Source organism: Vicinamibacterales bacterium, from assembly GCA_036496585.1.
Taxonomy (GTDB): Bacteria; Acidobacteriota; Vicinamibacteria; order Vicinamibacterales; family 2-12-FULL-66-21; genus JAICSD01.
This window is the reverse complement of sequence record DASXLB010000078.1, coordinates 1-57,671: the sequence shown is the minus strand read 5'-3', so window position 1 is coordinate 57,671 and position 57,671 is coordinate 1. Positions and strand designations below refer to the sequence as shown.

Here is a 57,671-nt window from a genome sequence, read left to right as displayed (position 1 = left end):
ACCAGCAGAGGGAGCAGGGCGGCGATCGGCAGGGCGACAACCGCCGTCGTCGCGATGGCGGCGCCTCCCCAGAGACCAAAAGTCACCGGCAGGAGGACCATTCGGGCGGTACCCCGCTCGCGGATGGTGGCGCGGAGCGCTTCGTATTCGGCCTGCGAAGGCGGCGGCAGCATAGGCGTGCCGATTTTACTGCATCCAGCACGTCGCGCGATCGGGCCCGACCTCGACTGGTATGGACCTTGTATGACTGGCCGTTCGGAGCCCCGTTTCGCTCGTTACATTGCTGTCGTGCTAGGTAAATGGTTGCATGCCATGGAGTTTGCGTGTTAAACTTCTTGGCGTTCCACCCAACAGGTCCAAGCGGCCGCTCCCAGCAGTGCGGCTTGGGCGGATGCCCCGGAGGATTCGTGCGCGTACCACGTCCGATTGTCGCTAGATTGGCCTCGACGCTGCTGGGCGTCGTGATCTGTTTTCCTGGATCTGCCGCCGCCGCGACGACGACCATCCATAAGAAACCCGTTCACCGGGCGACGTCGACTGCTGCTAAGCCGGCTGCCTCGACCGCCTCGGTGGCATCGACGACATCCACCTCCACGTCCGCCGCAGCACGGAAGCCCGCGACCGCCTATTCGGCGAAGGCCGCCAACGCCAGGCGCGCGAATCTCGCCGTGGCCAGGGCCTCAGCGCGCGCCCGTGAACATACTCGGCTGAGAGGGCTGGCCGATCTGCAGGCGGCGATGACGCCGCAGTTCAAGACCGACGCGAACGGCCAGCTGGTCCCCGATGTCCGCGCCGCGGCGGCGATTGTTTTCGATCCGTCGACGGGGCAGGTGCTCTACGAGGACAACTCGCAGGAGAAGCGATCGATCGCCAGCATCACCAAGGTGATGACGGCGCTCGTCTTCCTCGAAGACAACCCCGACTTGAATCAGGAGCTCGTGGTCGAACGCAGCGACGTGTTCGCCGCCTCGACCACCTACCTGAAAGCGGGTGACAAGGTCACCGCCGGCGAACTGCTGCACCTGCTGCTGATTCCGTCGGACAACGGCGCCGCGCGCGCCCTGGCGCGGTCCTCGCACGGCGGAACCGCCTCCTTCGTCGAGCGGATGAACGAGAAGGCGATCGAGCTCGGTCTTCAGAACACCAGCTTCGCGGATCCGTCTGGCCTCAACGCCAACAACATGTCGTCGGCGTTCGATCTCTCCCATCTCATTACCTTCGCCGCGAGCGACGAGCGCATCGCGTCGATCATGCGCACCCCGACCTACACGGTGACGACCAACCGCCGGCAGATTCCAATCCACAGCACGAACCACATCCTGCTCGCGGGGGACGTCGAAGTCATGGGCGCGAAGACCGGCTTCATCAGCAAGTCCGGCTACTGCCTGGCCTCGCTGCTGCGGCTGCCGCAGGGGAATCCGGTGGCGGTCGTCGTGCTCGGCGCCCACTCGAACAACGGACGCTTCTGGGAGACCCGGCACCTGTTCTCCTGGTTGAATTCGAAGACCGGCGACGCGTTCAAAGACCAGGCGTCCCGGTAACAGCCGCTTTTCCGGCTTTCGGCTTCCAGTTTGTGGACCGGCGTGTCACGCCGGTCCTTTTTCTTTTTTAGCCGCAGCCGTCCTGCTTCAGCGTTCGGTCAGGCGGAAGGCGTGAGCCACGGACGGCAGTCGTCAGCGATAGCCCCGTTGCACGGCGGCCGCATCGAGCGTGAGCGTGGCGAGCGCGTCGACGACCGGCATCACGGGGCGGCGGGCGTTGCGGCCGTCGTAGGCCTTCAGATACCGCTGGCACACGTCACAGCCGTTGAGTCGGTACAGCCCGTCGCGCGTCGCGAACGAGGTAATCCGGCTGCGGTCGGCGTTCAGGCAGAACGGGCAGCCGATCTGCGAGAAGCGCCAGCGTGTCGTGCAGCGTGAGCAGATCAGCAGCCGCTCGGCGGCGGGCGTAATCGCCGAGAAATCGGGTTCGCCGCCGCACAGGGGGCAATTGCCGTGCTCCCAGCCGGCGAAGGTCGCGCGCGCCATGACGGCATCGGCGCAACGCAACAGGAACGGCCGCATCGCCTGGACGAGCAGCGGCTCCAGGCCGGCGATGTCGGGGGACGCCTCGCCGCCGCCCGCGGGCACCGGGCGAGCCGTCTCATACCAGTTGCGAACGGCGGGCGCCAGCCGCTCCGCGTCGCGCGACAGCACCTCGATACGCCGGTAGTCGTCGGACTCGATCGCGTCGTGCGTGCGCATCGCGTCGGCGGTGGAGCGGACGAGGAAACGCAGATCGCTCCAGTCGATGGGAAGCTGGTCGAAGGTGAGGATCGGTTTGCCGGCCGCCAGCGCCGTCGCCAGCACCGCGGCATCGAGATTCATCGTCGGCAGGGGCACCCGCACCTGCACGCGCCGCTGGAGCTGCAGCAACTGGATCTGGAGGTCGATCATCTGGGCCAGATCGGGCTGGTCCTCCCTCAACTGCCGCAGTTCCACGATCTCCCGCGGTTCGGGGCGCTGCGTTTTCGGCTTGTCCACGTTGGTTTGATTCTAATCTCAACCGAGGTGCGTCGCCCGTCGGACCGCCGAAAGCCCACTCTCGCTCACCGCCACGTGGCCCGTGCCGATCCCGAGGCTCGTTCGCCGATGGCTGCGTCAGATTACGGGGCGATCCCGCCTCGCGGGGCAGATCGTCGGACGTGGCGAGATCGTTCGCGTCGCTCTGATCTCAAAAAAAACGGGCGGCCCCGAGTGGGCCGCCCGTTCCTTCGTGTCTTCAGCTCCTTCGAGCCTTCGTTTCCTTCCTGTCCTTCTGCCTTAAAACGACCAGCGGAACCCGAATGTGACCTGCCGCGCCGCGTTCAGTGACCGCGGAGCGCCGTAGGGTACGACCACGCTGTTGCCGGTGGCGGGGTCGCTGAGCGTGAGGCTCGGGTAGCGGACCTGGGTGGTAATCACGGATCCGCTGTTGAACAGGTTCGAGATATCCGAGTAGACGCCGAAGCGGTTGCCCGCGACGTTGACCAGCTTCTCGAACCGCATGTCGACGGTGTGCAGAGCGTCGTTGCGATGCGTGCCCGGCGCCTCGAGATTGATGATCTGCGACGAGGTCCAGTTCAGACTCGAGCCAGAGAAGCGGGCCTGGCCGTTGTATGGCGTGCCGGATGTGAACAGGAAGTACGCGCTCGCCATCACGTCGATCTTCGGGATCTGGTACGACCCGAACGCCTTGAACTCGTGACGGACGTCGAAGGCGGTCGCGCCGTCGGTGTTGATGAGCGCGGTGTTCGGTGTTTCGTACTGGCCGCTCGAGATGCCGGCGGAGCTGCTGTTGTTGACCGTTCCGTCGGTTTTCGACAGCACGTAGGACACCTGCGCCTGCCAGTGGTCCCTGAGCGCCCGCTGCAATACGAACATCGCACCCCGATACGTGCGCGCGGCTTTCGGCGTCGTCACCGTCGACCCGTCGGCCAATTGGTAGGTCACGGTATCGATGTTCGAGATCGTGAATTGCGGGACAGACGTTCGGTTCGCCCACTTGTAGGTCGTGTAGGGCTGGCCGGTGATCCCGTTGGTGGACGTGAACGGCTGCCAGACGGCGTTGTCGAGCGTCGAGTTGATGAAGTTCTTCCAGTCGCGGAAGATCCCCGTCGCCGTGATCTTGAACGTCTGATTCAGGCGATGTTCGACGGCGAAGTTGAACTCGTCGACGCGCGGCTGCTTGAGGCCGTCCTTGTTGACGGCGTAGGTCCGCTGCGTGCTGTCGATCGGGGTGAGCGACGTGCCGTCGGGGCCGACTTCATACGTGAAGGTCGGCGTCAAGCCCGGCACGGCGCGGCTCCACGACGAGAACACCGCAGCTTCGTACATCTGGCCGTAGAAGGCCCGCAGCACGGAGTTGCCCTTGCCGGTCAGGTCGTAGGCAACGCCGAGGCGCGGCCCGAACGAGTGGGTGGAGTAGAGCTGCTGTCCCGTGGTGGCCGCTTCGCCGCGGATGCTGTCGAGACGCAGGCCGAGGTTGGCGGTCAGACGGCCGGTACGCCACTGATCCTGCGCGTAGTACGACTCCCGCTTGTTCTTACCTTGGAGGTCATACGAGTAGCCGTAGGCGAGGTAGGGGCCGCCGTAGTCGTAATAGTACGCACCCGTCGGGGCCGACGCCGTCGCTCCGGAGTAGATGAAACGATCGCGAATGGTGCTGCGCTCGATCTCGACGCCGAACTTGAAGGCGTGCTGGCCGGCGGCCTGCGCGTACTTCGAGAGCGACGCGTTGACCTGGTTGCGCGTGCGATCGTACTGCGCCGTGTAGCCCGCGCCGCCGGAATACGCGGCCGTGGCGCCGTCGAAGTGTTCCGGCGCCGGGCTGACGGGATTGAGGTCGTAGTACCCCCACCAGCCGGTGTACTTGGCCTCGAAGAACGTCGACGAGTTCACTACCTTGCGGTATTGGAGATTCCAGATGTACTCCGGCGAATCCTGGTCGATCGTCTGCGAGTGATTGGTGACGGCGTACCCGGGGATCAGGCCGGTGCGCCCCGTCTGGTTGTACTGGTCGTACTGAATCGACCCGACGAAGTTGTCGTTGGCCGTCGCCTGACTGGTCAGCTTGAAGTTGAAGCGGGGGCTGACCTCGGTCCGCACCGGCGGGTTGTACTGCTCGACGTTGTAGCGCTGTACGCTGCCGAAGTAGAACAGCTTGTCCTGCTTGATCGGCCCGCCCAGCTGCACGGTGTAGTCCTTCAGACTGAGGATTTTCACCGGCGTGGCCAGCGTCGAGTTCTTGTTGATGATGTCCTGCGAGACGTTGTTGCCGCCGAGGCTGTCGTTGGTCCAGCGGTATTCAGCAAGGCTCGCCAGACGGTTGCCGCCCGACTTGGTGATCGTGTTGACGATGGCGCCGGTGAAGCCGCCGTATTCCGCCGGCTGCCCGAGGCTGCCGACCTGCACGTCATCGATGATGTTGTAGTTGTAGAACGTCCAGGCCGTGCCGCCTTCCGGGTCGCGTGTGTCGACGCCGTCGAGCATCAGGGCGTTTCCAGACGAAGCCGAGCCGCCGAACGCAGCGGAGTTGTTGATGCCCGGCGCGTAGTTGAGGAGCGACACGGCCGGATTGGCGTGCGATATCGGCATGCTGAACAGGAGATCCTGCGAGATGCCCGTGTCGGTCTTCGACGTGGTCGTGTCGACCGAGAGTGAGTTGGCCACGACGTTGACGGTCTCCGAGCGGGCGCCCACCGCCATCGTGACGTTGACGGCCACTTCCTGACCGACGTTGACCTGCGCGGGCTCTTCCTTGCCGACGAACCCCTGGAGATCGGCCTTGACGAGGTACGGGCCGGGCTCGAGACCGAGGAACCGGTAATCACCCTGTGCGTCGGTGGTCTGCGTCTTCGCGCCTGTCTTGCCGGTCAGCGTGACGACCACACCCGGGAGAACGGCGCCCTGGGCGTCGACGACCTTTCCTTTCACCGAGCCGGTGAGCGACTGGGCGGAGGCGATACCCGCGCCGGCGGCCAGCGCGAGGACGAGAGCGAGCGTGGTGATGCGTTTGATCATCGCTGTCTGCCTCATGTCCTATTGACCCTGCCGGGCGACCGAGTGGATGCGGTCGTGCGAGGCGGAATAGATCGCGTAGCCGGTGCCGCCGGCGATAACCGCCAGGCAGGCAATGCCCGCGGGCGACCGGAAGAAGCCGGCGCTGTGCGGATCGCCGCTCCGCTGCGCGGGCGCCTGATCTTTCGCGCTGCGCGCGGCCGTCGTCTGGGTCGGCGTGGTCGCCAGTACGTCGCGCTTGGCGTGCGTGGCGATGGACGCCTTCAGCGGCTGCGCCGGGGCGGCCGTCGCGTGGTCGGCTGCCAGCAGCGGCAGCGGGACGAGCGTCACGGCAATGGCCAGCATTGCGGCCCTGCGGAAGCCGGCAGAGCTTCGGGTGCACCTGACTGTCACCAAAGTTCCTCCTTGGTTGTCCGTCCGCGGGACACACGAGACCCTTGGGCGGAATGCGCGCGCATGTGCACACGATATGCCATTTGCGCTGTGATAAGCCAATCCATAACGCACCATCCAGTCCTATCGTTCGCCCACAGTCCCGTCCCAAATCCAACATTGCGGATCCGAACTGTTGTTCGCCCCTACACGTTGACGCTTCGGCCCCGACGCGGCAACATTACGAGCGTGATCAGGACACGCCGGTGGGGCGTGATGTTCGTGGTGTCGGCGCTTGTCCTCGGCGGAGCGGCGGCTGCGCGGCTGTGGTGGCCCCGCGCGCAGAAGGCGGCGGGGAATGTCGATCTCGGGCCGCTGCCGCGCGGCGTCGACCGGCAGGCGCTCAACCTCGTCGTCATCACGCTCGATACGACCCGCGCCGACCGTCTGGGCGCCTACGGCTACAAGGACATTGAGACGCCGACGCTCGATCGGCTGGCGGCCGACGGGGTGCTGTTCGAGCAGGCCTCGACCGCGGCGCCGCTGACGCTGCCGTCGCATTCGAGCATCTTCACGAGTCTCTTTCCGCCCGAGCACGGCGTCCGCGACAACGGCGGCTTTTTCCTTGCGCCGTCGCACAAGACGCTCGCCACCGTGCTGAAGTCGCAGGGCTTTCAGACCGGCGCGGTTGTCGGCGCCTACGTGCTCGACGGCAAGTGGGGCCTGAACCAGGGCTTCGACACCTATGTCGATGACTTCGACCTGTCGAAGATGACGGGCGGCTTCGGCATCGGCGACGTCAAGCGCCCGGGCAACGAAGTGGTCGATCGCGCGCTGCCGTGGCTGGAGAAGGTCAAGGACCGGCGCTTCTTCGCGTGGCTGCACTTCTACGATGCGCACTCGCCGTATCTGTCGCCCGAGCCGTTCGCGTCGCGTTACCGCACGCATCCCTATAGCGGCGCGATCTCGTTCGCCGATTCGCAGGTGGCGCGCGTCATCGCCTTCCTCGATCAGCATCACCTGCTCGATCGAACGGTGATCGCGGTGGTCGGCGACCACGGCGAGGGGCTGAATCAGCACCAGGAGGGGACGCACGGCTTCTTCATCTACCAGAGCACGATGCGCGTGCCGTTCATCGTGCGCGCCCCGTTCGAGCGGACGCGCGGCCGCCGCGTCGCCGACCCCGTGCGCACGGTCGATCTGTTTCCGACGGTGCTCGATCTGCTCGGCGTGCCGGTGCCGAAGGGGATTGCCGGCGTGAGCCTGGCACCGCTGATGACCGGCGCCACGGCGCGCCTGGATCTGGAGGTGTACGCCGAAGCGCTGTACCCGCTGCACCACTACGGCTGGAGCGAGCTGCGGGCGTGGCGCGCCGGCCAGTACAAGGTGATCGACGCGCCCCGCCCGGAGCTGTACGACCTGGATCGCGATCCGGACGAGACCGCCAACCTCTACGACCAGAAGAAGAGCGTCGCCGATGTCATGATCGCGCGGCTGCGGTCGCAGGAGAACGACGACCCCTCGAAGCAGGCGGCGCAGGCGGCGCCCGAGGTCGATCCCGAAGCGCGCGCCCGCCTGGCGGCGCTCGGTTACGTCGGCTCGTTCGTCGCCACGGTGTCGGGCCCGTCCAGCCAGCGCGCCGATCCGAAGGACAAGATCGGGCTCTTCAATCTGATGACCGATTCGCGTGAGATCGCCAAGGACAAGGACTCCTTCGACACCGTGGTGTCGATGCTGACCAAGGTCGTCCACGACGATCCCGCCGTCATCGACGCGTGGTTCAATCTCGGCAACGCCCACTTCAAGGTGGGCCGCTTCGAAGACGCCATCAAATACTTTTCGAAGGCTCTCGAGCTCAAGCCGGACTACGACCTCGCGGTGATCAACATGGCGAACGCCTACCGCAAGCTGGGTCGCGACGACGCCGCGCTCGCCGGCTACGAGCGCTACCTGTCGATCGACCCGAAAAACGCGCAGGTCCGCTATCAGATCGGCGAAATCTATCTCGATCGTGGAGAGGACGCGAAGGCGGAAGCGAATTTCACCCAGGCGCTGGCGATCGATCCGCGAACGGCGTCGGCGCGCAACGCGCTCGGCGCCCTCGCCTTCCGGCACGGCGACAGCGCTGGCGCGGAACGCGAGATTCGCGCCGCGCTCGCGATGAAGCCGGACGTGCGGCTCGCGCACTACAATCTGGCGCTGATCGCCGAACAGCGGGGCGACGACACGACCGCGGAGGCGGAATATCGCCGCGAGATCGACGCGCATCCAGGCGCCTACAAGGCGTCGTTCAACCTGAGCCGCCTCTACGAGCGCCACGGCAACATCGGCGCGCAGATGGCCTCGCTCAAGACGGCGATCGACGGCAATCCGCAGTTCGCGGAAGGGTACCTGTTTCTGGCAAAGGCGTATGTCGACACGAACGACGATCCCGCCGAGGCGATCCGCCTGGCGCGCAAGGGCCTGGCACTGAAACCGGATCCGTCCGTGGCTCCGCTCGGCCACTTCGCCATCGCCGCCGCCCTGATGAAACAGGGACACGGCAGCGACGCCGCGCGCGAGCTGGCCGTGGGACGCGCGCTCGAATCCAGAGGTGCGAAATGAAAGGGAAGGACACGAAGGAGCCGAAAGAGGCGAAGGAACCGAAGGTGCGACGGTCGGCGGGTCGGGCGAAGGGGGAGGCTCCTCGAGGGCGGCAGGTCGCGCAGGGAGCGGAGGTGTCGGTCGCGGCGCCAGCGGGGGAGCAGCTCGACATTCTGTTCATCACGTCGGAGATGCGGCCGTTTGCGCGCACCGGCGGGCTTTCCGACGTCTCGAGTTCGCTGCCTGGGGCGCTGGCCAGGCTGGGGCATCGGGTGACGGTTGTGCTCCCCAGATACCGCGGCGCTCAGGTCGACGCGGCCGGCTGGTCGGCGGAGGTGCCGTTCGGGCTGCACGCCTACCCGGTGCGTTTCGTCGAGCAGCCGGTCGAGCCCGGCGTCGCGGCGGTGCTCATCGATGCGCCGGCGCTCTTCGATCGCGACGGACTCTATGGAGATGCGCGCGGCGAGTTCGGGGACAACGCGTTCCGGTTTGCGGTCCTCTGCCGCGGCGCGCTCGAGTATGCCCGTCTCAAGGGCACGCGGCCATCCGTCATCCACACCCATGACTGGCAGGCGGCGCTGGCGCCGGCCTACCTCCGAACGGTGCTCCGCGACGATCCGATCGTCGGCGGCGTCAAGACGGTGCTGACGATACACAACCTCGCGTTTCAGGGAGCCTTCGACTCGAAGGAGTTGACGTGGATCGGGCTCGGACGTGATCTCTATACCCCCGACGTCATGGAGTTCTGGGGACGCGCCAGCTCGCTCAAGGCGGGCATCGTCCTGAGCGACGTCATCACGACGGTCAGCCCGACCTACGCCCGCGAAATCCTGCGGCCGGAGCACGGGTTCGGGTTCGACGGCGTGCTTCGCTCCCGCGCCAGAGACCTGGTCGGGATCCTCAACGGCATCGATACCGACGTCTGGAATCCGGCGAGCGACGCGCATCTGGCGGCAACCTTCACGGCCGCCTCGCTCGCCGGGCGGCGGACGAACAAGCGTGCGGTGCTCGAAGCCGCCGGCCTTCCCATCGACGCCGCCGCCCTGGCACGCCCGCTCATCGGGATCGTGACGCGCCTGACGCAGCAGAAGGGCTGCGATCTCTACGCGGGCGCCGGCGAACGTCTCCTCGAGCCGGACGCCTCCTGGGTGATCCTAGGCAGCGGCGACGGTTGGTGCGAAGACTTCTGGAAGCGGCTGTCGGCCGCCAGGCCCGATCGCGTCGCGGCGCGCATCGGCTTCGACGACGGGCTGGCGCATCTCATCGAGGGGGGGGCCGACATCTTCCTGATGCCGTCGTGGTACGAGCCGTGTGGGCTCAATCAGATGTACAGCCAGCGCTACGGCACGCTGCCGATCGTCAGGGCGACGGGCGGACTCGAGGACACCGTGGTCGACGCGGACCGATCGCCCGATGGCGGCACCGGCTTCAAGTTCGAGGACTACACGCCGGAGGCGCTGCTCGAGGCGATCGCGCGTGCCGTCCGGGCGTTTGCGAACCCCAAGACCTGGAAGCATTTCCAGCGGAACGCGATGCGGCGGGATTTCTCCTGGGACGTTTCAGCCCGGGAGTATGTCAAAGTATATAGAGGTTATTGAATGGCATCCGAGAAGGTTCAGACGTTTACCGACGACAACTTCGACAACACGATCAACGCCGGCAAACCCGTGCTGGTCGATTTCTGGGCGGAGTGGTGCGGCCCTTGTAAGCGGCTGGCGCCGACTGTGGACGAGCTCGCTTCGGACTACGACGGTAAAGTGGTCGTCGGAAAGCTGAACGTGGACGACAACCCCAATACGGCGTCCAAGTTCAGCATCCGCGGCATCCCGACGCTGCTGCTGTTCAAGGGGGGCCAGGTCGTCGAGCAGGTCGTCGGTCTCGCCGACAAGGACTCGCTGAAGAAGGTCATCGACAAACACGTCGCATGAACGAGTCGCAGGGGCGCGGGGTGCGGAACGTCATCATCATCGGGTCTGGACCCGCAGGGCTTACTGCCGCGCTGTACACCGCCCGGGCGAATCTCAAGCCGCTCATCATCGAGGGGCTCGAGGCCGGCGGCCAGCTCATGTTGACGACACTCGTCGAGAACTTCCCCGGGCACCGCAACGGCATCATGGGCCCAGACCTGATGACCGAGATGCGCGCGCAGGCGGAGCACTTCGGCGCCGAGGTCATCCGCGGGCACGTCACCTCGGTCGATCTGCTGGCGCGCCCCTACACCGTCAAGACCTCGGACGCCGAATACAGCTGCCGCACGCTGATCATCGCGACGGGTGCATCGGCGCGGCTGCTCGGGCTGCCCTCTGAGCGCGCGCTCATCGGCCACGGCGTCTCGACCTGCGCGACCTGCGACGGCTATTTCTTTCGCGGCAAGCCGATCGCCGTCGTCGGCGGCGGCGACTCGGCGATGGAAGAAGCGATGTTCCTGACGCGCTTTGCCTCGAGCGTCACCGTCGTCCACCGCCGCGAGACGCTGCGCGCCTCGAAGATCATGCAGGACAAGGCGTTCGCCAACCCCAAGATCTCGTTCGAGTGGAACACCGAAATCGAAGAGATCAAGGACACCGGCAAGGGCGAGGTGACGGCGATGGCTCTGCGGAACAGCGTCACCGGCGAGCGAAAAGAGATCGCCGTCGACGGGGTGTTCGTCGCGATCGGCCACACACCGAACACGACGCTCTTCAGGAACCATCTCGACACCGACGCGAACGGCTACATCATCACGCGCTCCGGCACGCGGACGAGTGTTCCCGGGGTGTTCGCATGCGGCGACGTGCAGGATCACGTTTACCGCCAGGCGATCACCGCCGCCGGATCCGGCTGCATGGCCGCGATCGACGCGGAGAAATACCTCGAAGGCCTGCCCCAGCACATGGGTGAGACGGCGGTCAACGCCTAGCGGTACGACTGCTCAGTCGATCCAGCCGCCGCCCAGCACGTACTCGCCCTCGTAGAACACCACCGCCTGGCCTGGCGTGATCGCGCTCTGTGGCGTATCGAAGACGACACCGGCTCGATCGCCGTCGAGCGGCGTGATCGTGGCGACCGCCTCGGCATGGCGGTGGCGGATGCGCGCGTGCGCGCGGAGTGGCGCCCCCGGAATGTCGCCGCCGATCCAGTTCACGCGCGACGCGGTCAGCGTGGTCCGCTCGAGGTCCTCGCGCGGGCCGACGGTGACCGCGGCCGTCGCGGCGTCGATGCCGACGACGTAGAGCGGAATGCCGGCCGAGAGGCCGAGCCCCTTCCGCTGGCCGATCGTGAAACGGTGGATACCCTCGTGGCGGCCGAGTTCCCGCCCGTCGCGATCGCGGATCAGTCCAGGCGGCAGCGCGGCGCGTCCGGCCACGAAATCGGGATGCTCGCCTGGCGCGACGAAGCAGATCTCCTGGCTGTCCTTCTTGTCGGCAACCCGCAACCCGAGCTGGCGCGCCTGCTCGCGGACCTCCGCCTTGTCGAGGTGCCCGACGGGGAAGCGAGCGTGCGCGAGCTGAGCCTGCGACAGCGTGAACAGGAAATAGGACTGGTCCTTCTGCGTGTCGACGCCGCGCGCGAGCCGATAGCGCCCGGTCGGCTCGTCGAACTCAACCCGGGCGTAGTGGCCGGTGGCCACCGCCTCGGCGTCGAACCCCGCCGCGCGCTCGACGAGCGAGGCGAACTTCAGGTCGCCGTTGCAGTGGACGCACGGAATCGGCGTCCGTCCGGCCGCGTACTCGCGCACGAAGTCGGCCACCACGTGTTCCTCGAATCGACGCTCGAAGTTGACGATGTAGTGGGGGATGCCGATGGCAGCGGCGACGCGGCGCGCGTCGTACAAGTCGTCGAGCGTGCAGCAGCTGCCGAACGTAATGGCGTCGTGCGCCTGCGCGCCGTCTGCCTTGGGTGACTGATCATAGAGCTGCATCGACAGGCCGATGACGTCGTGGCCCTCCCTGGCCAGCAGCGCCGCGGCGACCGACGAATCCACTCCACCCGACATTGCGACTACGATGCGCATCGCCAATTCCCCCGTGGCACCGCTATCGCCGGACCAGCGAGCGAAGCTTCTCCACGATGGCCGGGAGCTTCGCGAGGAGCGCGTCGACCTGCGTCTCGTCGTTACCGAGCCCGAGGCTGAAGCGGATGGAGTTCTGCGTGCGGTGCGCCGGCAGGCCCATTGCGCGCAGCACGTGCGACGGCTCCAGCGTGCCGGACGAACAGGCCGATCCGGTCGAGACGGCGAACCCTTCGAGGTCGAGCGCGATGAGCAGCGATTCCGCTTCGACGCCGTCGAAGCTGATGTTCGTGGTATTCGGGACGCGCGGCGCCGGCGCGCCGTTGAGCGCGGTGGCGGCGACGCGATCGAGGATCCCGCGCTCGAGTCGATCGCGGAGCGCGCCGAGGCGCGGTGCCTCGGTAGGCAGCTTGACGCGCGCCAACCCCGCCGCGACGCCCATACCGGCGATGCCTGGGACGTTCTCCGTGCCGCCGCGGCGGTTCCGCTCGTGCTTACCACCGGTCATCGTCGATACCAACCGCGTGCCGCGGCGGATCCAGAGCGCGCCGGCTCCCTTGGGGCCGTTGAACTTGTGCGCCGAGAGCGTCAGCAGATCGATGCCGAGCGTCTTGACGTTGACGGGAAGCTTGCCCGCCGTCTGCACGGCGTCGGTGTGGAAGAGCGCGCCATGCTCGTGGGCGACAGCAGCCAGATCGGCGATCGGCTGCACGGTGCCGATCTCGTTGTTGGCGTGCATCACCGAGACCACCGCGGTGGCTGGCGTCATCGCGGCAGCGAGCGCGCCCGGCGAGACGATGCCGGTGGCGCCAACCGGCAGAATGGTTGAAGTCCACCCGCGCTTGACGAGCGCCTTGACAGTGTTGAGCACGGCCTCGTGCTCGATGCCCGAGGTCACGATGTGGCGACGTCCGCTGGGCTCGAGCGCCTCGGCGGCACCTCGCAGCGCGAGGTTGTCCGACTCGGTGCCACCGCTGGTGAACACAATCTCGCCGGGCTCGCCGCCTATGAGCGCCGCCACCGACGAGCGCGCCTCATCGAGCAGCGCCTTGGCGCGCTGGCCGAAATGGTGCACGCTCGAGGGGTTGCCGAACTCGCCTGCGAGCGCGCGCACCACGACCTCGACAGTTTCTGGGGCCGGCGGCGTAGTGGCGTTATGATCGAAGTAGGCCCTCATGCTCCCACATTTCCAAATTGTAGCATTCCGCCCTAACTCGCAGCAGTAAAAGGACTAGACAGGGCCCGAGAGCGATGTCTATACTGACCGGAATTGTTGCCAGACCGAAACTGAGACACCCTGCGAGGTTAACTCGGGACAGGTGGAGAGTGCGTTATGTGGAAACGGGATGATTCGGTGAAGCCAGCGCCGCCTGGCGGGAGTGGCCCGACTCCAGCGGGAGCGCAGAGCCCCCAGCCAATCCAGACAACCAACCCCGCGCCGGCGACGGAGCGGTCGAGCGAAGGGATTCGCGGAATGGAGAAGGGTCCCGTGAATATCGGCAAGTCCGTCGTCATCAAAGGGGAACTCACCGGCAGCGAAGATCTGACCATCGAAGGACACGTCGAAGGGAAGATCGAGCTGCGCCAGAACGTCCTGACCATCGGCCCCAACGGGAAGATCAAGGCGCAGGTGTTTGCCAAGTCAGTCATCATCCTAGGCGAGGTCACCGGCAACGTGACGGCGTCCGAGAAAGTCGACCTTCGCGACAACGGCTCGATCGACGGCGACATCGCAGCGCCGCGCGTCGCCATCGCGGAGGGCGCGCATTTCCGCGGCAGCATCGACATGCAGCGCAGCGGCGGCAGCGGCGGCGGCAGCAAGTCGACAGAAGGCAAGTCGACCGAAGGCAAGCCGGCAGCCGGCACCAGCGCGCCGGCACAGTCGGCGTCGCAGCCCGCGCCGGCAGCGGCAGGTTCGCGCTAGACGGGTTTTTCGGGTTCTCCAGGTTCCTCGGGGTTCTTCGGGTGCGCCCCGAAGAACCCGGATAGCCCGTCTTTATTCCCCGTGTCGATTTCCGATCTCCTCAAGTTCGGCGCCAAGCGCCCGAACACCTCCGCCGGCGGCGGAGTTGGGGACGCCCCTGCGCCGAAAGGCCCCGATCCGGTGGTCGCCTCCAAGGCACTCCCGAAGTTCGTCGGCGCGCTGGCCAATCGCGACGCGCCAGTGCTCGTGGACTTCGGGCCGGTGATCGGCACCAACGTCGGCTACTTCGGCGAACATCTCGGCTGCAAGCTGTTCATCGAGGACCTGGCGACCGAGATCGACAGGCACATGCGCGCCGGCACGCGCGACGTCCTTGCGGCCTCACTGGTGGCGCGCTTCACGCAGGCCGACGGCAGCGTCGACGGCGTGCTCTGCTGGGACATCTTCGACTTCCTCGAGGTGCCAGCGGCAAAGCTGGTGGCGCAGCAGGTCGTCCGCGTTCTCCGCCCTGGCGGCGCGCTCATGGGGTTCTTCTGCACCAAGGCCGTCGAGCGCGCGCCGTTCACGAAGTTCGAGATCGTCGAGGAATCGCAGTCGCTGCGGCACCGTCACCACACGGGCACCGGCGGTCCCAAGTTCGTGCTGCAGAATCGCGACATCATCAAGATGTTCGACGGACTCAACGTCTCGGAGTCGTTTCTCCTCAAGAGCAACACGCGCGAAATCCTGTTCAGGAAGCGAGCGTGACGTGCGTCCTGTCATCGCGATCCTGACCGACTTCGGTACGGTCGATCACTACGCGGGGACGATGAAGGGGGTGATGCTCGGCATCTGCCCCGACGCGACGCTCGTCGACGTCACGCACGACATTCCCGCGCACGACGTGCTCACCGGCGCGCTGGAGCTGGCGGCCGCCTACAAGTACTTTCCGGTCGGGACGATTTTCGTGGCGGTGGTCGACCCCGGCGTCGGCTCGTCGCGGCGCGGCATCGCCGTCGATACCGGCGACTACCGGTTCGTCGCGCCCGACAACGGCGTGCTGACGCAGGTGCTCCGTGAGATCCCCGCCAAGAAGGTCGTCGAGCTGACCGAACGCCGCTACGCGCGTCCGACGGTGAGCCGCACGTTCGAGGGGCGCGACCGATTCGCGCCCGCGGCGGCCTGGCTGGCGAAGGGCACCCAGTTGCCGGCGCTCGGACGTCAGGTCGCGGATGTGCACAAGATCGACATCCCGCAGCCGGACTCGACCGCCGATCGGGTCCTCGGCGTCGTCGTGCGCGTCGACCGGTTTGGCAACCTGGTCACCAACATCGATCGAAAATCCGTCGAGCGGCTGGGCATCGGCGGCGCGATCGCGATCGACGCCGACGGTCAGCGCATCGAACGTCTCGTCGCCACCTACGCGGAGCTGCCCGGCGACGGCGTCGGCGCGCTGTTCGGGAGTACCGACCACCTCGAACTCGCGGCGCCGTCCTCGAGCGCCGCCGGCCGCCTCTCGCTGGGCCGCGGCGCGACGGTGACGGTTTCGCGGCAGGGGTAACGAGACCGACCTGGTTGGCGCTTGGCAGTTTGCGGCGCCGCGGTAGAATGCCTCGCCTATGCTCGATTTCGATCTCACCGAAGAACAGCGGCTGCTCGAACAATCGGTCCGCGAGTGGGGCGCGCGAGAGATTGCGCCCCGGATCAAGGATCTGGATCGCGAGCACCGCTTCGATCCCCGCATCTTTCCGCAGATGGCGGAGTTGGGACTCCTGGGCGCGTCGGTGCCGGCACAGTACGGCGGCGCCGGGATGGACTACGTCAGCCTCGGCATCATCAGCGAGGAGCTCGAGTACGTCGACACGTCGCTGCGGGTGATCATGTCGGTGCACGCCGGGCTCAACTGCCTGACGCTGCTGACCTGGGGCAGCGAGGCGCAGAAGCAGCAGTATCTCGTCCCGCAGGCGCAGGGGACGAAGATCGCGACCTACGGGCTGACCGAGCCGGCCGCTGGCAGCGATGTCCGCGGCATGCAGTCCGTCGCGGTGAAGAGAGGGGACCGCTACCTCCTCAGCGGCGAGAAGATGTGGATTTCGCTCGCCGACGTGGCCGACAACTTCCTCGTCTTCGCCTGGACCGATCTGTCGAAGAAGAAGCAGAAGGACCCCTCGGGCATCAGCGCGTTCATCGTCGAGCGCGGCTTCGCGGGGTTCTCGAGCGGGACGCTCAAGGAGAAGTGGGGCATCCTGGCCGGCAACACCGGCTACTTCAAGATGGACGAGGTGGAAGTGCCGGCCGAGAACCTCGTCGGACGGGAAGGCGAGGGCTTCAAGATCGCGATGTTCGCGCTCGACCAGGGGCGCTATACCGTGGCCGCCGGCGCGACCGGCCTGATCCGCGCCTGCCGTGACGCCAGCGTGAAGTACGCGAAGCAGCGCCAGACGTTCGGGGTCGAGATCGGGCAGCACCAGCTGGTCAAGGAAATGATCGCGCACATGGAGAGCGACTATCAGGCGGCGCGGCTGCTGTGGTTGCGCTCCGGCGTCCTCAAGAACACCGGTCGCCGCAATACGCGAGAAACCGGTCTCGCCAAATGGTTCGCGACCGTGGCGTCCGAGCGCGCGGCCGGCGACTGCGTGCAGGTGCACGGCGCCAACGGCTACTCCGACGAGTACCCGGCCGGCCGCTTCTATCGCAACTGCAAAGGGGCCGTCATCTACGAGGGCACGCGCGAAATCCACAAGATCATGCAGGCCGACTACCTGCTCGGCTACCGCGTCGACAAGCCGACGCGCTGCGAGCTGCCGCCGTACCAGGGTTAGACGCCGGGTCTGAGGGTCCGGCCTACGGGTGGATGGTGAACCGTGAACTCTGATTTGTCGCTCGATTTTCTGCGTGTCGTGGAGCAGGCGGCGCTGGCCTGCGCGCACACGATGGGGCAGGGCGACAACCACAAGTCAGATCAGGCGGCCGTCGCGGCGATGCGCGAGGCCCTCGACACCGTGCCGATCGACGGCACCATCGTGATTGGAGAAGGGGAGCGCGACCGCGCGCCGATGCTCTACATCGGCGAGCGGGTCGGCATGGGAGCGAAGGGAAAGTTTCCCTGGGGGATGCTGCCGACGGTCGACATCGCCGTCGATCCGCTCGAGGGGACGAATCTCTGCGCGACCGGCGCGCCCAACGCCATTGCGGTGCTGGCTGCCTCGAGCAAGGGAGGGTTGTTGCACGCGCCCGACCTCTACATGGAGAAGCTCGTGGTCGGCGCGACCGCGCAGCAGGCGGTCAGCCTCGACGCTCCGGTCGACGAGAACCTGAAGGCGATCGCCGGTTGCCTCGATCGCGATGTCGAGGATCTGGTCGTCGTCGTGCTCGACCGGCCTCGGCACCAGAAGCTGATCGAGGAGATCCGCGCGACCGGCGCCCGGATTCGCTTGATCGGGGACGGCGATCTGTCGGCCGGCATCGCTGCCGCGGTCGTCGGCACCGGCGTGCATGCCGTCATGGGCACCGGGGGGGCGCCGGAAGGCGTGCTGACGGCGGCGGCGATGCGCTGCCTCAACGGCGAGATTTTCGGGCGACTCGTGGTGCGCACCGCCGAGGACGAGCAGCGCTGCCGCGCGATGGGCGCCGAGCCCGGCCGAATCTACACGTCGAAGGAGCTGGCCTCGGGCGAGGGGATCATCTTCGCCGCGACCGGCGTGACCGACGGGACCCTGATGCGCGGCGTCCGCTTCTTCGGCGACGGCACCCGCACCAGCTCGATCGTCATGCAGAGCGATCCCGCCCGCATCCGCTTCATCGACACGATTCACGTGGATCGGAATCGGACGGCGCGCATTCGATTCTGATGTCATCGGAGCTCCTCTGCCCCTCGGACTCCCCAATCACAGTGCTCGTTCGCTGCCTTGCCTCGCGCCGATCGGCGTCCTGCGATAGCGTGTAGCGCGTGTCTTCGCAGGGCCGTAATCTGTTCGCCGTTACGGCCGCCAGCTTCATCGGCTTCATGGGCTTCACGCTGGTGATGCCGTTCCTGCCGCTCTACTTCAGCGAGCTCGGCGTCTCCGACGTGGGCCGCCTGGCGATGTGGTCGGGACTGAGCCTTGGCGTCACGCCGGCGCTCACGGCGATGCTCTCGCCGGCCTGGGGACGGCTGGCCGATCGCTTCGGGCGCAAGATCATGGTCGAGCGTTCGCTCGGCAGCTTCGTGGTCGTGATGTCGGCGATGGCGTTCGTGACCCGGCCCTGGCACGTATTTGCCCTGCGCGCGTTTCAGGGATTGTTCGCCGGCTACGGTGCGCTCACGCTCACCATGGCGGCCGACTCGGCGCCGGAAGGGCGGATGGCGCAGGCGATCGGCACCGTGCAGACGGCCCAGCGGCTCGGGCCGGCGCTCGGTCCGGTGTTTGGCGGGACGATTGCGGCACTCGTCGGGCTGCGGCGCGCGTTTTTCGTCACCGCCGCGTTCTATCTGATCGCGTTCATCCTGGTGCTAGTCATGTACGACGAGCGCGGCGTCAGGACGCATGGCGATGAGCGGAAGGACTCGGATCCGCCCGTCACCTTCAGGAACGTACTGGCCTTCGAGAACTTCCTGCTCATGGCGGTGGTGATATTCGGATTCCAGTTCGTCGATCGCAGCTTCGGGCCGGTGCTGCCGCTGTTCGTCGCGGAGCTCGGCACGCCGGAGACCCAGGTGGCGTTCGTCTCCGGATTGCTGTTCTCGATCGCGGCGGGCGCCGGCGCGCTCGGTCATCACTGGTGCGCGCGGCTGCTGCAGCGGCGGCGTGCCGGCGAGATCGTCGCTGCCGCATCAGCGGCCGCCGGCCTGGGCGCGGCGTTCTACGCGGCGGCGCGCGGTACCGGCTGGCTGTTTCTCGCGACGCCGTTCTTCGGGCTGGCGATCGGCATCGGCACTACCGCGTCGTACACCGCCGCCGCGGCGGTCATCCCGGCCAACGTCCGCGGCACCGGATTCGGCCTGCTGACGACGGCGTCGCTCATCGGGCTCGCGGTCAGCCCGGTCGTCTGCGGCCTGCTCGCCGCCTCGTCACGGCGGGCCGTGTTCGGGCTCGACGTCGTGTGCCTCGCCGTCCTGGCGATCGTCGTGCACCGTTTCGGCGGCGAGAGCGAGCGCTCCGCCGCGACCCCGACCGACGAACCCGTGTCCGAGAACCTGTGATCACAATCGTTCAGGTTCGGCCCGATTCACCGGACGCGCTCGCCATCGCTGCGGCGGGGGAGCTGATTCGACGCGGGCAGGTGGTGGCGTATCCGACCGACACGCTGTACGGGCTCGCCGTCGATCCGCGCAACCCTGAGGCGGTCAGGCGACTGTATGCGTTGAAAGGGCGCGCCGAGTCGTCGGCGCTGTCGATGATCGCGGCCGACGTTGCCCAGGTGCGAGAAGCAGCCGAGATGTCGGCCGACGCGGTCCGCCTGGCCCTGCGCTGGTGGCCGGGGCCGCTCACCATCGTCCTGCACGCGAAGGGAAACCTCGCGCCGAACGCGCTGGCGGGCGGGACGACGGTCGGCGTCCGCGTGCCGTCTCATCCCGTCGCCACGGCGCTGGCCCGCGCGGTCGGGTTCGCGATCACGGCGACCAGCGCGAATCGGTCCGGCGAACCCGCCGCGGTCTCGGCTGACGAGGTGGCCCGCGCGCTGCCAGAGCTCGACGCGATTGTCGACGCCGGCGCGGTGCGCGGCGGTGCGCCGTCCACGCTCGTCGACGCGTCGCGCGCGCCGGTGCGGCTGCTCCGCGACGGCGCGATTGCGTGGAGCAAAGTGCTAGAATCGCTGCAGTGACGCCGCCACGCTTGCGAGTTGCGCGGATCAGCCGTCGATGACATCCCTACGGGAACGCGCTGCACTCGTCGGTCTCTTCACCGAATCTCCCCGACAGTTCGATCCGGACCACGCGCTCGACGAACTCGCGGGGCTTGCCGCCGCGGCCGGTGCCGAGGTGGTGCTGCGGGTGCAGCAGGAGCGCGCCAGACCCGATTCCGCTACGTTCCTGGGCAGCGGCAAGGTGCAGACACTGGCGCGGGCGTGCGAGGAAACGCGCGTCGATGTCGTGATCTTCGACAACGAACTGTCGCCGGCGCAGTTGCGCAATCTCGAGAAGGCGCTCGACCGTGCGGTGGTCGATCGCACGCAGCTCATCCTCGACATCTTCGCGAGCCGCGCCCGGACGCGCGAGGGGAAGCTGCAGGTCGAGCTGGCGCAGTTGAAGTACGCCATGCCTCGGCTCGTCGGTTCGGCGGCGGCGCTGTCGCGCCTCGGTGGCGGCATCGGCACACGCGGACCCGGCGAAACCAAGCTGGAAACCGACCGCCGCCGCATCCGGCATCGCATCAGCGTGCTGGGCAAGGACATCGACGCGGTGCGGCGCCGCCGCTCGCAGCTGCGCGAGCGCCGGCACAAGTCGGCGGTGCCGACCGTCGCGCTGGTCGGCTACACCAACGCCGGCAAGACGACGCTGTTCAACGCGCTCACCGGCGACACCGCGGTTGCATCGAACGCGCTGTTCGTCACGCTCGATCCGCTGGTGCGCCGCGTCAAGCTGCCCGATCGCCGCGAACTGCTCGTCTCCGATACGGTCGGCTTCATCGATCGGCTGCCGCACTCGCTGGTCGCGGCCTTCCGCGCGACGCTCGAAGAGGTCGCCGCCGCCGATCTGCTGCTGCACGTCATCGACGGCTCCGCGCCGGATCGCGACCGCCACATCGCGGCGGTCCACGCCGTGCTGTCCGAGGTCGGAGCGGATCGCGTGCCGTCGATCGAGGTGTTCAACAAGTCCGATCGCCTCGATGCGGCCGAGCGCGCCCGTCTCGCGGCGATCCATCCGCACGGATTGTGTGTGTCGGCGCTCACCGGCGAAGGGCGCGATGACGTGATCGGCGCGATGGAGACGAAGCTCGGACTCGACACCGCCACGATCACGTTCGAGTTCAACCCCCATGACGCGGCCGATCGTGCTCAGATCGCCGAGCTCTACCGGCTCGGGCAGGTGCGGCGCCACGTCGCGACCGACGACAGCGTCACCATCGAGGCGGTGCTGCCGCGCCGCCTGGCCGATCGCTTCCACAATAATGGAGCCGCCGCGCATGCGTAGGCGGGATGCCGCCATCGCACGCGGTTTCCGGCCGAGCCTGTGGCTGGTCGCGTTCGCCATGGCGATCGTCGGATCGGCGTGCGGCGGCAAGCCGACCGTGGCGCCGGCCGCGACGGTCGGCGCGGTGCGGTTCCCCGACTTCATCTTCCCGGCGGCGCCTGCAAGCGCCGGCAGTGAGGACCTTGCGACTCGCCAGGCGTCGGCCTGGCAGATCCTGCAGTCGGGAGATGCGCGCGCCGCCGACCGGGAGTTCGCCGCCGTGTTGAAGGCCGCGCCCGCGTTCTATCCCGCGGCGGCCGGGCAGGGCTATGCGGCGCTGGCACGAAAGGACAACGCCGCCGCGCTCGCGCACTTCGACAAGGCGCTGGCGGCCAATACGACGTACGCACCGGCACTGGCGGGGAAGGGAGACGCGCTGGCGGCCTCGGGCCGGACCGACGCGGCCGTCGCGGCGTATGAAGCCGCTCTTGCGGCCGACACCAGCCTCACGCCGCTGCGCGCGCGCGTCGACGCGCTGAAGTTCAGGAACGCGCAGGAGATCGTCACCAACGCCCGCAAGGCGGCCGACGCCGGCCGTGTCGACGAGGCGCGGAGTCTCTATGCGAACGCGATCGCCGCGTCGCCCGAGAGCGCCTTCCTGCACCGCGAACTCGCCGACGTCGAGCGGCGCGCCGGCAACGCCGACGCCGCGGTCGCCCAGGCGCAGCAGGCGGCCAGGCTCGATCCCGCCGACACACGCGCGCTGATGCTCATCGCTGAGATCCAGGAAGCGGGACAGCAGTGGGCGAAGGCGGCCGACGCCTACGCCGCGGTGAACGCGCTCGAGCCGTCTGAGGCGGTGGCGGCGAAGACCGATCAGATGCGGCAGAACGCCGCGCTCGAAGCGATGCCGGAGGAGTATCGCGGCATCCACGCCTCGCCGACCGTTACCCGCGCGCAGCTCGCGGCGCTGCTCGGCGTCCATCTCGAGAGCCTGCTTCGCGGGGCTCGTGCCTCGAACGCGGTCGTCACCACCGACACCCGGACGAACTGGGCCGCGCCATGGATCATGGCGGTCACGCGCGCCGGCGTCATGGACGCGTTCCCGAACCATACCTTCCAGCCCGGTGCGACGCTGCGTCGGAGCGACCTGGCGAGCGCCGCCAGCCGGGTCCTGACCCTCATCGCGCGCGACAACCCGAAACTGGCGGCGCAGTGGCGCGATCCACGGCCGCGCTTTTCGGATCTGTCTCCAGGGAACCTGAGCTATCCGGCGGCGGCGCGCTCCGTGTCGGCGGGCGTCATGGCCTCGCTCGACGGGGAGACGTTCCAGCTGGCGCGGCCGGTCACCGGCGTCGAAGCGCTCGACGTCGTCACCAAGCTCGAGGCACTCGCCAGGCGGTAGGATGAGCGTCGGCCCCATCTTCACCGCTGCGAACCTGCTGACCGGGCTCCGGGTGCTCCTGATCCCGTTCTTCGCCATCCTGGTGATCTACGGGTATCGCGGCTGGGGGCTGGTCGTGTTTCTGGCCGCGGGTCTGACCGACCTCTTCGACGGGTTCATCGCGCGGGCGACCGGGGAGAAGACCACGCTCGGCGCGTGGCTCGATCCGATGGCCGACAAGCTGCTCCTGCTCACGATGTTCGTGATCCTGACCGTGCCCGGGCTCGGCGATCCCAATCGCCTGCCGCTCTGGTTCACGGTGCTGGTCATCACCCGTGACGTGGCGATCGTCGCCACCGTCGCGGTGGTGAACCTGGCCATCGGGCCGCGCACCTTCCGGCCGTCGATCTACGGGAAGATCGCCACCGCCCTCTACCTGATCACGGGGGTCGCCGCCCTCTATTTCAACTACCTGGGACGCGCGTCCGGGCTCGTCGACGCGCTGATTTACGCCGCGATCGTCATCACCTTCATCTCTGCCGGCCACTATGCCTACCGCGTGGCCCGCATGTCGAATTGACCGCTGGCGCCCGGTGAGCCCGGGCGGGGCGGACCCGCCCGACGGCGGCACCCGCTGCGCCCGCTAAAGTTGCGCCGCCTGGATGGCGATAAGAGCTACGGACGGCTGTCTTCAGCGTCCGCCGTATCGACCCCGAATCCTCCGGAGTTCCCCCATGCTGGACGCGTTCAAGAAGAACGGCACGGCCCGTCAGCAGCAGGCCGACGAGCTGCAGGCGCTCATCTCCGCATCGAAAGAAGAGCGCGCCGCGCTCAGCACCATGCTGACGCAGATCCAGATGCAGAGCGCGAAGCTCGCCACGGCCGGCAAGACGCTGCAGGAGGTTGACGAGAAGGCCGGCTGGGTGCATGCGCGGATCGACGAGGTGGTCGACCGCCTCGACAAGGCGGGCCGGCGCGTGTCAGAGCTCGACGCCATCGACCAGCGCATCCAGGGCCTCGCCGACGCGGTCGGCCAGGCCGAGAAGGAGGCGGGCCGGCTTACCGCCGCCGACGGCGCGCTGCAGCAGCAGCGGCAGGCGCTGGAGCGGCTCGCGTCACAGGCCGCGGACACCCGCGCCAGCCTCGACGCGCTCGACGAGCAGCGGATGGCGCTCGAAACCCTGCGCGAACATCTGCGCGGCGCTCAGTCGGAAATCACAGCGTCCACCGGCCGCGCCGACAGCCTGAAGAGCCAGGTCGATCAGCTGCACGGCGTGTCGTCGGAGCTCGCCGCCGACTACGCCCGGCTGCACGACATGTCGCGCGCCACCCGCGAAGAGACCTCCGCGACCGTCGAGATGGTCCAGGAAGTCGAGACGCGCCTCGCGGGACTGTCTCATCTCCAGGAGATGAGCCGGACCCTCGAGGAGCGGACGGCCGCCCTCAACGCGCTGTCCGAGCATGTCGGACAGAAGGTGAAGGCGCTCGAGAACCAGAAACACACTGTCGAGCGCGCCGTCGTCGAGGCCAATCGCCTCAACGAGATGGTGTGGGCCATGGAGGTGCAGGTCGGAAAACTCAACGAAGGGGCGCAGCAGGCGGCGCGGACCGAGGAGACGATCGACCGGATCGAGAAGCTCGCCCTCGCGGCGGGGACTCAACTCGACGCGGGACTGAAGGCGCAGGACGCCTTCGCCGCCGAGTTGTCGCGGCTCGAACGCGACCGCGCGGCGCTCGCCGGCTTCGTGCGCGCCCACAGCGATACCCTGACGATCGGCCGCAAGGAACTGGAAGCGTTCGATCAGCGCGTCAAGGCGTTGACGGTCGTGGTGGGTGAGGCGGAGAAGAACATGGAGGCCCTGGCCGCGCGCGATCGGCAGGCGGCGGCGACGGCACAGCGGCTCGACCAGTTGAACAAGCAGGCGCAGGCGCTCGCGGCGGGCGTGGCCGGCCTGCAGGCGAAACAGCCCGAGGTCGAGGCGCTGCAGCAGTCGCTGGCGCAGGTGGAGGATCTCGCGCGGCGCACCACCCGCCAGCACGAGGCGCTCGAACAGGGCCGCAAGGGCCTGGACGCCCTGAACGGACAGATCGAGGAGGTCTACCGGTCGCACGCGGCCGCGACGCAGCTCTGCGACCGCCTTGCCGCCGACCGCGCGGCGCTCGAGCGGTTCATCGAGCGCACCACCGCCTTCAGCGCCGGGCTGCCCGAGCTCGACGCCCGCGTGGAAGCGCTCGACGTCAAGGTGTCGGGCGTCGATGGGCGCGTGCAGGATGCCGCCAGCCTGGCGGCGATGGCGGGCAACCTCGAGCAGCAGGTGTCCCGCATGGCGACGCAGCAGCAGTTCGTGGAGCAGGTGGAGACGCGTCTCAACGAGCTTCACGTCCTCGCCGGCGATGTGGATCGAAAGCTTCAGGGGCAGATCGCCCGGCAGGCCGAGGTCGAGGCCCTGAGGGGCCGGATCGACGGCGTGGCCCTGGACGCGATGGACGCGCGGCAGAGAATCGAAAGCGTGGCGGCACTGGAGACTCAATTGCTGCCGCTGACGAAACGGGTATCGTCGCTTGCGGCGGAGATCGAAGCCGTGCAGGCGCGAGTGGCGGCCGCCCGGCAGGACGAGGCGGCGCTCGCCGAGCAGGAGACGCGTCTGGCCGCGCTGCTCGAAGCGAACCGTGCCTGCGCCGCCGACGCGGCAGAGCGGCAGATCCTCTTACAGGCGCTCACCGCGGATCTCGGCCGCGCGACGAGCAGCCGGGACGAACTCCTGCAACAGCTCGCGCAGGTGCAGAATCGCCAGCGAGAGGTCGGCGCTCAGGTCACGGCGGGCGACGATCACCTGAACCGGCTCGAAACGGCGATTGGAACGCTGGAGCAGCGGCGCACGCAGATCGCCTCGATCGAGACCGGCGTGCAGGCGCTCGAGACCCGGACCGGCGACGTGACCCGGCTCGCCGACGCGATCGAGGCCAGAATCTCCGCGCTGACGAAGCGGGAGGCGGCCGTCGAATCACTCGAGAAGGCCGTCGCCGGGGTGCACGACGTCAGCGCCCGCAGCCGGGCCGATCTCGAGTACGTCGAGGCACACCGCCACGAGCTGGCCGAGCTGCGCGAGACGCTGCACGGCGTGCTGGCGTCCGCCGCCGAGACCGAGTCGCGGCTCGCGCAGATCGAGGCGCGCAAGAAGCTCGTCGACGAGGTGCAAATCAAGACCAGCGCCATCACCCACATGCTGGAAGACGTACGCCTCAACGTCGAGACGCTCGGCGAGCAGAAGGCCGTCGTGGAGCACGTCATCGAGACCGCCGGCCGTCTGACCGAGCGCACGCAGGAAGCCCAGAAGATACTGAAGTCGCTGCAGGCCGAGCGCGAGCTGGCCGAGCGAATCGAGCGCAGCATCAAGCAGCTGCGCAAGGCCGCCCCGTCCAGCGAGAAGGCCCGCTCGACCTAGTCGAGATACCGGCCGACAACGCCCTGCCCTATGAGGTGATCGTGCCAGGCGAACTGCGTCCGGCACGGTGGGTCAGGCAGGTCGTCGCGATCGCGATCGTGTCGGCGCCGCCGCCCCGTTAGCCCGCTATCCTTGATGTTCGGGGTGCGTGCAGCCTTCGAACTCCGCCAGCACCATCCGGCCGTCGTCTCCCAGTTCCTGGCGCAGGCCGATCTCCGTCGAGTAGTAGCCGCTGATCGTCATGCCCTTGAGCGCGTGAAAGAAATCGGCGCCGGGTCGATCCGCGTCCGCGACGGGTCCATCGTCATCGATGCGCGTCAGCAGCGCCGCCTGCTGCGCCGCCGCCGACGTCGCGAAGTCGGTGCCGAACTCCGCCCGGCTGTGATCGGTGAGCCAGGCCAGGCCGTCCAGAAACGCGCGTCGCTGGGCCTCGCCGGCGTCGGCGAGCGCGTGATCGATGAACCGGTTGACGAGCGCGCCTTTCGCGCCCGGGGTCCCGGTCGCGGGAATGATCGCCTCGGTCAGTGCCACGACCTGGTCGTTCTGCGCGGCGGTCAGGATCGCCGGGGCCCAGTCCTGCTCCGCGAGGAGGTGAATCCATAGACGCGAGCTGGCGAGCGCGACGGCGCTCGCGGTCAGGGTGCGCAGCGCGTCGCGGCGTCTCACAGCGTCCCCTTCTTCAGTTCGGCGGCGAGATGGTCGGTCGCGCGCCAGGCCAGCGCCAGAATCGTCAGCGTGGGGTTTTTCTCGGTTGCGGTCGGGAACGCCGAGCCGTCGACCACGTAGACGTTGCGGACTTCGTGCATGCGGTTGAACGCGGTGAGCGCCGAGCGCTTTGGATCGTCGCCCATCCGGCAGGTTCCGTGCTCGTGGATCGCGGTGCCGTTGCCGTCGAGATCGCCGCGGTTGTAGTTGACGAAGACGCCGCCGGCGGCCTTGACGATCTCCTCGACCGTGTCGGCCATGTGCTCGGTCATCTTTCGTTCGTTCTCGCGGACGCGGTAGTCGATCCGAATGGTCGGCACACCGAAGCGATCCAGCTTCGCCGCATCGACCGTGATGCGGTTGTCGGCATAAGGGAGCACCTCGCCATAGGGATGGATCTCGAACCAGGCGGGGTGCCGCCGCTTGATCTCCTGCTTGAGGCCGATCCCGAAGCCGGGGATCTTCTCCGAGCCGCCGTGTGCACCGCCGCTGCTCGCGCCGGTGTTCCACATCTGGGCGCCGAAGCCGCGAAGGTAGTCGCGCGTGTGACCGGGCCGGTGGTTGAAGCGCGGCATGTAGAGGTGCTCGCCGCCGATGCCGCGATCGTTCCTGGTTGGTCCGCCGGCGAGCGCCGGCAGATAGCCGTTGGCATGGAAGCGGATCTGCTCGCACAGGTAGCGGCCGATCACGTCGGATCCGTTGCCGAGGCCGTTGGGATGGGTCCTGGACGTCGAATTGAGCAGGATGCGCGTGGAATCGACGCAGCTGGCGCCGACGACCACCACTTTGCCGCGCACCTGTCGCTCGGCGCCGGTCCTGCGATCGAAGTACTGCACGGCCGTCGCGAGGCCGCTCGCGTCGGTGATGATTCTCGAGACGACGGCGTTCGACCGGATCTCGAGCTTCTTCGTCGCCAGCGCCTCGGGCAGCAGATGGTCGGCCGAGCAGAAGAACGCCGCCACGTCACAGCCCGCGCCGCAATTGCCGCAGTAGTGGCAGGGAATGCTGCCGCGGACGCTGCGGGTGCGATTGGCGCGGCGGGTCGGCACGAAGGGGATGTCCAGCGTCTTCGCCCCCTTCTGAATCAGGCGCTCGGCGCAGCGCGGCGCCGGCGGCGGCAGGTGAAATCGGCTGCCCGGCAGGATGTCGGAGTCGTCGTCCCCCCCGCAGACACCGATCAGCTGATCGACACGGTCGTAGTACGGCGCGATGTCGGCGTACGCGATCGGCCAGGGGATCTCCCAACCGTCGCGCGCCGGCTCTTTGAGATTGACGTCGGAGAGCCGTAGGCTGACGCGACCCCAGACGTTGGTCTTGCCGCCGTGGCCCCACACGCGGGTCAGCTCGAAGGGCCGGCCCGTGGGGGTGGCGTACGGCGATTCCCTGGTATCGAGAAAGAACTGCGGCGCCCGTTCGCCGCGCCCGCGCCGCTCGCGCGCTTCCCACGGTGTGACGTGCGTCCAGTACGTGGCCCGGTCGAACTTCTCGCCCGCGTCGAGCAGGACGACCTCGATGCCCTGGCGCGTCAGGTTCCACGCCGCCATTCCGCCCGAAGCGCCGCTGCCGATGACGATCACGGGGTAGACCTTGGCGGGGGAGATGATCTGCATCGTCATGGCGCCGATTGTAAAAGACCCGATGCCGAGTGCGCGGCGAAGGGGGCCATCAGACCTTCGTTCGGAAATAGTCCAGCGTCTTGGTCAGCCCTTCTTCGAGCGCGACCTTGGGTTCCCAGCCGAGCAGGGTCCGCGCGCGGGTGATGTCGGGACGCCGCTGCTTGGGGTCGTCGACCGGCAGCGGCCGGTAGACCAGCCGGCTCTTCGATCCGGACATCCGGACGATGGTGGCGGCGATCTCTTCGATCGTCATCTCGTGCGGGTTGCCGATGTTGACGGGGTCGTTCTCGGACGACTCGGCCAGACGCAGGATGCCGTCCACGAGATCGCTCACATAGCAGAAGCTGCGCGTCTGCTGGCCGGAGCCGAAAATCGTGATGTCCTCTCCCCGCAGCGCCTGGCTCATGAACGCGGGCACCGCCCGGCCGTCGTTGAGGCGCATGCGCGGGCCGTAGGTGTTGAAGATGCGCACGATCTTCGTGTCCACCCCGTGATACCGGTGGTACGCCATGGTCATCGCCTCGGCGAAGCGTTTGGCCTCGTCGTAGACGCCGCGTGGCCCGACCGGGTTGACGTTGCCCCAATAGGTTTCCTTCTGCGGGTGCTCGAGCGGATCGCCGTACACCTCGGACGTCGAGGCGATCACGAAGCGGGCCCGTTTCGCCTTGGCCAGCCCGAGCGCCTTGTGTGTGCCGAGCGCGCCGACCTTGAGGGTCGGGATCGGCAGCTCCAGGTAGTCGATTGGGCTGGCCGGGCTGGCCCAGTGGAACACGACGTCCACCGGACCATCCACGTAGACGTAGTTCGTGACGTCGTGCTTCACGAACATGAAGTCGCGTCCGGCCAGATGGGCGATGTTGCCGACGCTCCCGGTCAGCAGGTTGTCGATGCCGACGACGCTCCAGCCGCGGTCGAGGAGGGCCTCGGAGAGATGGGATCCGATGAAGCCGGCCGCGCCGGTGATGACCGCTCTCGGCATGTCGTGGCGTTCCTCAGGAGATGGCTAGAAGGCCGCGTGTCGGTTCAGGCCGCGCACCAGCGTCAGCCACATGATCTTGAGGTCGAGCGAGACCGACCAGTTCTCGATGTAATACAGGTCGTATTCGATGCGTTTCTCGAGCGACGTGTTGCCGCGCCAGCCGTTGACCTGCGCCCAGCCGGTAATCCCGGCCTTGACCTTGTGGCGCAGCATGTACTGCGGGATGCGGTGCTTGAACTGCTCGACGAAGTACGGCCGCTCGGGTCGCGGCCCGACGATGGACATGTCGCCGAGGAGGACGTTCCAGAGCTGCGGCAGCTCGTCGAGATCGAGTCCGCGCAGCCAGCGTCCGATCGGGGTCGCACGGGGATCGTCTTCGCGTGCCCACACCGGCCCCGTATCGTCTTCGGCACCGACGTACATCGAACGGAACTTGTGGACGTTGAACGCCTTGCCGTCGAGCCCCATCCGCTCCTGCGTATAGAAGATCGGCCCCCTCGAGGTGCGCCGGATGAGGAGGGCGATCGCCGCCAGGAGCGGGGAGAACACGATCAGCGCGAGGCCCGAGATCGCGACGTCGATGCCGCGCTTCAACACGCTGTTGAAGCCGCGCAGCGGGACGTCGTTGAGGCTGATGATCGGCACGCCGTCGAGGTTCTCGAGGCGGGCCCGCAGCGCGATGAACTGCAGCAGGTCGGGCACCACGTGGATGTCGACGCCTTCGCGATTGGTCGCCTCGATCAGCCCGAGCATCTTGACGTGCTCCTCGAGCGGCAGCGCAACATACAGGTGATCGACGGCTTCGCGCCGGATGATTTCATCGGCTTCGGCGAGCGTCCCGAGCAGCGGCATGCCGCGGTAACCGATGTGATCGCCGCCGGCCTTGTCGTCGAGAAACCCGACCACCCTGAATCCGAGCTCGCGGTGCTCCAGCACCTTGTCCGCCACCGTGCGCCCGAGCTCGCCGGAGCCGGCGATCAACACCCGTTTGAGGCCGATCCCGGCGCGCCAGCGCCGTTCCAGGAATTCGCGGACCAGCTCGCGCTCGGCATACGAAAACCCGACGTTCAACACGAGAAAGAGGAGCCAGACGTACTGAGAGACCTCGTAGAGACCGACGTCCTTCAGCGCTTCGGTCGTGTAGTAGGTCTGGTAATAGAGCGTGCCGCCCAGGCCGAGCACGACCGCGAGGATGGTGCCGACAAAGACGCCGAAGAAGTCGTCGACGCGCGATCGGCCGCGCCGGAGGCGATACAGCCCCTGGACCTGGAACGCGATCGGCACCAGCAGCCCGATGAAGGGCGCGATCCGCAGGTACTGCCCGAACGGCGGCATGCCCTTCGAGATCGGCAGGAGGCGGTCGAGCACCTCGAAGCGGAGGAGGTAGGCGCAGAGGAACGCCGCCATGCCCAGCAGCGTGTCGCCCGCGACGAAGAACGCGACGAGCAGCCGGTTGTGTCGCCGCATCATGGCTGGTTCTCGCGGCCGGCCATGTCGCGGCTGTGCTGCCGGTCGCTGGCGGCATCGCTCACGCCATCTGGATGCGTCGGACGGTGTTTGCTGATCCCGCGACGATCCTCGTTCGAACTGACGTGCTCGCTGACCACCTCGGCCACGACCGCCTGGAACTCGCGCTGGAAGCGTGCCTTGCCGAAGCCCTCGGCGTGACGCCGGATGACGGCCGCGTCGAACTCGCGGGTCGCCAGCTGGCGGAACGCCGCCACGAAGGCATCCACCGAGGGGCTGCCGACGAGGAGGCCTGTGGCGCCGTCGACCACGCTGTCGCAGGCGCCCCCTTCGCCGAGCGCGACCACCGGACGGCCGCAGGCCTGGGCCTCCACCGGGGCCATCCCGAAATCCTCCACCCCTGGCATGACGAAGGCGAGGCAGCGGCGATAGAGATCGCGGATCGCCTCGTCGCTCAGCCAGCCGGTAAAGGCGACCGCCGCGCCGCTCGAGGCGGCCAGGGCCCGCAGCGAGCCTTCTTCCGGGCCACTGCCGACCAGGGTCAGCGGCAGGCCGGCGGCGGCCGCCGCACGGATCGCAAGGTCGAGCCGCTTGTAGGGAGCCAGGGCGGAGACCGCGAGCAGGAAGGGCTCGGGGCGGACGGCCGACTCCGGCCGGTAGAACGCTGTATCGACAGGAGGATGCACGACGGTCGACCCGCGATTATAGTATCGGCGGATTCTGCCCGCAACATAATGAGAATTCGCGACATAGCGGCTCACCCGCGAGGCGGTGTCGCGGTCCCAGCGTGCCAGTCGCGCCAGAACGGGTCTCAGCAGCCGTGAGCGGGTCGCGCCGACCCGCGCCGGGCCGAAATACGCATCGAACTGATCCCACGCATAGCGCATCGGGGAGTGGCAATAGCAGACGTGCGCGGCGTTCCCGGGCACGATCACCGACTTCGCCGCGCAGTGGCTGGTGCTGATGACCAGGTCATAGCCGTCGAAATCGAACTGCTCGATGGCGGTGGGAAAGAGCGGCAGATACTGGCGATACCGGGTCGCCGCCGCCGGCAGCCAGTTCACGAATGAGCTGCGCCGCGGATGGCGTTCCAGGGCGTCCGACACCGATCCCTTCACGTGCAGCAGCGTGTGGATCGGCGCGCCGGGGTACAGCTCGGCGATGGCCTCGAGCACCTTCTCGCCGCCGCGCATGCCGGTGAGCCAGTCGTGCACGAGGGCGACTCGAGGCAGCGACGTCACTGCATGACCTCGGCATAGATCTCCCGCACGCGCGCGATCGAGCGCTCCCAGGAGAACTCGCGCGCCCGGACCAAGCCGCGGCTGGACAGGTCGGCGGCGAGCGCCGGGTTGGCGAGCACGCGCTGCATCGCGTCGGCGATGGCCGCCGGGTCGTACGGGTCGATCAGCAGCGCCGCGTCGCCGACCACCTCCGGCAGCGACGACACGTTCGACGTGATCACCGGCGTGCCGCTGGCCATCGCCTCGAGCGGCGGCAGGCCGAATCCCTCGTAGAGCGACGGAAACACGAAGACGCCGGCCAGACGATAGAGCGCGGCGAGCGTCTGATCCGACACGAAGCCGAAGAACCGGACGTGCTTGTGCAGCTTGTGGCGGTGCACGGCGCGCCTGAGCGTGGCGTACTTCGAGATCTCGTCGCCGATGATGAGCATCTCGACGTCCTTCATCGCCGCGTGCTGGCGCAGCAGATGGAACGCCTCGATCAGCCGCTCGAGATTCTTGTGCGGCTTGATGTTGCCGGCATAGAGCACGAACGGATGGTCGAGCCGGTAGCGCTCGCGGACGCGCGCGACGTCCTCGGCATCGGGCTGCTGCCAGAACCGATCGTCGATCGCGTTGTAGATCACATCGATGCGCGATTCAGGGACCCTGAAGTAGCGGAGGATGTCGCGCTTCGACGCCTCCGACACCGTGATGACCCGCGCTGCGCGATGCGTGGCGGTCCACATCTGGGCGCGCGCGTAGGCGTAGGCCAGCCGGTTGGGCAGGTACTGCGGAAAGCGCAGGTGGATGCAGTCGTGGATCGTCACCACCGACCGGCAGGGGGTGAGCGGCGGCAGGACGTAGTGCGGCGCGTGGAACAGCTCGGCCGACTCGCGGCGCAGATCGATCGGCAGCGCGAACTGCTCGCCGATCGAGTAGGTGCCCGCCTTTTCGACGACCGGCCGGAAGCGCGGCCCGAGCTCCTCGATCGTCTCCCAATCCGCATCGCGGCAGATGACGACGTAGTCGTTCTCGGAGTCCTGACGCGCCAGCTGCCGCAGCAGGTTGCGCACGTAGGTGCCGATGCCGTAGTCGCGAAGCTTGCGCGCGTCGATCGCGATGCGCACCGGCTATCGGCTCCCGGCCGCCAGCCGGCGGCTCACAGCTCACCCTTGGCGCGCAGGTACAGTTTGAGCACAGGCGCCCAGATCGGGTGGTGCTTCTCGTAGAACGCCACGTGACTCCGGCGATAGGCCTTCTGCGCGGCGTCAGGCCGTGCCGCGCGGGACCGGCCGCGAAGGTGCGTGATGGTCGCCACCGGCGTAAACAATACCTTGCGACCGAGCTTTCGGATCGACGCGCAGAAATCGACGTCTTCGGTATACAGGAAGAATCGCTCGTCGAGCAGGCCGACGGTCTCGGCGTCACGCCGCCGGACGAGCAGACAGGCGCCGCTCACCCAGTCGACGATGTGCTCGCGCGAGGTTTCGTTGCGAAGCCAGTCGAGCGAGTCGCCGGCCCCAGCCGCGATGCGGCGCATCAGCAGCTTGCGCCGCGATTCGACCCCGAACCCGATCATCCGGCCGAACGACAGCTCGGGCTGACCGCGGCCGTCGACGAGCCGGGGTCCGGCAACGGCGATTACCGGATCGAGACGCAGGCGCGCCACGAGCGCATCGATCGCGCCGGGCGGCACGATCGTGTCGCTGTTGAGCAGGAGGATCAGCTCGCCGGACGTCGCCCGGATCCCGACGTTGTTCGCCGCGGCGAAGCCGAGGTTGGTATCGAGCGGAATCACCTGTACGCCGGGCACGCCGCGCGCCGTCAGGACGCTCGCGTCGGAAGACGCGTTGTCGACGACGATGATCTCGTGCGGCACCGACGGCCTGGCAGCGGCGAGCGACGCAAGGCAGGCGGCGAGATCCACCGCGGCGTTGAAGCTGACGATGACGATCGCCAGATCCGTCACCGCCGCGCGATCCCTTCGATGCCGCGCAGGGTGGCGTCGGCCGCCGTCTCCCACGAGTAGCGTGACAGCACCGCGGCGGCGTCCTGCAGCATCCGCGCCCGGCTGGCCGGGTCCTCGAGCAGCGTCCGGATGGCGGTGGCCGCGCCGCGGACGTCGTTGTCGGGCGGCACGAACCAGGCCGCGTCGCCATAAATCTCGCGCGCGACCGCGGTGTCGAGCACGACGATTGGCACGCCGGCCGACAGCGCTTCGAGCGGCGTCAGCCCGAATCCCTCGTACTCGGAGAGGAAGACGAACGCCGAGGCGCGGCTGTAGAGCGAGGTCAGCTCGTCGTCGGAGACGTACTCCTTCAGTTCGACGCGCTTGCCGACCCCGGCTTCGGTGGCGAGCCCCGCCAGATCGAGCACCGGGTAGCTCCGGTCGGCGCCCGCGATGATCAGGCGGGCCTCCGGGCGGGACGCGGTCGCCGCGGCAAACGCCGTGATCGTTGCCGGCAGACGCCGCCGATTGAAGATCGATCCGACGTAGAGCACGAGCGGCTCGCGCGCCACTCCCAGGGCCGGCCGCGGTGTCACGCTCAGATACGTCACCTGAATGCGATCCGCGGGCACGCCCAGCCGTTCGACGATCTCGCGCTTCGAGAATTCGGAAATGGTGAAGATGACGTCGGCGGCGCGCGCGGCCTGCCGGGTCAGCAGACGCCGGCGTGCGCCCTCGCGCGGCCGGAACCATTCAGGGTACGCCGCGAACGACACGTCGTGGATCGCGACCGCGAGCGGCACGCCCAGCGCGAGCGGCGCCGTGTACGCGCTGGCAAAGAACACGTCCGGCGGATTCGAGCGAACGGCGCGGCGCAGGTGCGTCTGCTCCCACCAGGTGCCGCGCCCGCTGCCGACCACGATTTCGCGGACGGGCACTCCCGTGAGCGACCGGACGAACGGCAGCGGTTCCGGTGTATAGAGGATGAACTCGCGCGAGCCCGCATCGTCGCGCCGCACCCAGCGGCGGAGCAGCTCGCCGAGATACCGTCCGGCACCCGTGGCGTCGCCAAGGAGTTCGCGCGCGTCGATGCCGATTCGCAGCGGCGGCGTCATCGGCGGCCGGCGGCGGCAGGGGCGCCGGAATCGTGTGCCGGCGCGCGACCGCGATGGCCGTGGCGCGCGGCCAGTTCGGCGTATGCCTCGACCAGTGTGGCGGCGCTGGCGTCCCAGGAATACTGGCGCGCCCGCGCCAGTCCGTCTCGAACCGCGGTGGCGGCGGCCGCTTCGTCGTCGAGATAGCGCCGCATGGCGGCCGCCATCCCGTCGATGTCGTCCGGCTCGACGACCTGGGCCGCGCCGCCCGCGACTTCCGGCAGTGCGCCGCGGTTGCTGACGATCGTGGGGACCCCGGCCGCCATGGCCTCGAGCACCGGGATGCCGAAACCCTCCAGGTGCGAAGGAAGCACGAGCATCGACGCCTGCCCATAGAGATCGTGGCGGCGCTCGCTCGCGATGTAGCCGAGATGTCTGACGCGGCCGGCGAGAGGCGGTTCGGCGATCGCGCGCAGCCAGGGGGCGGCCGCCGCGGTCGCGCCGCCGGCCAGCCACAGTTCAGGCGCGTCGGCCTTCTGTTCGAGCAGGCGGGCGTACGCGTGCAGCAGGGCGCCGACGTTCTTTCGGGGCTCGAGCGTACCCATGAAGAGGATCGGACCCCGGGGCACTGGCGCCGGCCGCGGCTCCCACGCGGGAGCGCCCGGACTGGCGACGACGATCCGATTGCGAGGCACGTCCAGGCGCCGCTCCACCTCGCCGGCGGTGAACATCGAGACGGCGACCACGGCGTCCGCGCGTTGCGCATGCGCGGCGGCCAGCGCGGCGTAGTCGCGGCGGATTTCTCGTGCGGTGCGTTCGGGGTGGTCGAGGAAGTCGAGGTCGTGGACGGTCACGAGGCGTGCGGCTCCGCGAGTGGGGATTAGCAAGGGATGCGCCGCGTGGACGACGTCGACGGGGCCGGTGAACCGCTCGATCGCCGGAGCTTCGAGCCGATGCCAGAGCCGGTTGAGCAAGCGGACGGGCACGCGGACGTCAACGCGCCGTCCCGGAGGGGTGGTGGCGGCCAGCCGGTCTTTCCAGGAGCTCGAGAACAGGACCAGCTCGTCGCTCGGGTCGAGCCGTCGCCCGATCGCGGCGGCCATTTCGTGCACGTACTCGCCGACTCCGGTTCGCTCGCGGAGCGCCGGCCGATAGTCGAGCAGGATGCGCAAAGTTGGGCCATCGTAGCACAAGATGTAGGGGCCGCAAGTCGTTGCGCCTCAATTAATTGACACGCTTTTTCCAGATGTGTTAGCGTTACCGGTTTATGAAGATTGCGGTCATCGGAACCGGGTACGTGGGACTCGTGGCAGGCGCCTGTCTGGCCGAAAACGGGAACGACGTGATTTGTGTCGACAAGGAGTCGGCGAAGGTCCGGTCGCTCCAGCGTGGGCGGATCCCGATTTACGAGCCCGGGCTCGAGGAGCTCGTCCGCCGCAACCGCAGCGAAAAGCGGCTCACCTTCACGACTGATCTCGGCAAGGGCGTAAGGGCCTCGCAGATCGTGTTCATCGCGGTCGGCACGCCGACCGGGGAGGACGGCTCCGCCGATCTCCGTCATGTGCTCGAGGTCGCCCGACAGATCGGCAAGGCGATGAACGGCTACAAGGTCGTCGTCGACAAGAGCACGGTGCCGGTCGGCACCAGCGAGCTCGTCCGCGAGGCGGTCAGGAAGGAAACCTCACAGCCGTTCAGTGTCGTGAGCAATCCGGAGTTCCTGAAGCAGGGAGCCGCGATCGAGGACTTCATGAAGCCGGACCGGGTGGTGATCGGCGCCGACGATCAGCGCGCCGCGCAGATCATGCGTGAGCTGTATGCGCCCTTCACACGCACCGGCGCTCCCATCATGATGATGGATACGGCCAGCGCCGAGCTCTGCAAATACGCGGCGAATGCGATGCTGGCGACGCGCATCTCGTTCATGAACGAGATCGCGAATGTGTGCGAGGTCGTCGGCGCCGATGTCGACGCGGTGCGCCGCGCGGTCGCCTCGGACCGGCGCATCGGCCCGGCGTTCCTGTTTCCGGGCGTGGGCTACGGCGGCAGCTGCTTCCCGAAGGACGTCAAGGCGCTGATCAGGTTCGCGTCGGCGAAGAGCTATGACTGCGAGATCCTGCACGCGGTCGAACACGTCAACGAACGCCAGAAGGTGCGGCTGCTCGCCAAGATGAAGCAGCACTTCGGCTCGCTGCAAGGGAAGCGCATCGCCGTCTGGGGGCTTGCTTTCAAGCCGAAGACCGACGACATGCGCGAGGCCCCGGCGGTGCCGCTGATCCACGGGCTGCTCGACGCCGGCGCCACCGTGGTGGCCTACGATCCGGAGGCGGTCAAGGTGGCGCGCGGCATCTTCGGGAGCCGGGTCGAGTTCGTGGACAAGAGTTACGACGCGCTGACTGGAGCCGACGGACTCGCGATCGTGACCGAGTGGCCCGAGTTCCGCGAGCCCGACTGGGGCAAGATCAGGAAAGCGATGAAATCCGGGGCCATTTTCGACGGCCGCAACATCTACGATCCGGAGCAACTGCGCGGTTTCGGGCTCACGTACTACTCGATGGGCCGTCGATGACCGTGCTCGTCGCCGGCGGGGCAGGCTATATCGGCAGTCATGCCGTGAAGGCGCTGCGTGCGGCAGGGCAAGACGTCGTCATCTACGACAACCTGTGCGCCGGTCATGGCGAGGTGGCCACGCTGCTCGACGTGCCGCTCGAGGTCGGCGATCTGCGCGACGCGGCGCGCCTTGCGTCGGTCATGCGGGCCGGGCGCGTCGATGCGGTGATGCATTTCGCCGCGCTTCTTTCGGTCGGCGAATCCGTGAAGAACCCGCTCGAGTACTACGATAACAACGTCGTGGGCACGCTGTCGGTGCTGCGCGCGATGGTCGACGCCGGCGCGCGCCACCTGATCTTCTCGTCGACCGCCGCCACGTTCGGTGAGCCGGTCGAGACGCCCATCACGGAGCAGCACCCGCAGCGGCCGATCAATGCCTATGGCGAGACCAAGTTGACAGTCGAACAGGCGCTGCCACACTTCGAGCGCGCCTACGGCATGAAATGGACGGTGCTCCGGTACTTCAACGCCGCCGGCGCCGATCCCGACGGCGTGCTCGGGGAAGATCACGATCCGGAACTCCACGTGATCCCGCGCGCCATCGACGCGGCGCTCGGCCGCGGCACGTTCGCGATCTACGGTGACGATTACGACACGCCCGACGGCACCTGCCTGCGCGACTACGTCCACGTGACCGATCTCGCCTCGGCGCATCTGCTGGCGCTCGAGGCGCTGCGCGCCGGCCGGCCGTCCGCGGCATACAATCTCGGCAATGGGCGGCCGATCTCCGTGCGCGAGGTCGTCACTTCGGTCGAACGCGTCACCGGACGGCGCGTGCCGGCGGAGTCCGCGACGCGTCGGCCCGGCGATCCAGGCGTGCTATACGCCTCGAGCGAACGGATTCGGCGCGAGCTCGGATGGGCCCCGGCCTACGAGGCGCTCGACGTGATCGTCGACACCGCGTTCCGCTGGCGGCAGAACCATCCCGAGGGATACGGGGCCTAGTGCGCGAGCATCCGCTGCGGCGGCTGCTGGCCTATTCGCGGCCATATCGCGGCCGCTTCGCGGTGGCGCTCGGGGCGATGCTCGTCTACGCGGCGTCGCAGGCCGCCGTCGGCTACCTCGTCGCGCCAATCATCAGCAAGGTCCTGCCGGACGCCAGCGGCACCCCCTTCCGCTTCTGGGCGATCGCCATCGTCATCGCCTATCTGGCCAAGGGGCTCGGGTCGTATTTCTCGACCTACCTGATGACCGACATCGGGCAGCGGGTCGTCCGTGACATCCGCCAGCACCTCTTCGCGCACATTCTCGATCAGTCGGCGGCGTTCTTCAGCCGCCGGACGACAGGCCAGCTGATGTCGCGGATCACCAACGACGTCGGGCAGGTGCAGCAGGCGGTGTCCGAGACGGTCGGCGACGTTCTCCGGGAAGGGCTGTCGGTCATCGGCTTCGCGGCGCTGATGTTCTACTACGACTGGAAGCTGGCCATCGTAACTTTCGTCGGCGCGCCGCTCATCGTCTACCCGCTCGTCCGGCTCGGGCAGCGCGTGCGGCGCTCGACCAGGCGCAGCCAGGAGGACCTCGAATACCTGTCACACCTGACCGCCGAGGCGTTCACCGGGCACCGCATCGTGAAGGCGTTCGGCGCCGAGCGGCACGAGGCGCGCCGGTTCGCGGCGGCGTCCGAGCGCTTGTACCGCACCAACCTGAAGATCACGAGCACCGTCTCGATCCTGCCGCCGATGATGGAGTTCCTGGGCGGCGTGCTGATCGTCGGGCTCTTGTGGTACGGCCGCCAGCGCATCGCCGGCGGCGAGATGAACATGGGCATGTTCGTCGGGTTCATCTTCGCGGCGTTCATGATGTACACGCCGATCAAGCGGCTGAGCCGCGTCAACGCCACCATCCAGCAGGCGCTCGCGGCGGCAGCCCGGATCTTCGAGATGCTCGACACGCATTCGGAAGTGGTCGAACGTCCGGGCGCGCAGCCGCTTGCGAGGCTGGCGCGCGGCATCGAGTTCCGCGACGTGAGCTTTGCCTACGACGACGGAGCGGGCAAGTCGGTGTTGAGATCGGTGTCGTTCCAGGCGCGTGGCGGCCAGGCGATTGCGCTCGTCGGCCTGAGCGGCGCCGGCAAGACCACCCTCGTCAACCTGCTGCCGCGGTTCTACGACGTGACCGGCGGCGGCATCTTCATCGATGGCGTCGACATCCGCGACGTCACGCTCGCCTCGCTGCGCCAGCAGATTGGCATCGTCACGCAGGAGACCGTGCTCTTCGACGACACCATCGCCAGCAACATCGCCTATGGCCAGCCCGGCGCCTCGCGCGAGGCGATCGAGCAGGCGGCGCGCGCGGCGCACGCGCACGAGTTCATCCAGCAGCTGCCCGAGGCCTACGGCACGCGGATCGGGGAGCGCGGGCAGCGGCTCTCGGGGGGCCAGCGGCAGCGGCTCGCCATCGCGCGGGCGCTCCTCAAGGACGCGCCGATCCTGATCCTCGACGAGGCGACCTCGTCGCTCGACGCCGAATCCGAGCTGTTGGTCCAGGACGCACTGACCAACCTGATGCGCAACCGCACGGCGTTCGTCATCGCGCACCGGCTGTCGACCGTGCGCCGCGCCGACGCCATCGTGGCGCTCGAAAAGGGACGGGTCGCCGAGATCGGCCGGCACGAAGAGCTGCTGGCCAGGCCGATGGGCGTGTATGCGAAACTGTACGCGCTGCAGATTTTCGGCCGCAACTCGCCGCCCGACGCGCCGGCCGCCAGCGCGCAGCCGCCATCATGATCAAATCGATGACCGGGTTCGCCTCGTTGACCCGCGAGGGAGAGCGCGCTAGCGTCACCGTCACGGCCAGGGGAGTGAATCATCGCTTTCTCGATCTGCAGATGCGCATGCCGGGGGCGCTGTCGCCGATCGAGAGCCGGCTGCGTGCGATCGTCCAGCAGCGGATCGCGCGCGGGCGACTGGAAGTGACGATCGCCGTTCAGCCGCGCGCCAGCGCTCCGGCGGTGAAGATCGAGGTCAACGACGCCGTCGTCGAAGGCCTCTCGTCGGCGCTCGATCGCGCCCGCGAGCGCGGCCTGATATCGGGCGGACTCACCCCCGGCGATCTGCTGCGCTTTCCGCAGGCGATCACCGTGACGGAGCAGAAAGACACCGTCGACGAAGAGGCTTTCTCCGAGGTCGAGGCGGCTCTGGCAACCGCGCTGGACGGCCTCGATCGCATGCGGACGAGCGAGGGGGCGCATTTGCAGTCCGACCTCGAGGCGCGTCGCGTGCTGCTCGGCGATCTCTTCTCGCGCGCGGCGGCCGCGGCCCAGGCCGGCGCCGACGGCATGCGCGCCCGGCTCGCCGAACGCATCAAGGAGCTGCGGGTCGATCCCTCGGTCGACGAGGCGGCGATCGCGCAGGAGCTGGTGCGTTTCGCCAACCGGTCCGACGTGACCGAGGAGACGGTGCGCTTCCGCGCCCACCTGGAGCACTGGCGCGCGCTCAGTGAGGGGCCGGAGCCCTGCGGCCGCAAGCTGGACTTCCTGCTGCAGGAGATGAACCGCGAGGTCAACACGTTGGGGTCGAAAGCCGAGGGGCAGGGGGTAACCGAGCTGGTGGTCGGGCTGAAGGCCGAACTCGAGAAGATGCGCGAGCAGGTCCAGAATGTCGAGTAGCGTCCGCCGCGGCCTGATGTTCGTGGTGTCGGCGCCATCGGGTACCGGCAAGACGACGGTGGTCGAGCGGCTTGCGCAAGTCGTTCCGGACTTAGGCCTGTCCCGGTCCTACACGTCCCGCCCGATTCGTCTCGGCGAAGTCGACGGCGTGGACTATAATTTCATTAGTCGCAGCCGTTTCGAGACGATGATCGCGGCCGAGGCGTTCCTGGAGTGGGCCGACGTATTCGGCAACTTTTACGGGACGTGCGCCGCCGATGCCGAGGTCGAGCTGGCGAACGGCCGCGACCTGGTGCTGGTGATCGACGTCCAGGGGGCGCGCCAGGTGCGGAGGCTCCGCGAAGGCACCATCGGCGTGTTCGTGCTGCCGCCGTCGTTCGAGGTGCTCGAGCAGCGCCTGCGCGGGCGGAGCCGGGATTCCGAGGATGCCATCCGGCGGCGGCTGGCGACGGCGCGGAGCGAGATCGCCGCGGTCGACGAATACGACTACGTCGTGGTCAACGATGCGCTCGAGGCGTGCGTCGATCGATTGAAGGCGATCGTCTTCGCCGAGCGGGCGCGGCGGGCCGTGATGGCGCCGCTGATTGCCGCGATCAGCACTTCGTTTGCAGGAGAGGAACACGTATGAACAAGTTCGAGTACGTTGTCGTGGCGGGCGCGAGGGCGAAGCAGCTGTTGCGCGGCTGCACGCCGAAGGTCGACGTGCAGCACAAGGCCGCGCGCACCGCGATGAAGGAAGTGACGCAGCGCAAGATCGAGAAGCTCGAGCAGGCCGAGACGGCGACGGCCGAATAGGGCCTGCCGGTAGCTCAGGAGACCAGAAGCGGTGCTGATCGGACTCGGCGTGAGCGGCGGCATCGGCGCCTACAAGGCCGTCGAGGTCGCGCGCGGCCTGCAGAAGCGCGGCCACGACGTCGCCGCCATCATGACGCGCTCGGCGCGGCGGTTCGTCGGCGACGTGACCTTCGAGGCGATCACCCGCCGGCCGGTCATCACCGATCAGTTCGCGCGCGGCGCCAACGCCGACATCGAGCACATCGCGCTCGCTACCGACATCGCGCTGCTGCTCATCGCTCCCGCCACGGCCAATCTCATCGGCAAGCTGGCGAACGGCATCGCCGACGACTTCCTGACCTCGCTGTATCTTGCGACCCGTGCTCCCGTGCTCGTCGCGCCGGCGATGAACACCAACATGCTCGAGCATCCGGCGGTGCAGCGAAACCTGCAGACGCTGGTAGCGCGCGGGGTGCACGTGGTCGATCCCGGCGACGGCTTTCTCGCCTGCGGCTGGATCGGCAAGGGACGGCTCGCTGAACCCGAGACGATTGTCGAGGAGGCCGATCGTCTCCTGCGGCCCCAGGGCACCTGCCTCGGGCGCCGCATCGTCGTGAGCGCGGGTCCCACCTACGAAGACCTCGATCCCGTCCGCTACATCGGGAACCGATCGAGCGGCCGCATGGGATATGCCGTCGCGGCCGAAGCGGCGAGACGCGGCGCGCACGTCGTGCTGGTCAGCGGGCCGACCAAACTCGACGTGCCCGCCGGTGTCCAGGTGGAACGGGTGCGGAGCGCCGCAGAGATGGCGCGGGCGGTCACCCGGCATGCCGTCGAGGCCGACGCGGTCGTGATGGCGGCGGCGGTCGCCGACTACACGCCCGAGCGAGGGGCGGCCGACGCAAAGATCACGAAGAGCGATGGTCCGATGACGCTCACGCTCGTTCGCACGCCCGACATCCTCGCCGAACTCGGTCGTCAGCGCGGCGATGCGCGAGCGCCGGTCCTGGTGGGGTTTGCCGCCGAAACGGGCGACCCGCGTCCGCGGGCCCGCCAGAAGCTCGCCGCCAAACAGGTCGACCTGATCGTCGCCAATGACGTGTCGCGCACGGATGCGGGCTTCGATGTCGATGCCAACGCGGCGACGTTCATCAGCGCCGACGGCGACGAAGAGCAGCCGCTGCAGCCCAAGAGTGCGCTCGCCGCGAAAATTCTCGACCGCGTGGAGCAGCTGCTCGCGCGGGTGGCGGCGACTCGTTGATGGCGGGTCGCGGGCGCTCGATGAGCGGTAGCCGAGAGCAATGAGTGAGACGAGTCAGCAACTGGCCGAGCATCTGAAGTTCTTTACTGAACTCGGCGTCGGCGGCGTGAGTACGGATAGCCGCTGGTCCAAGCGGCCCGGCGCCGCCGGTGATGTGCCACGGCTGGAAGAGCGTCCCCGCGACGCGGCGGGCCTCCTGGCGCTCGTCAAGGCCGACCTCGGGCTCGACTGCAGCCGCTGCAAACTGCACACGCTCGGACGGAAGCAGGTGGTCTTCGGCGTCGGCAACCCGAACGCTGATCTGATGTTCGTCGGCGAGGCGCCGGGGGCCGACGAGGACATCCAAGGCATCCCGTTCGTCGGACGGGCAGGGCAGTTGCTGACGAAGATGATCCAGGCGATCAACTTCGAGCGCGACCAGGTGTACATCGCCAACGTGATCAAGTGCCGACCGCCGGGCAATCGCAATCCCGAGCCGGACGAGATCGCGACGTGCGAGCCGTTCCTCCTGCAGCAGATTGACGCGGTCGGGCCGCGCGTCATCGTCGCGCTGGGATCGTTCGCGGCAAAGACGCTCCTGCGCAGCGACGAGTCGATTTCGCGGCTGCGCGGACGCGTCTACGATTTCCGGGGCGCCAAGCTGATTCCCACGTTCCACCCGTCGTTCCTGCTGCGCAGCCCGGATCGCAAGCGCGATGCGTGGGAGGACCTCAAGCGCGCGCGCGCGCTCGTGACCGCCCCTGTCCGGGGCGACCGGTAACATCCCCGTCCGATGCGCCTGGTTCGCGTGGCGGTTCCCGTCCCCGGGCTCGGGCCGCTCACCTACGCCCTTCCCGACGACGTCCCTGACCCCCCGGTTGGTTCGCGCCTGCTCGTCCCGCTCGGCGCCCGCCTCGTCACCGGCGTCCGACTGGGGTCAGACCGGGGTCAAACCGGGGTCAAACCGGGGTCAGACGGGGGTCAGACCACCTTCGATGAATCTTCGTTGCCGGCCGGGCAGCGCGCCGCCGTGAAGCCAGTCGCGGACGTGCTGGACAGCGAGCCCTTCCTGCCCCCGGACGTCGTCGACCTGGCCACCTGGGTGGCCGACTACTATGCGTGCGGGATCGGCGATGCGATCGGCACCGCGATGCCTCCGCGCGCCTGGATCGAGAGCGAGCGCCACGCGCGGATCACCGAGCTGGGGGAAGCGCGGCTGCTGACCGAACGCGGCGTCCGCCGCCAGGCGCTCGACATCCTCAGCGGCGGCCGGGTCGCGTCGATCGGCGCGCTGGTGAAGAAGGCGCCGTCGGCGCGCGCCGCGCTGACGGCCCTGCAGGCCGACGGCCTGGTCACGCTGACGCTGCCCTTGCGAGGGACCGCGGACGCGTCGCGGACCATCCGTGTGGCCTCGATCACCGCGCAGGGCGCCGAATCGTTCGACAGAGACCTAAAGCTCGGGGCGCGGCAGCAGCAGGCGCTCGATCTGTTGCGCGGCGCGCCGGATGGCCTCGCGCTGTCAGATCTGTCGGCCCAGGACATCCCCGCAGAATCCGTCCAGCGCTTGAGCCGACTCGGGCTCGTCACGATCGAGCGGCGGCGGCTGGATCGCGATCCGTTCGACCGATCGCCGATCGCCGTGGCACGGCCGGCCGTGGTGGATCTCACGGCCGAGCAGCAGAGCGCCTTCGACCGGCTCGCGGCGCGCGCCGCGGCGCGGACCTTCCATGCCGCGCTGCTGCACGGCGTGACCGGCAGCGGCAAGACGGAGATCTACCTGCGCCTGGCTCGCGCGGTGCGGGCCTCGGGACGCGGCGTCCTGCTGATGGTGCCGGAAATCGCGCTGACGCCTGCCGCAGCGGCGATCTTCCGCGCGGCCTTCGGCGAGCGCGTGGCCATCCAGCACAGCGCGCTCAGCGAGGGGGAGCGCTACGACCAGTGGCAGCGGATCCGCCGCGGCGACGTCGACGTGGTCGTCGGCACCCGCAGCGCCGTGTATGCGCCGCTCGCCGCGATCGGGCTGATCGTGGTGGACGAAGAGCACGACGCCTCGTACAAGCAGGAGGGGGTGCCGCGCTACAACGGGCGCGACGTCGCCGTGGTGCGCGCGCGCGCCGCCGCCGCGCTGATCGTGCTCGGATCGGCGACGCCCTCCCTCGAAACCTACAGCAACGCCGAGTCGGGGCGCTACGAGCTGGTGTCGCTGACTCGGCGCGTGCTCGACCGTCCGCTCGCCGACGTCGCGATCGTCGATATGCGCGCCGAATACGCCGCCGAGGGGCCTGAGGTCATCCTCAGCGCGCCGCTTCGCGACGCGATGGCGGCGCGGATGGCGCGCGGCGAGCAGGCGATCGTCCTGCTGAACCGCCGCGGATTCGCGACCGTCGTCTTCTGCCGCGGCTGCGGCGAGACGCTCGAGTGCCCGAACTGCTCGGTCTCCCTGACGGTCCACAAGGCGGCAGGCCGCGCCCGCTGCCACTACTGCAACCATGCCGTGCCGCTGCCCAAGGTCTGCGGCAAGTGTGCGGGCCCGTACCTCGAGCAGCTCGGGTTCGGCACCGAGCGTGTCGAAGCGGAGGTTCGGGCGCTGCTGCCGCAGGCGAGAGTCGGACGGGTGGACCGCGACACAGTCCGGCGACGCGGCGCGATCGCGACGCTCCTCGCGCGGTTCGCCGCGCGGGAGCTCGACGTGCTCATCGGCACGCAGATGATCGCCAAGGGCCACGATTTCCCGAGCGTGACGCTGGTCGGGGTGATCAGCGCCGACGTCGGGTTGGGACTCGCCGATTTCCGCGCCGCGGAACGGACGTTCCAGCTGCTCACCCAGGTGGCCGGGCGCGCCGGCCGCGGCGAGATCGCCGGCGAGGCCATCGTGCAGACGATCCATCCGGATCACTACAGCATCCGTCACGCCTGTCGGCAGGACTACGCCGCCTTCTATGCCGACGAGATGCGCTTCCGGCGCGCGATGCGGTATCCGCCGGCGGTGGCGCTGATCAACGTGGTGGTGAAGGCCCGCACGCGGCAGGCGGCGATGGAAGACGCGGCCACGATCGCCGAGGCGATGCGCGGCTCCCCCGGACGCCGCAGCCGGGACCGGGACGACAGCCGCGGCGCCGACGCCTGGCGCGTGCTCGGTCCCGCCCCAGCTCCGCTCGGCCGGCTGAAAGGGGAGCATCGCGCGCAGCTCTTCATCAAGGGTGGGCACCGCACCGCCATGCGCAAGGCACTCGTACAGGTGCTCGACGAGCGGCCGGAACTGAAACGGCGGACGATCGTCGACGTCGATCCGATGAGCGTCCTCTGAGCTACTTCAGCGGATCGATCGGCACTGGTGTGAAGCAGATCACCAGCATCGCCAGCGCGAAGAGCGCCAGCGCGTAGCGACCCGCGCCGAGCGGCTCGTCCTCGGCCATCACGCGCGGGTGCCGGGCGCCGAGCGTGAGGAGCATCACGATCAGCATCACCGTCATCACCACCCAGCTGTAGGACACGAAGCACATCGTGATGCAGCCGCCGATGGTGGCGAGCGAGAAGTAGCGCGAGGCGTCGCCCAGCGTCGCGTAGGTCAGGTGTCCGCCGTCGAGCTGTCCGAACGGCAGCAGGTTCCAGGCGGTCGCCAGCATGCCGAACCAGGCAGCGAAGACGACCGGATGGATGTTCACCGACGATCCGTCGGGGATCGATCCAAACGTCGCCCATGTCGCCAGCTTGAACAGCAGCGGCTCGCCCAGCGAGTAGCCATCCATGCCGGGAGGGACCGGCAGGACGTTCGAGAGGTGCATCCCCCAGAAGAGCAGCGGCACCAGCACGACGAAGCCGCCGATCGGCCCGCCGATCGCGATGTCGAACAACGCACGGCGGCTCGGGAACGCCTCGCGGATCTTGATCACCGCGCCGAGCGTGCCCGAGATCGACGGGAAGGGAATGAAGAAGGGCAGCGTCGCGTCGACGTCATAGCGCCGGCACATCAGATAGTGTCCCATCTCGTGCGCGCCGAGGACGCCGAGCACCGCCGCGCTGTAGGCGAGTCCCGTACGGATCGTGAGGCCGGCGACGATCCGCGTGCCGAAGTCGGACGCGAACGCGGCATAATGGCCGATACCGAGGGCGGTGGTCGTCCCAACGGTCAGCAGGAACAGCAGGATGTGCAGCCACCACCGGTGCTGAAACCGGGGTCGAGGCGGCGCGAACGGCGGATAAACGGTCAGCCTCCGATATTCTGGAGGTCCTTGCCGGGCTTGAAGCGGATAGTGCGCCCTGGCGGGATGCGGACTTCCTTGCCGGTGCGGGGGTTGCGGCCGATGCCGCGCTTTCTGGGCTTGACCTGGAAAACCCCGAAGCCTCGCAGCTCGATCCGCTCGCCGCGCTGCATGGAGATTCGCATCGCTTCGAAGACAGCGTCAACAGCCACCTCGGCCTTGACCTTGGTGATGTCGGCAACGCGCGACACCTCGTTGACGATGTCGACCTTGATCATGCTTACTGTCTCCTCAGGATTCATAACTACTATAGCTGTCGTCACTTACACTGTCAATAGTTTCCCTAACTGATATTTCTGACATGCCCGCGAAACGCCCCGCCGGAGTACCAACGGTCGTGCTGGTCGGTCGCCCCAACGTGGGGAAGTCGACGCTTTTCAACCGGATTGCCGGCACCCGCCGCGCCATCGTCACACCCGTGGCGGGGACGACCCGCGACACGTTTGCCGAGCCGGCCGAATGGCAGGGGATGCCCTTTTCGATAGTCGACACCGGCGGGATGTTCGGAGCGACCAGCGACCCCCTCCACGAACTGGTCGTCGAACATGGGAGGAAGGCGATTGCCACCGCCGACGTCGTCGTGTTCGTCGTCGACGGCCGGGAGGGGCTGGTGTCAGGGGACGAGGAGATTGCGGCGGCGCTGCGCAAGGTCGCGGCGCCGATCGTGGTGGCCGTGAACAAGACCGACGACCACAGGGCACGCGGCCGCGCCGTGGAGTTCTACGCGCTGGGCTTCGAGCCGATCGTCGAGATTGCCGCGGAGCACGGTGACGGGGTGGGCGACCTCCTCGACGAGATCTCGGCGCGGTTCCCAGAAGGACGCCGCGAGGCCGCGCCGGCGCTCGCCGAGCCCGAGATCCGCATCGCCGTCATCGGGCGGCCCAACGTTGGCAAATCCTCGCTGGTGAATCGCCTCCTCAAGGAAGAGCGCTCCATCGTCAGCGAGCTGCCGGGGACGACGCGCGACACGGTCGACGCGGTGCTGAAGTGGCACAAGCGCAACTTCCGTATCCTCGACACCGCTGGAATCCGCCGTCCCGGGCGCGTCGCGCGCGCCGGGCAGGTCGAGTCGGTCAGCGTCATCGTCGCGCGCCGCGCCATCGAGAAGGCCGACGTCGCCGTCCTGGTGATCGACGCGACGGAAGGCGCGACCGATCAGGACGCGACGATTGCCGGCGAAGCCCAGAACACCGGCTGCGGCGTGATCGTTGTCGCCAACAAATGGGATCTGATGAAAGGGCGCGGGACCGACTACTCGAAGGAGTTCGACGACAAGCTGCGCCAGCAGCTGAAGTTCCTCGACTACGCGCAGATCCTTCACATCTCGGCGCGCACCGGCGAGCGCACGCCGAAGCTGCTCGAGGCGATCGATCGCGTCGCGGTGGCGCGGCTGCGCCGCGTCCCGACCGGCGAGTTGAATCGCTTCGTCCAGACGGTCACCGCCGCGCATCCCCCAGCCAGCCCCGGCCGCCGCGAAGTGCGCATCCTCTACGCCGCGCAGACGGGCGTGGCGCCGCCGGAGTTCGTGTTCTTCACCAACGTGGCAACCTCGTTCCACTTTTCGTACGAGCGGTTTCTGATGAACCGCCTGCGCGAGTCGTTCGGCATGGAAGGGACGCCGATCCGCATCAAGGTGCGGCGCCGCGCCCGGTGACGCGTCGTTCCTGCACGCCGGCGATCAGTCTCATGACCCGGTCATGAACGGGCGGCAGACTCAGTCGAGCAGCTGCGCCCCGAAGATCGGTTCGCCGCCGCGCGACGCGTAGAATCCGTAGACGGCGAGCAGCGCCGGAATCGACAGCTGGATCAGCGAGTCGCCGAAGAACCAGCGCGACGTGTCGAGCGTGATGACGGCGTTGCCCATCACGTAGAGCACGAAAAAGGCCACGGTGGTCGCCACCAGGCCGAGGCGCTGGATGGTCAGCACGATGATCGTGACGACGAGAAGGATGGTGATGAAGTTGATCGCCAGCTCGCTGCCCCTGCCGGCGCCGTTCACGAGAAGCCCCATGACCAGGCCGATGGCCACGAGAGAGGCCGCCCACTCGCGGCGGACGACGATCTTCAGGACGACCATCACGAAGACGGCGAAGATGGCGTTGAGGACGGCGTTGAACACTTGATTGATGGTGCGGGCGACGTTCATGGAGACGCTCAGCAGCTCCTGCAGGTCCGGCACGTCGGGCGTCGTCGGGTGGCCGAGGCGGATGTTGAGATACGTGCCGCCGGCAAACAACGCACGTACGGCAAGCGCCAGCCCGACGCCGACGAGCACGTCGCGGCCGACGAGCGGATCGCGCCACTGCCGGGCCATGACGCGCGACCACGACACGAGCGTCAACGGCCAGAAGCGGCGCACGTAGGGCTCGACCGCGAGGTAGAGAATCCACAGCAGCCCCGCCGCCCAGAGCGGTTGGCCGGTGAAGAAACGTGACATTTCCACCGAGGGATCGGCGACATGCTTGTTGTCGAGCAGCCAGACGCCGACCGCGCACAGGGAGACGAACGCAGCCAGCTGCCAGGCGCCGCGCCGATCGCCGCGGCCTTTCCGCCAGTTGTGCCGCGCGAACATCGCCGCCGCCACGAGGATGCCGATGTTCACGAGCTGCCTGATCGCCGACAACAGCGACACCCGGCGGCGCGCCGCCACCGTATCCGGCATGCGGCTCGTCGTCGTCCACGGCGCGACGGGGTGGAAGTAGACCGCTTTGCCTCGGTACGAGCCGGCCTCGATGCGCAGCTGCTGGCCGGGGATGCCGGGCAGCGCACCGGTCCACGCGAAGCGTGCGTCGGCGTAGATCGTCGGCGTCCATTCCGGCGCGGCTGGCGTGAAGCCGGCGAAGTCGAGACCGGCCGCGTCGAAGAGCGGCTTCCAGTTGGCGGACTGCTGCGTCCAGCCAGGGTCGCGTTGCGGCGGCACGACGGCGAGGCGCACGAGGCGGCCTTCGGGATCGAGTACCACGTGCGTCATGCCCGAGATCTCGAAGGCGGGATCGTCCTCGGTCACCTGGTCGCGCTGCTCCTGCGGGATCATCACGGTCGGGCTGCCGCGATACCAGAAGTGCAGGGCGGCCGGCACGCCGCTCGCGAGGCGCGCCGGCGTGACGACGGTCGGATGATCGGTCGCATACGTGAGGACGTTCGACGGCATGAAGGCGTAGGCGGAGTCGACGCCGGACGGATAGCCGATGGCGCCGAGGATCTCCTTGGCGCGTTCGGCAAGGATCAACGGCGGTTTGGGCATCGGCACTCGACTCGTCACGAGCGTGCGATCGCCGAGCCACGCGCAAAGGCCGAGCAGCCCGAGCGACAACGCGAGGCCGGCGAACGCCTGGAGCGGCGCGAGCGCGCTGGTCGTTCCCGCAGCCGCGACCATCTCGGGCGAGGGCGTCTCACCGGCCGCGAGCGCGGCGGCGAGCGGATCGCCGCCCGGCAGCGCCGCCGCAACGGCGAGCGCCGAGGCCGGCCGCATGGCCGGATCCGGCTGCAGACAGCGCATCACGGCACGATCGATCGCGGGATCGAGCGTCGGGACGACCAGCGACGGGTGCGTCAGGCCCGCCTGCTCCCGTTTGGCGATCAGCTCCGCCACGTTGCTGCCCTGAAGCGCGCGGCGGCCGGTGAACATCTCGTAGAGCACGAGCCCGAGAGAGTAGACGTCGCTGCGGGGCGTGACTTCGCCGCCGGCGAGCTGCTCGGGCGCCATGTAGGCCGGCGTGCCGGCGCGCAGCACTTCACCGGCCAGTCCGGCGAGCCCGAAGTCGGTGATGCGGATCCGTCCGCTGCCGTCGAGCATGATGTTGGCGGGTTTGAGATCGCGGTGGACGACACCGCGCTCGTGCGCCGCGGCGAGCCCGGCGCAGATCTGGCGGGCCAGCTCGAGGGCCCGGTCCTCGGGGAACCGGCCGATGCGCCGGAGCAGCGAGGAGAGATCCTCGCCGTCGACGTATTCCATCGACAGGAACGTGTGCCCCTCGAACTCGCCGATGTCGTAGACGCGGCACACGTTCGGATGCGAGACCTGCCGCGCCATGCGCACTTCGGTGTGGAGCTGCGTGAGCCTGGCTGGATCGCGGTCGACGGCTTCGGGCAGGAACTTCAGCGCGACGGGCTGGCCGAGACGCAGATCGTCGGCGCGGTACACCTCGCCCATGCCCCCCTTGCCCAGCCGTCCGATGATCCGGTAGCGACCGTCGAACACAGTGCCGGGCGCGAAACGGCCATGATCGATCTCGGTCGTCGTCCAGGTGGTGGTGCCGCCGCTGCTGCTGCTCGGCGCCCGACGGCTGTCGTCCGCCGCCCTCGTCATGTCGCGTGCCGCGTCAGCCGGCATGGGGGGCTCGAGCCGCGTCTCACCCCAGGGCGTCGGAGTGGAGCAGCGCGGACACGTCGCGGCCGAGTCCGGGATCTCCGCGTGGCAAGCAAGGCAGGCAGGCACGGCTTATGTCCGGATCACGCGCGCGTGCTGCCGCGACGCCAGGTAGGCGGCGCTGAGGCCGAGGAGCAGGACCGCGCCAAGGTTCGCCATCCCGGCGCTGGCGCGCCAGGTGGACCAGTCGGTCGTCAAGGGCGCGCGCAGCAGCAGGAAATGGGTCGCCAGGGTGGCGATTGTCGCGAGCAGTCCGACGCGGTCGAGTGTGATGACGAAGGTGGCGGTGATCACCAGGCCGCAGAGCAGGTCGAGGGCGGGCCAGCCCGGGTTGAACAACCCCTGCAGGACGACCCAGACGAAGCAGAGGATCGCGGCGGCGACGGCGGGCACCCGCCGCTTGAGCAGAATCCGGAACACGACGTAGCCGGCCGTGGCGAGCATCCCTGACGAGACCGCGTTCTCCATCTGGGAGAGCACGATCGCGATGCTGAACCGCACGCCCATCAGCGGGCTCAGGTCGCTGAACACCGGCATCGGCTCTGGGCGACCGAAGAGCGGGGGGATCTTGTTGTGGACGGCGAACACGACGGTCATCGCCAGTCCCGCGGCCACGCCGATGAGCACGTCGCGTCCGACCCGCGCGTCGCGCCAGCCGCCGCCGACCAGTCGCTGCCAGCCGACGAGGCTGTCGGGGGAGAACCGCCGCACGTATGGTTCGAGCCCGAGATACGTGAGCCACAGTACGGCCGCGCCGAACAATCCCTGGCCGACGGCCGAGAAGAACCGGTTCAGCTCGGGATCGAACGAGAGGACGTGGCTGCTGCCGAGCAGCCAGGCCGCCATCTGGAGGAAGAACACCGCGGCGGCGGCGCGGAAGGCGCCGCGGCGATCGCCGCGCCCGAGCTTCAGGTTCCGCCGCGCCAGTACCGCCCCCACCACCATCAACGCCGGCATTGTCAAGGACGCGATGGCCCGGACGACTCGGAGGAACGGCGGCGCCGGCGCCTCGGACGGCGGCGTGCGGGTCGAGCGCGACCAGGGCGCGGCGACGGCGAAGAACACGGGCTTTCCGCCGGTGGCTCCGGCTTCGATGCGCACCGTCTGGTCGGGCACTTCCGGAATGTGTCCTTCCCAGGCCACGCGCTGCTCGGCGTGGACCATCGGCACCCACGCGGGCGCCGCCGGCGTGAAGCCGCTCATCGACAGGCCGGCGAGCTCGAAGAGCGCCTGCCAGTTCGTGAACGGCGCCGCCGCAACGACCTTGGGATCCGGGACCGCCACGAACTCGGCCAGGCGTCCCATGTCGTCGATGACGACGAGCGTCATGCCCGCGGTGGTGAGCGGCGGGTTGTCGCTCTGGAGTCCATTCTCACTCCCGTAGGGCACCAGGGTCCGCGGGCCGGTGCGGTACCACAGCAGCACGCTCTCCGGGCGTGCGGTGTGAAGACGCTGCCAGCGATCCGCTCCGGTCGTCGAACTCCCGACGAACCGCGCCCAGTCCAGATCGAGGGTGACGCCGGCTCCTGAAGACGCAGCAGCCGTGCCGTAGCCGAGCCGCTGCACGACGTCCTGGGCCCGATCGATCAGCACCGCGGGGGGCTTCGGCGGATCGACGACGTTGACCATCAGTACGTGCTGATAGAAGGCGACGATGATCGCCAGCGACGCGACGATCCAGCCGACGCCCGCCCAGGTCAGCGCAGGCGTGAGCACGGCGCTCGTGTCTGCCGCTGCCACCATGTCGGGCGACGGCGTTTCGCCGGCTGCCAGCGCTGCCGCCAGCGGATCGCCGCCCGGGAGTGCGGCCGACACGGCGAGCGCGCTGCCCGGACGCCGTGCCGGGTCCGGCTGCAGGCAGCGCATGATCACGCGCTCGATCTGTTCGTCGAGATCGCGCACGACGTCGGTCGGCGGGACGATCGCCGCCTGTTCGCGCTTGACGATGAGCTCGGCCAGGTTGGCGGCTTCGAGCGCGCGTCTTCCCGTGAACATCTCGTAGAGCACGAGACCCAGCGCATAGATGTCGCTGCGCGGCGTGACCTCGCCGCCGGCGAGCTGTTCGGGGGCCATGTAAGCCGGCGTGCCGGCGCGCAGCACTTCACCCGACGTGCCGGCGAGGCCGAAGTCGGTGATCCGGATGCGGCCGCCGCCGTCGAGCATGATGTTGGCGGGCTTGAGATCCCGGTGGACCACGCCGCGCTCGTGCGCCGCGGCGAGGCCGGCGCAGATCTGGCGCGTCAGCTCGATCGCGCGGTCCTGAGGGAAGCGGCCGATGCGGCGGAGCAGCGACGCGAGATCCTCGCCGTCGACGTATTCCATCGACAGGAAGGTATGGCCTTCGAATTCGCCGACGTCGTAGACACGGCAGACGTTCGCGTGCGACACCTGGCGCGCCATGCGCACTTCGGTGTGAAGCTGGGTCAGACGCGCGGGATCGCGATCGACGTCTTCGGGCAGGAATTTGAGCGCCACTGGCTGGCCGAGCCGCAGATCGTCGGCTCGATAGACCTCGCCCATGCCGCCCTTGCCCAGGCGTCCGACGATCCGGTAGCGCTGATCGAGCAGGCTGCCTGGCGGGAAGCGGCCGTGATCGATGTCCGGCGCCGTGGTCGTGAACCCGGACGATCCTGAAGAGGAGGACGCTGCCTTGTCGCCCCTGCTGGCAGGGGTTGTCGTGGCCACGCGGGCGGTGGCGAGGCCGTCGGCCAGCCTCGTTTCTTCGTCGGGCGGCTGCACGCGGCGATTCTATATTTAACCGAGGGGCTTTGCCCCTCGGACTCCCCTGCACGCTCTCTCGCGCGCCGCTTCGCCGGCGCGCTCCGTTCGCGTGGCTCGCTCGTGGTACTCGCTCGCGTCCTTGGGGAGGCTCTGCCCCTTGGTTGTCCGCTACGCACTCTCTGGCGCGCGGCTTCGCTGGTGGGCGCCGTTCGCGTGGCCCGCTCGCGATCGCCGGCGTGAGCGATCGCGCTATGTCTTTGATATACTTGCGCTACGCCGTTGCCGGAGACCGTCCAGATTCCCAACCGGTCGCTGTTCAGGCAGCCTGAGGTCTGCGAGCTCGCGCAGGTCCAGCCGTACGTGCTGCGCTCGTGGGAAGCGGAGTTCGCGGATCTGGGCGTGGCGAAGACGCAGGGCGGACCGCGTGTTTACCGGCGAGCCGACGTCGAGCGAGTGCTGCGGATCAAGCATCTGCTATTCGTCGAGGGGCTGACGCTGGCGGGGGCGCGGCGGCGGCTTCAGGACGAGCAGCCCGCGGGCGGATTCGATGAAGGCGGTGCGCTCGAGGATCTGCTGTCGAGCGACGCGCGCGAGCGGATCCTCTCGGTGCGGGCGGCGCTCCGCGAGCTGGCGATGATGCTGGCGTCGAAACCGGGCGACATCGCGTCTCCGGAGTTCACGCTCGACGCGCCCGTGCCGAAGCCGCGCGCGGCCCGCGCGCCCGCGGCAACGGCGAAGAAGGCGGGGAAGAAGAAGTAGGCCGGCGGATCGGGTGATTGTGCGATCGGTGGATCGGGTGATCTACGACGGTTGACCCGATCACGCAATCACCCGATGGTACGATTCGGGATGTAGCGCAGCCTGGTAGCGCACCTGACTGGGGGTCAGGGGGTCGTGGGTTCGAATCCCGCCATCCCGACCATTATAATCAGCAAGATACGGCCACGATTGATCGTGGCCGTTCTTACGTGGGCACATAGTCCGGCCGGCGAGCTTGCGGTAGAGCCAGTCGGGGAGCTCTGTCGAGCCGATCCAGCAGTCTCCGGCTTTCGTCCAAGCCTCGCGACGGCGATCGGCGTTGGTTTCCCTCCGTGGTGTAAAGTTTCGGCGCCGAGGAAGACTGACCAGTTGGCTGTCACCCTGACGGACCCGGAAATCGCCATCCTGATCGCGGAGCCTAAGCCGCTTCCCGCGAATTTTCTGACACGTTCTGTGCCCAAGCCTAAGCGGGGGCACAAGGAGTCAGAACTTGCAATCGACGGGAGTGCCGATTCGAAGTTTCGGCTCATATTCAGGATGGCGCTGTTCAATCAGCTGGATTTCTCAGTCATTCTCGCGGTCGACATACCGGGACATAGCGGATCGTTTAGGCTACGCCGATACAACGGCAAGTCGCACGAGCACACCAATCGAATAGAGGGCGACAGGATCTACGGCTTTCACATTCACATGGCGACCGAGCGATACCAGGCGTTCGGAGCTGCTGAGGACGGATACGCTGAGCTCACCGACCGCTACTCAGATTTTCAGACTGCGCTTCAATGTCTCGTGAGCGACTGTTCCTGCGTCGTCGCTTCAAGCAGTACACTGTTCTGAGGACTCCATGACTGACCAATCTGCCGCCAGCATCGAGCACGATCTGAAGCGGGCCGTATGCGAATCGGTGCGACTGGTTCCGGAGGGCTTAAACCGCTACCGAGTGTTCACTCCGTTCCTGCTTGACGATGGGGACCACCTGGCGATCGTGCTCAAGCAGGACGGCAACAGGTGGGTTCTGAGCGATGAGGGGCACACGTACATGCACCTCACGTACGACCTTGACGAGAAGGACTTTCAGAAGGGGACGCGTGCGACGATCATCGACAACGCACTGACCACGTTTTCCGTTGAGGATCGTGACGGCGAGCTCAGGCTGCCGATTCCAGATCAACACTACGGAGACGCCCTCTACAGCTTCGTGCAGGCCATTCTCAAAGTCTCGGACGTGACGTTCCTGACGCGAGAGCGCGTGCGTTCGACGTTCGTGGAAGATGTGAAGGACTTTCTAGTCGCTACCGCACAGGCGCTGCCCGGCACCGAAGTGGAACTCAACTGGCATGATCCAGATCATGACGCCGAAGGAAAGTACTCGGTTGACGCCAAGATTTCCAAACGCGGACTCTCTCCCCTGTTTGTGTACGCGTTACCGAACGACGACCGTGTCCGTGACGCGACTATTGGCTTGTTGCAGTACGAGCGGTGGAACGTTTTTCATCGTTCCGTCGGGGTTTTTGAGAATCAAGAGGGGATAAATCGAAAGGTGCTTGCCAGGTTCAGCGACGTCTGCGAGAAGATGTTCTCGAGCTTTTCGTCGAACCGCGAGCGCATCACTGGATACATCGCAACCGCGGTCAACCCCTGAGCGCGAAGCTCCGGTTTCGGCGGGCTGTCGACATCCCAGCCATTAGCCGCGGCCTGGCGTTGTCTAGAGTCCTCCGGACGGGGCATTGGCAGTTCTGCAACGTCGACCCCTTCGTCGTCAGGGCAACCCTTCTGGGATTTGCGCTGATTCTCCAATCTTCAAGATGCTACGGTCGGCCCGCGGCGCGCCGTCGTGCGAGGCACGAGCGCACCGCGGAATTCACCGGCGGCTGCGCCTCGCGCCAGCACAGGTCGCTGGCACGCCCGCCGAAGACTGCCGCGGTGTTCGGCGCGCCGCGAGCCGTGTGTCCTCCAGACGGGTTGTCGGGTTCCTCAGGATGCGAAGG

48 protein-coding genes and 1 tRNA gene (1 of these 49 running past the window's edge) are annotated in these 57,671 nt (G+C 68.0%); 30 read left to right on the top strand and 19 right to left on the bottom strand.

What is annotated here, in order from left to right:
- On the bottom strand, positions 1–173 hold the start of the coding sequence (locus VGI12_22045; protein HEY2435367.1) for a hypothetical protein. The gene continues 379 nt to the left of window position 1, outside the view; 173 of the gene's 552 nt are visible here — the first part of the coding sequence; the start codon lies at positions 171–173; its stop codon lies beyond the left edge, outside the window.
- Between the two features lie 495 nt (positions 174–668).
- Here VGI12_22045 and VGI12_22040 point away from each other — a divergent pair, with 495 nt between their 5' ends.
- Positions 669–1,541: a serine hydrolase gene (locus tag VGI12_22040; protein HEY2435366.1), complete on the top strand. Its 873-nt coding sequence runs from the start codon at positions 669–671 to the stop codon at positions 1,539–1,541.
- 132 nt (positions 1,542–1,673) lie between these two features.
- Here VGI12_22040 and VGI12_22035 read toward each other — a convergent pair whose 3' ends face one another.
- The 3 genes from VGI12_22035 to VGI12_22025 form a co-directional block, all read right to left on the bottom strand.
- On the bottom strand, positions 1,674–2,522 hold the full coding sequence (locus tag VGI12_22035; protein HEY2435365.1) for a formate dehydrogenase accessory protein FdhE: 849 nt from the start codon (positions 2,520–2,522) through the stop codon (positions 1,674–1,676).
- Positions 2,523–2,801: 279 nt separating this feature from the next.
- The gene (locus tag VGI12_22030) at positions 2,802–5,540 is read right to left on the bottom strand and encodes a TonB-dependent receptor (GenBank protein ID HEY2435364.1); all 2,739 of its coding nucleotides are present in this window, start codon (positions 5,538–5,540) and stop codon (positions 2,802–2,804) included.
- Positions 5,541–5,558: 18 nt separating this feature from the next.
- A complete protein-coding gene (locus VGI12_22025; protein HEY2435363.1) occupies positions 5,559–5,882 on the bottom strand; it encodes a hypothetical protein in 324 nt (107 codons plus the stop codon).
- A gap of 276 nt (positions 5,883–6,158) precedes the next feature.
- Here VGI12_22025 and VGI12_22020 point away from each other — a divergent pair, with 276 nt between their 5' ends.
- Genes VGI12_22020 through trxB form a run of 4 tightly spaced genes read left to right on the top strand, consistent with a single transcriptional unit; the run spans position 6,159 to position 11,391 of the window.
- Positions 6,159–8,513, top strand: coding sequence for a sulfatase-like hydrolase/transferase (locus VGI12_22020; protein ID HEY2435362.1), 2,355 nt, complete (start codon positions 6,159–6,161; stop codon positions 8,511–8,513).
- Positions 8,510–10,090 (top strand): glycogen synthase GlgA, encoded by a 1,581-nt coding sequence (gene glgA, locus VGI12_22015; protein HEY2435361.1) that lies wholly within the window; start codon positions 8,510–8,512, stop codon positions 10,088–10,090. Before VGI12_22020 ends, glgA begins: the two co-directional genes overlap by 4 nt.
- Positions 10,091–10,420 carry a thioredoxin gene (gene trxA / locus VGI12_22010; protein HEY2435360.1) on the top strand — a complete coding sequence of 110 codons (330 nt, stop codon included), beginning with the start codon at positions 10,091–10,093 and terminating at the stop codon, positions 10,418–10,420.
- Positions 10,417–11,391 (top strand): thioredoxin-disulfide reductase, encoded by a 975-nt coding sequence (trxB, locus tag VGI12_22005; protein HEY2435359.1) that lies wholly within the window; start codon positions 10,417–10,419, stop codon positions 11,389–11,391. Before trxA ends, trxB begins: the two co-directional genes overlap by 4 nt.
- Positions 11,392–11,403: 12 nt before the next feature.
- Here trxB and mnmA read toward each other — a convergent pair whose 3' ends face one another.
- Positions 11,404–12,486, bottom strand: coding sequence for a tRNA 2-thiouridine(34) synthase MnmA (mnmA, locus tag VGI12_22000; GenBank protein ID HEY2435358.1), 1,083 nt, complete (start codon positions 12,484–12,486; stop codon positions 11,404–11,406).
- 22 nt (positions 12,487–12,508) lie between these two features.
- A complete protein-coding gene (locus VGI12_21995) occupies positions 12,509–13,660 on the bottom strand; it encodes a cysteine desulfurase family protein (GenBank protein ID HEY2435357.1) in 1,152 nt (383 codons plus the stop codon).
- A 297-nt stretch (positions 13,661–13,957) separates the two neighbouring features.
- Here VGI12_21995 and VGI12_21990 point away from each other — a divergent pair, with 297 nt between their 5' ends.
- The 11 genes from VGI12_21990 to VGI12_21940 all read left to right on the top strand — a co-directional run bounded on the left by VGI12_21990 (position 13,958) and on the right by VGI12_21940 (position 26,309).
- Positions 13,958–14,407 carry a polymer-forming cytoskeletal protein gene (locus tag VGI12_21990; protein ID HEY2435356.1) on the top strand — a complete coding sequence of 150 codons (450 nt, stop codon included), beginning with the start codon at positions 13,958–13,960 and terminating at the stop codon, positions 14,405–14,407.
- An 81-nt stretch (positions 14,408–14,488) separates the two neighbouring features.
- On the top strand, positions 14,489–15,154 hold the full coding sequence (locus VGI12_21985) for a class I SAM-dependent methyltransferase (GenBank protein ID HEY2435355.1): 666 nt from the start codon (positions 14,489–14,491) through the stop codon (positions 15,152–15,154).
- 1 nt (position 15,155) lies between these two features.
- The gene (locus VGI12_21980; protein HEY2435354.1) at positions 15,156–15,947 is read left to right on the top strand and encodes an SAM-dependent chlorinase/fluorinase; all 792 of its coding nucleotides are present in this window, start codon (positions 15,156–15,158) and stop codon (positions 15,945–15,947) included.
- Positions 15,948–16,005: 58 nt separating this feature from the next.
- Positions 16,006–17,208: an acyl-CoA dehydrogenase family protein gene (locus tag VGI12_21975; GenBank protein HEY2435353.1), complete on the top strand. Its 1,203-nt coding sequence runs from the start codon at positions 16,006–16,008 to the stop codon at positions 17,206–17,208.
- A gap of 42 nt (positions 17,209–17,250) precedes the next feature.
- Positions 17,251–18,237 (top strand): class II fructose-bisphosphatase, encoded by a 987-nt coding sequence (gene glpX, locus VGI12_21970; protein ID HEY2435352.1) that lies wholly within the window; start codon positions 17,251–17,253, stop codon positions 18,235–18,237.
- 98 nt (positions 18,238–18,335) lie between these two features.
- Positions 18,336–19,568 (top strand): MFS transporter, encoded by a 1,233-nt coding sequence (locus VGI12_21965; protein ID HEY2435351.1) that lies wholly within the window; start codon positions 18,336–18,338, stop codon positions 19,566–19,568.
- The gene (locus VGI12_21960; GenBank protein ID HEY2435350.1) at positions 19,565–20,191 is read left to right on the top strand and encodes an L-threonylcarbamoyladenylate synthase; all 627 of its coding nucleotides are present in this window, start codon (positions 19,565–19,567) and stop codon (positions 20,189–20,191) included. Before VGI12_21965 ends, VGI12_21960 begins: the two co-directional genes overlap by 4 nt.
- A 37-nt stretch (positions 20,192–20,228) precedes the next feature.
- Positions 20,229–21,500: a GTPase HflX gene (gene hflX / locus VGI12_21955; GenBank protein HEY2435349.1), complete on the top strand. Its 1,272-nt coding sequence runs from the start codon at positions 20,229–20,231 to the stop codon at positions 21,498–21,500.
- Complete coding sequence (locus VGI12_21950; protein ID HEY2435348.1) at positions 21,493–22,884, top strand: tetratricopeptide repeat protein; 1,392 nt, start codon at positions 21,493–21,495, stop codon at positions 22,882–22,884. The genes hflX and VGI12_21950 overlap by 8 nt, the downstream gene beginning before the upstream one ends.
- Position 22,885: 1 nt before the next feature.
- Positions 22,886–23,443, top strand: coding sequence for a CDP-alcohol phosphatidyltransferase family protein (locus VGI12_21945; GenBank protein ID HEY2435347.1), 558 nt, complete (start codon positions 22,886–22,888; stop codon positions 23,441–23,443).
- 154 nt (positions 23,444–23,597) lie between these two features.
- Positions 23,598–26,309, top strand: coding sequence for a hypothetical protein (locus VGI12_21940; GenBank protein HEY2435346.1), 2,712 nt, complete (start codon positions 23,598–23,600; stop codon positions 26,307–26,309).
- Between the two features lie 126 nt (positions 26,310–26,435).
- On the opposite strand, the gene VGI12_21935 is transcribed toward VGI12_21940, so the two are convergent.
- From VGI12_21935 to VGI12_21895, 9 genes are read right to left on the bottom strand one after another with little or no spacing between them, the layout of a single operon-like run.
- A complete protein-coding gene (locus VGI12_21935; protein HEY2435345.1) occupies positions 26,436–26,975 on the bottom strand; it encodes a gluconate 2-dehydrogenase subunit 3 family protein in 540 nt (179 codons plus the stop codon).
- Positions 26,972–28,630 (bottom strand): GMC family oxidoreductase, encoded by a 1,659-nt coding sequence (locus tag VGI12_21930; GenBank protein HEY2435344.1) that lies wholly within the window; start codon positions 28,628–28,630, stop codon positions 26,972–26,974. Before VGI12_21930 ends, VGI12_21935 begins: the two co-directional genes overlap by 4 nt.
- A 49-nt stretch (positions 28,631–28,679) precedes the next feature.
- A complete protein-coding gene (locus VGI12_21925) occupies positions 28,680–29,609 on the bottom strand; it encodes a UDP-glucuronic acid decarboxylase family protein (protein ID HEY2435343.1) in 930 nt (309 codons plus the stop codon).
- Between the two features lie 24 nt (positions 29,610–29,633).
- Positions 29,634–31,076 (bottom strand): undecaprenyl-phosphate glucose phosphotransferase, encoded by a 1,443-nt coding sequence (locus tag VGI12_21920; protein ID HEY2435342.1) that lies wholly within the window; start codon positions 31,074–31,076, stop codon positions 29,634–29,636.
- A complete protein-coding gene (locus tag VGI12_21915) occupies positions 31,076–32,317 on the bottom strand; it encodes a glycosyltransferase (protein ID HEY2435341.1) in 1,242 nt (413 codons plus the stop codon). Before VGI12_21915 ends, VGI12_21920 begins: the two co-directional genes overlap by 1 nt.
- A complete protein-coding gene (locus VGI12_21910; GenBank protein HEY2435340.1) occupies positions 32,314–33,426 on the bottom strand; it encodes a glycosyltransferase family 1 protein in 1,113 nt (370 codons plus the stop codon). The genes VGI12_21915 and VGI12_21910 overlap by 4 nt, the downstream gene beginning before the upstream one ends.
- A gap of 32 nt (positions 33,427–33,458) precedes the next feature.
- Positions 33,459–34,268 (bottom strand): glycosyltransferase family 2 protein, encoded by an 810-nt coding sequence (locus tag VGI12_21905; protein HEY2435339.1) that lies wholly within the window; start codon positions 34,266–34,268, stop codon positions 33,459–33,461.
- Positions 34,265–35,362 (bottom strand): glycosyltransferase family 1 protein, encoded by a 1,098-nt coding sequence (locus VGI12_21900; protein ID HEY2435338.1) that lies wholly within the window; start codon positions 35,360–35,362, stop codon positions 34,265–34,267. Before VGI12_21900 ends, VGI12_21905 begins: the two co-directional genes overlap by 4 nt.
- On the bottom strand, positions 35,359–36,513 hold the full coding sequence (locus VGI12_21895) for a glycosyltransferase family 1 protein (protein HEY2435337.1): 1,155 nt from the start codon (positions 36,511–36,513) through the stop codon (positions 35,359–35,361). Before VGI12_21895 ends, VGI12_21900 begins: the two co-directional genes overlap by 4 nt.
- Positions 36,514–36,608: 95 nt before the next feature.
- Here VGI12_21895 and VGI12_21890 point away from each other — a divergent pair, with 95 nt between their 5' ends.
- From VGI12_21890 to priA, 9 genes are read left to right on the top strand one after another with little or no spacing between them, the layout of a single operon-like run.
- The gene (locus VGI12_21890; protein HEY2435336.1) at positions 36,609–37,907 is read left to right on the top strand and encodes a UDP-glucose/GDP-mannose dehydrogenase family protein; all 1,299 of its coding nucleotides are present in this window, start codon (positions 36,609–36,611) and stop codon (positions 37,905–37,907) included.
- The gene (gene galE, locus VGI12_21885) at positions 37,904–38,893 is read left to right on the top strand and encodes a UDP-glucose 4-epimerase GalE (GenBank protein ID HEY2435335.1); all 990 of its coding nucleotides are present in this window, start codon (positions 37,904–37,906) and stop codon (positions 38,891–38,893) included. The genes VGI12_21890 and galE overlap by 4 nt, the downstream gene beginning before the upstream one ends.
- Positions 38,893–40,677, top strand: a complete 1,785-nt coding sequence (locus VGI12_21880; GenBank protein HEY2435334.1) for an ABC transporter ATP-binding protein — start codon at positions 38,893–38,895, stop codon at positions 40,675–40,677. Before galE ends, VGI12_21880 begins: the two co-directional genes overlap by 1 nt.
- Positions 40,674–41,558 (top strand): YicC/YloC family endoribonuclease, encoded by an 885-nt coding sequence (locus tag VGI12_21875; GenBank protein ID HEY2435333.1) that lies wholly within the window; start codon positions 40,674–40,676, stop codon positions 41,556–41,558. Before VGI12_21880 ends, VGI12_21875 begins: the two co-directional genes overlap by 4 nt.
- Positions 41,548–42,186: a guanylate kinase gene (gene gmk / locus VGI12_21870; protein HEY2435332.1), complete on the top strand. Its 639-nt coding sequence runs from the start codon at positions 41,548–41,550 to the stop codon at positions 42,184–42,186. The genes VGI12_21875 and gmk overlap by 11 nt, the downstream gene beginning before the upstream one ends.
- Positions 42,183–42,353, top strand: a complete 171-nt coding sequence (locus VGI12_21865) for a DNA-directed RNA polymerase subunit omega (protein ID HEY2435331.1) — start codon at positions 42,183–42,185, stop codon at positions 42,351–42,353. The genes gmk and VGI12_21865 overlap by 4 nt, the downstream gene beginning before the upstream one ends.
- 31 nt (positions 42,354–42,384) lie before the next feature.
- Positions 42,385–43,593, top strand: a complete 1,209-nt coding sequence (gene coaBC, locus VGI12_21860) for a bifunctional phosphopantothenoylcysteine decarboxylase/phosphopantothenate--cysteine ligase CoaBC (GenBank protein HEY2435330.1) — start codon at positions 42,385–42,387, stop codon at positions 43,591–43,593.
- A gap of 40 nt (positions 43,594–43,633) precedes the next feature.
- A complete protein-coding gene (locus VGI12_21855) occupies positions 43,634–44,353 on the top strand; it encodes a uracil-DNA glycosylase (protein ID HEY2435329.1) in 720 nt (239 codons plus the stop codon).
- A 12-nt stretch (positions 44,354–44,365) separates the two neighbouring features.
- Positions 44,366–46,879, top strand: coding sequence for a primosomal protein N' (gene priA, locus VGI12_21850; GenBank protein HEY2435328.1), 2,514 nt, complete (start codon positions 44,366–44,368; stop codon positions 46,877–46,879).
- 1 nt (position 46,880) lies between these two features.
- Here the strand turns inward: priA and VGI12_21845 are convergent, their stop codons facing one another.
- A complete protein-coding gene (locus VGI12_21845; GenBank protein ID HEY2435327.1) occupies positions 46,881–47,585 on the bottom strand; it encodes a site-2 protease family protein in 705 nt (234 codons plus the stop codon).
- A gap of 194 nt (positions 47,586–47,779) precedes the next feature.
- Positions 47,780–48,076, bottom strand: coding sequence for an HU family DNA-binding protein (locus tag VGI12_21840; GenBank protein HEY2435326.1), 297 nt, complete (start codon positions 48,074–48,076; stop codon positions 47,780–47,782).
- Between the two features lie 59 nt (positions 48,077–48,135).
- Between VGI12_21840 and der the strand changes: the two genes are divergently transcribed.
- Positions 48,136–49,488, top strand: a complete 1,353-nt coding sequence (der, locus tag VGI12_21835) for a ribosome biogenesis GTPase Der (GenBank protein ID HEY2435325.1) — start codon at positions 48,136–48,138, stop codon at positions 49,486–49,488.
- Positions 49,489–49,548: 60 nt separating this feature from the next.
- Here der and VGI12_21830 read toward each other — a convergent pair whose 3' ends face one another.
- Together VGI12_21830 and VGI12_21825 are read right to left on the bottom strand one after the other, a co-directional pair.
- On the bottom strand, positions 49,549–52,143 hold the full coding sequence (locus VGI12_21830; GenBank protein HEY2435324.1) for a serine/threonine-protein kinase: 2,595 nt from the start codon (positions 52,141–52,143) through the stop codon (positions 49,549–49,551).
- A 132-nt stretch (positions 52,144–52,275) separates the two neighbouring features.
- Positions 52,276–54,942 carry a serine/threonine-protein kinase gene (locus VGI12_21825; GenBank protein HEY2435323.1) on the bottom strand — a complete coding sequence of 889 codons (2,667 nt, stop codon included), beginning with the start codon at positions 54,940–54,942 and terminating at the stop codon, positions 52,276–52,278.
- Positions 54,943–55,203: 261 nt separating this feature from the next.
- Between VGI12_21825 and VGI12_21820 the strand changes: the two genes are divergently transcribed.
- The 4 genes from VGI12_21820 to VGI12_21805 all read left to right on the top strand — a co-directional run bounded on the left by VGI12_21820 (position 55,204) and on the right by VGI12_21805 (position 57,325).
- Complete coding sequence (locus tag VGI12_21820) at positions 55,204–55,683, top strand: MerR family transcriptional regulator (protein HEY2435322.1); 480 nt, start codon at positions 55,204–55,206, stop codon at positions 55,681–55,683.
- 86 nt (positions 55,684–55,769) lie between these two features.
- A tRNA-Pro gene (locus VGI12_21815) sits at positions 55,770–55,846 on the top strand.
- A 206-nt stretch (positions 55,847–56,052) separates the two neighbouring features.
- Positions 56,053–56,520 carry a hypothetical protein gene (locus tag VGI12_21810; GenBank protein HEY2435321.1) on the top strand — a complete coding sequence of 156 codons (468 nt, stop codon included), beginning with the start codon at positions 56,053–56,055 and terminating at the stop codon, positions 56,518–56,520.
- Positions 56,521–56,527: 7 nt separating this feature from the next.
- Entirely contained in the window at positions 56,528–57,325 is a 798-nt protein-coding gene (locus VGI12_21805) for a DUF1828 domain-containing protein (GenBank protein ID HEY2435320.1), read from the top strand.
- Positions 57,326–57,671 lie beyond the last annotated feature (346 nt).

What these genes read in the sequence shown, in the direction of transcription:
- galE (HEY2435335.1), top strand. Translation starts at nt 37,904, where the DNA reads ATGACCGTGCTCGTCGCCGGCGGGGCAGGCTATATCGGCAGTCATGCC.
- VGI12_21920 (HEY2435342.1), bottom strand. Translation starts at nt 31,076, where the DNA reads ATGCGGCGACACAACCGGCTGCTCGTCGCGTTCTTCGTCGCGGGCGAC.
- VGI12_21930 (HEY2435344.1), bottom strand. Translation starts at nt 28,630, where the DNA reads ATGACGATGCAGATCATCTCCCCCGCCAAGGTCTACCCCGTGATCGTC.
- VGI12_21945 (HEY2435347.1), top strand. Translation starts at nt 22,886, where the DNA reads ATGAGCGTCGGCCCCATCTTCACCGCTGCGAACCTGCTGACCGGGCTC.
- VGI12_21990 (HEY2435356.1), top strand. Translation starts at nt 13,958, where the DNA reads ATGGAGAAGGGTCCCGTGAATATCGGCAAGTCCGTCGTCATCAAAGGG.
- hflX (HEY2435349.1), top strand. Translation starts at nt 20,229, where the DNA reads ATGACATCCCTACGGGAACGCGCTGCACTCGTCGGTCTCTTCACCGAA.
- VGI12_21855 (HEY2435329.1), top strand. Translation starts at nt 43,634, where the DNA reads ATGAGTGAGACGAGTCAGCAACTGGCCGAGCATCTGAAGTTCTTTACT.
- VGI12_21875 (HEY2435333.1), top strand. Translation starts at nt 40,674, where the DNA reads ATGATCAAATCGATGACCGGGTTCGCCTCGTTGACCCGCGAGGGAGAG.
- VGI12_21830 (HEY2435324.1), bottom strand. Translation starts at nt 52,143, where the DNA reads ATGACGAGGGCGGCGGACGACAGCCGTCGGGCGCCGAGCAGCAGCAGC.
- VGI12_21865 (HEY2435331.1), top strand. Translation starts at nt 42,183, where the DNA reads ATGAACAAGTTCGAGTACGTTGTCGTGGCGGGCGCGAGGGCGAAGCAG.
- VGI12_21840 (HEY2435326.1), bottom strand. Translation starts at nt 48,076, where the DNA reads ATGAATCCTGAGGAGACAGTAAGCATGATCAAGGTCGACATCGTCAAC.
- trxB (HEY2435359.1), top strand. Translation starts at nt 10,417, where the DNA reads ATGAACGAGTCGCAGGGGCGCGGGGTGCGGAACGTCATCATCATCGGG.
- VGI12_21940 (HEY2435346.1), top strand. Translation starts at nt 23,598, where the DNA reads ATGCTGGACGCGTTCAAGAAGAACGGCACGGCCCGTCAGCAGCAGGCC.
- VGI12_21995 (HEY2435357.1), bottom strand. Translation starts at nt 13,660, where the DNA reads ATGAGGGCCTACTTCGATCATAACGCCACTACGCCGCCGGCCCCAGAA.
- gmk (HEY2435332.1), top strand. Translation starts at nt 41,548, where the DNA reads ATGTCGAGTAGCGTCCGCCGCGGCCTGATGTTCGTGGTGTCGGCGCCA.
- VGI12_22030 (HEY2435364.1), bottom strand. Translation starts at nt 5,540, where the DNA reads ATGATCAAACGCATCACCACGCTCGCTCTCGTCCTCGCGCTGGCCGCC.
- priA (HEY2435328.1), top strand. Translation starts at nt 44,366, where the DNA reads ATGCGCCTGGTTCGCGTGGCGGTTCCCGTCCCCGGGCTCGGGCCGCTC.
- VGI12_21925 (HEY2435343.1), bottom strand. Translation starts at nt 29,609, where the DNA reads ATGCCGAGAGCGGTCATCACCGGCGCGGCCGGCTTCATCGGATCCCAT.
- der (HEY2435325.1), top strand. Translation starts at nt 48,136, where the DNA reads ATGCCCGCGAAACGCCCCGCCGGAGTACCAACGGTCGTGCTGGTCGGT.
- VGI12_21950 (HEY2435348.1), top strand. Translation starts at nt 21,493, where the DNA reads ATGCGTAGGCGGGATGCCGCCATCGCACGCGGTTTCCGGCCGAGCCTG.
- VGI12_22025 (HEY2435363.1), bottom strand. Translation starts at nt 5,882, where the DNA reads ATGCTGGCCATTGCCGTGACGCTCGTCCCGCTGCCGCTGCTGGCAGCC.
- VGI12_21890 (HEY2435336.1), top strand. Translation starts at nt 36,609, where the DNA reads ATGAAGATTGCGGTCATCGGAACCGGGTACGTGGGACTCGTGGCAGGC.
- VGI12_21975 (HEY2435353.1), top strand. Translation starts at nt 16,006, where the DNA reads ATGCTCGATTTCGATCTCACCGAAGAACAGCGGCTGCTCGAACAATCG.
- VGI12_21900 (HEY2435338.1), bottom strand. Translation starts at nt 35,362, where the DNA reads ATGACGCCGCCGCTGCGAATCGGCATCGACGCGCGCGAACTCCTTGGC.
- trxA (HEY2435360.1), top strand. Translation starts at nt 10,091, where the DNA reads ATGGCATCCGAGAAGGTTCAGACGTTTACCGACGACAACTTCGACAAC.
- VGI12_21805 (HEY2435320.1), top strand. Translation starts at nt 56,528, where the DNA reads ATGACTGACCAATCTGCCGCCAGCATCGAGCACGATCTGAAGCGGGCC.
- glgA (HEY2435361.1), top strand. Translation starts at nt 8,510, where the DNA reads ATGAAAGGGAAGGACACGAAGGAGCCGAAAGAGGCGAAGGAACCGAAG.
- mnmA (HEY2435358.1), bottom strand. Translation starts at nt 12,486, where the DNA reads ATGCGCATCGTAGTCGCAATGTCGGGTGGAGTGGATTCGTCGGTCGCC.